This window comes from Streptomyces sp. NPDC001480 (genome assembly GCF_042894725.1).
Lineage (GTDB): Bacteria > Actinomycetota > Actinomycetes > Streptomycetales > Streptomycetaceae > Streptomyces.
In genome coordinates this window covers 56276-112398 of sequence record NZ_JBIAVX010000017.1, presented here as the reverse complement: position 1 = coordinate 112398, position 56123 = coordinate 56276, and the positions used below count along the sequence as shown (strand labels likewise).

54 protein-coding genes, 1 tRNA gene, 1 pseudogene and 1 riboswitch (2 of these 57 running past the window's edge) are annotated in these 56123 nt (G+C 71.2%); of the genes and pseudogenes, 35 read left to right on the top strand and 21 right to left on the bottom strand.

The window, feature by feature from the left end; genetic code table 11:
* The 9 genes and pseudogenes from ACFY01_RS35370 to ACFY01_RS35330 form a co-directional block, all read left to right on the top strand.
* Window positions 1-1190: the 3' portion of a cytochrome P450 gene (locus ACFY01_RS35370; RefSeq protein ID WP_390739843.1), read on the top strand. It extends 106 nt beyond the left edge of the window; 1190 of the gene's 1296 nt are visible here — the last part of the coding sequence; the start codon falls outside the window, past its left edge; its stop codon occupies window positions 1188-1190.
* Window positions 1191-1380: 190 nt separating this feature from the next.
* Window positions 1381-2412 (top strand): transglycosylase family protein, encoded by a 1032-nt coding sequence (locus ACFY01_RS35365; RefSeq protein WP_390739842.1) that lies wholly within the window; start codon window positions 1381-1383, stop codon window positions 2410-2412.
* 182 nt (window positions 2413-2594) lie between these two features.
* Window positions 2595-2779: riboswitch (cyclic di-AMP (ydaO/yuaA leader) on the top strand.
* A 4-nt stretch (window positions 2780-2783) separates the two neighbouring features.
* Window positions 2784-3488 (top strand): transglycosylase family protein, encoded by a 705-nt coding sequence (locus ACFY01_RS35360; RefSeq protein ID WP_390739841.1) that lies wholly within the window; start codon window positions 2784-2786, stop codon window positions 3486-3488.
* 347 nt (window positions 3489-3835) lie between these two features.
* Window positions 3836-5137, top strand: coding sequence for a phosphopyruvate hydratase (eno, locus tag ACFY01_RS35355; protein WP_390739840.1), 1302 nt, complete (start codon window positions 3836-3838; stop codon window positions 5135-5137).
* Between the two features lie 122 nt (window positions 5138-5259).
* Window positions 5260-5736, top strand: coding sequence for a septum formation initiator family protein (locus tag ACFY01_RS35350; protein ID WP_390739839.1), 477 nt, complete (start codon window positions 5260-5262; stop codon window positions 5734-5736).
* Window positions 5737-5762: 26 nt separating this feature from the next.
* Window positions 5763-6224, top strand: a pseudogene (locus ACFY01_RS35345) (DUF501 domain-containing protein); the annotation flags it as partial.
* Window positions 6225-6479: 255 nt separating this feature from the next.
* Window positions 6480-7382, top strand: coding sequence for an exopolyphosphatase (locus ACFY01_RS35340; protein WP_390739957.1), 903 nt, complete (start codon window positions 6480-6482; stop codon window positions 7380-7382).
* Between the two features lie 444 nt (window positions 7383-7826).
* Window positions 7827-9209: an NAD(P)/FAD-dependent oxidoreductase gene (locus ACFY01_RS35335; RefSeq protein ID WP_390739838.1), complete on the top strand. Its 1383-nt coding sequence runs from the start codon at window positions 7827-7829 to the stop codon at window positions 9207-9209.
* Window positions 9210-9410: 201 nt separating this feature from the next.
* Window positions 9411-10697: a class I SAM-dependent methyltransferase gene (locus tag ACFY01_RS35330; protein WP_390739837.1), complete on the top strand. Its 1287-nt coding sequence runs from the start codon at window positions 9411-9413 to the stop codon at window positions 10695-10697.
* 64 nt (window positions 10698-10761) lie between these two features.
* Here the strand turns inward: ACFY01_RS35330 and ACFY01_RS35325 are convergent, their stop codons facing one another.
* Both ACFY01_RS35325 and ACFY01_RS35320 read right to left on the bottom strand, forming a co-directional pair.
* On the bottom strand, window positions 10762-13290 hold the full coding sequence (locus ACFY01_RS35325) for an ABC transporter permease (RefSeq protein ID WP_390739836.1): 2529 nt from the start codon (window positions 13288-13290) through the stop codon (window positions 10762-10764).
* Window positions 13290-14060 carry an ABC transporter ATP-binding protein gene (locus ACFY01_RS35320; RefSeq protein WP_390739835.1) on the bottom strand — a complete coding sequence of 257 codons (771 nt, stop codon included), beginning with the start codon at window positions 14058-14060 and terminating at the stop codon, window positions 13290-13292. Before ACFY01_RS35320 ends, ACFY01_RS35325 begins: the two co-directional genes overlap by 1 nt.
* A gap of 398 nt (window positions 14061-14458) precedes the next feature.
* On the opposite strand from ACFY01_RS35320, the gene ACFY01_RS35315 reads away from it, so the two are divergent.
* Window positions 14459-14541: transfer RNA gene (locus ACFY01_RS35315), tRNA-Leu, on the top strand.
* A gap of 30 nt (window positions 14542-14571) precedes the next feature.
* On the opposite strand, the gene ACFY01_RS35310 is transcribed toward ACFY01_RS35315, so the two are convergent.
* The 3 genes from ACFY01_RS35310 to ACFY01_RS35300 form a co-directional block, all read right to left on the bottom strand.
* A complete protein-coding gene (locus ACFY01_RS35310) occupies window positions 14572-15546 on the bottom strand; it encodes an alpha/beta hydrolase (RefSeq protein WP_390739834.1) in 975 nt (324 codons plus the stop codon).
* A gap of 102 nt (window positions 15547-15648) precedes the next feature.
* Window positions 15649-15900 (bottom strand): hypothetical protein, encoded by a 252-nt coding sequence (locus ACFY01_RS35305; protein ID WP_390739833.1) that lies wholly within the window; start codon window positions 15898-15900, stop codon window positions 15649-15651.
* Between the two features lie 175 nt (window positions 15901-16075).
* Window positions 16076-16474 (bottom strand): helix-turn-helix domain-containing protein, encoded by a 399-nt coding sequence (locus ACFY01_RS35300; protein ID WP_390739832.1) that lies wholly within the window; start codon window positions 16472-16474, stop codon window positions 16076-16078.
* Window positions 16475-16712: 238 nt separating this feature from the next.
* Between ACFY01_RS35300 and ACFY01_RS35295 the strand changes: the two genes are divergently transcribed.
* The 6 genes from ACFY01_RS35295 to ACFY01_RS35270 all read left to right on the top strand — a co-directional run bounded on the left by ACFY01_RS35295 (window position 16713) and on the right by ACFY01_RS35270 (window position 22771).
* Window positions 16713-16928, top strand: a complete 216-nt coding sequence (locus ACFY01_RS35295) for a hypothetical protein (protein ID WP_390739831.1) — start codon at window positions 16713-16715, stop codon at window positions 16926-16928.
* 115 nt (window positions 16929-17043) lie between these two features.
* A complete protein-coding gene (locus ACFY01_RS35290) occupies window positions 17044-17262 on the top strand; it encodes a hypothetical protein (protein WP_132852923.1) in 219 nt (72 codons plus the stop codon).
* A 104-nt stretch (window positions 17263-17366) separates the two neighbouring features.
* Entirely contained in the window at window positions 17367-19280 is a 1914-nt protein-coding gene (locus ACFY01_RS35285) for a hypothetical protein (RefSeq protein ID WP_390739830.1), read from the top strand.
* 354 nt (window positions 19281-19634) lie between these two features.
* Window positions 19635-20312 (top strand): hypothetical protein, encoded by a 678-nt coding sequence (locus ACFY01_RS35280; RefSeq protein ID WP_390739829.1) that lies wholly within the window; start codon window positions 19635-19637, stop codon window positions 20310-20312.
* A gap of 187 nt (window positions 20313-20499) precedes the next feature.
* Window positions 20500-21675 carry a 4-hydroxybenzoate 3-monooxygenase gene (locus ACFY01_RS35275; protein ID WP_390739828.1) on the top strand — a complete coding sequence of 392 codons (1176 nt, stop codon included), beginning with the start codon at window positions 20500-20502 and terminating at the stop codon, window positions 21673-21675.
* A gap of 214 nt (window positions 21676-21889) precedes the next feature.
* Complete coding sequence (locus ACFY01_RS35270; protein ID WP_390739827.1) at window positions 21890-22771, top strand: Bax inhibitor-1/YccA family protein; 882 nt, start codon at window positions 21890-21892, stop codon at window positions 22769-22771.
* A gap of 118 nt (window positions 22772-22889) precedes the next feature.
* On the opposite strand, the gene ACFY01_RS35265 is transcribed toward ACFY01_RS35270, so the two are convergent.
* Window positions 22890-23120, bottom strand: a complete 231-nt coding sequence (locus ACFY01_RS35265) for a DUF4287 domain-containing protein (RefSeq protein WP_361813281.1) — start codon at window positions 23118-23120, stop codon at window positions 22890-22892.
* A 105-nt stretch (window positions 23121-23225) separates the two neighbouring features.
* Between ACFY01_RS35265 and ACFY01_RS35260 the strand changes: the two genes are divergently transcribed.
* Complete coding sequence (locus ACFY01_RS35260; RefSeq protein ID WP_390739826.1) at window positions 23226-23537, top strand: hypothetical protein; 312 nt, start codon at window positions 23226-23228, stop codon at window positions 23535-23537.
* 34 nt (window positions 23538-23571) lie between these two features.
* Here ACFY01_RS35260 and ACFY01_RS35255 read toward each other — a convergent pair whose 3' ends face one another.
* From ACFY01_RS35255 to ACFY01_RS35245, 3 genes are all read right to left on the bottom strand, one after another.
* Complete coding sequence (locus ACFY01_RS35255; protein ID WP_390739825.1) at window positions 23572-24360, bottom strand: hypothetical protein; 789 nt, start codon at window positions 24358-24360, stop codon at window positions 23572-23574.
* A 273-nt stretch (window positions 24361-24633) separates the two neighbouring features.
* Window positions 24634-25854, bottom strand: coding sequence for an acetyl-CoA C-acetyltransferase (locus tag ACFY01_RS35250; RefSeq protein WP_390739824.1), 1221 nt, complete (start codon window positions 25852-25854; stop codon window positions 24634-24636).
* A gap of 175 nt (window positions 25855-26029) precedes the next feature.
* Complete coding sequence (locus ACFY01_RS35245) at window positions 26030-27073, bottom strand: SGNH/GDSL hydrolase family protein (RefSeq protein ID WP_390739823.1); 1044 nt, start codon at window positions 27071-27073, stop codon at window positions 26030-26032.
* A gap of 159 nt (window positions 27074-27232) precedes the next feature.
* Between ACFY01_RS35245 and ACFY01_RS35240 the strand changes: the two genes are divergently transcribed.
* Window positions 27233-28624, top strand: coding sequence for a cystathionine beta-synthase (locus ACFY01_RS35240; RefSeq protein ID WP_390739822.1), 1392 nt, complete (start codon window positions 27233-27235; stop codon window positions 28622-28624).
* Between the two features lie 345 nt (window positions 28625-28969).
* On the opposite strand, the gene ACFY01_RS35235 is transcribed toward ACFY01_RS35240, so the two are convergent.
* On the bottom strand, window positions 28970-29827 hold the full coding sequence (locus ACFY01_RS35235; RefSeq protein ID WP_390739821.1) for a helix-turn-helix transcriptional regulator: 858 nt from the start codon (window positions 29825-29827) through the stop codon (window positions 28970-28972).
* A 147-nt stretch (window positions 29828-29974) separates the two neighbouring features.
* Here ACFY01_RS35235 and ACFY01_RS35230 point away from each other — a divergent pair, with 147 nt between their 5' ends.
* Window positions 29975-30736, top strand: a complete 762-nt coding sequence (locus tag ACFY01_RS35230; protein ID WP_390739820.1) for an SDR family oxidoreductase — start codon at window positions 29975-29977, stop codon at window positions 30734-30736.
* Window positions 30737-30749: 13 nt separating this feature from the next.
* On the opposite strand, the gene ACFY01_RS35225 is transcribed toward ACFY01_RS35230, so the two are convergent.
* Complete coding sequence (locus tag ACFY01_RS35225; protein WP_390739956.1) at window positions 30750-31181, bottom strand: hypothetical protein; 432 nt, start codon at window positions 31179-31181, stop codon at window positions 30750-30752.
* A gap of 165 nt (window positions 31182-31346) precedes the next feature.
* Here ACFY01_RS35225 and ACFY01_RS35220 point away from each other — a divergent pair, with 165 nt between their 5' ends.
* The 3 genes from ACFY01_RS35220 (at window position 31347) to ACFY01_RS35210 (ending at window position 34430) form a co-directional block, all read left to right on the top strand.
* Window positions 31347-32891, top strand: coding sequence for an aromatic amino acid ammonia-lyase (locus tag ACFY01_RS35220; RefSeq protein WP_390739819.1), 1545 nt, complete (start codon window positions 31347-31349; stop codon window positions 32889-32891).
* Window positions 32888-33730: a MurR/RpiR family transcriptional regulator gene (locus ACFY01_RS35215; RefSeq protein WP_390739818.1), complete on the top strand. Its 843-nt coding sequence runs from the start codon at window positions 32888-32890 to the stop codon at window positions 33728-33730. Before ACFY01_RS35220 ends, ACFY01_RS35215 begins: the two co-directional genes overlap by 4 nt.
* Before the next feature lie 115 nt (window positions 33731-33845).
* The gene (locus ACFY01_RS35210; RefSeq protein WP_390739817.1) at window positions 33846-34430 is read left to right on the top strand and encodes a hypothetical protein; all 585 of its coding nucleotides are present in this window, start codon (window positions 33846-33848) and stop codon (window positions 34428-34430) included.
* Between the two features lie 29 nt (window positions 34431-34459).
* Here ACFY01_RS35210 and ACFY01_RS35205 read toward each other — a convergent pair whose 3' ends face one another.
* The 5 genes from ACFY01_RS35205 to ACFY01_RS35185 all read right to left on the bottom strand — a co-directional run bounded on the left by ACFY01_RS35205 (window position 34460) and on the right by ACFY01_RS35185 (window position 38151).
* Window positions 34460-34834 (bottom strand): hypothetical protein, encoded by a 375-nt coding sequence (locus tag ACFY01_RS35205; protein ID WP_390739816.1) that lies wholly within the window; start codon window positions 34832-34834, stop codon window positions 34460-34462.
* Between the two features lie 16 nt (window positions 34835-34850).
* The gene (locus ACFY01_RS35200) at window positions 34851-35363 is read right to left on the bottom strand and encodes a roadblock/LC7 domain-containing protein (RefSeq protein WP_390739815.1); all 513 of its coding nucleotides are present in this window, start codon (window positions 35361-35363) and stop codon (window positions 34851-34853) included.
* A gap of 31 nt (window positions 35364-35394) precedes the next feature.
* Complete coding sequence (locus tag ACFY01_RS35195) at window positions 35395-36216, bottom strand: transcriptional regulator (protein ID WP_390739814.1); 822 nt, start codon at window positions 36214-36216, stop codon at window positions 35395-35397.
* On the bottom strand, window positions 36213-36605 hold the full coding sequence (locus ACFY01_RS35190) for a hypothetical protein (RefSeq protein WP_390739813.1): 393 nt from the start codon (window positions 36603-36605) through the stop codon (window positions 36213-36215). The genes ACFY01_RS35195 and ACFY01_RS35190 overlap by 4 nt, the downstream gene beginning before the upstream one ends.
* 172 nt (window positions 36606-36777) lie before the next feature.
* Window positions 36778-38151: a diaminopimelate decarboxylase gene (locus ACFY01_RS35185; protein WP_390739812.1), complete on the bottom strand. Its 1374-nt coding sequence runs from the start codon at window positions 38149-38151 to the stop codon at window positions 36778-36780.
* Between the two features lie 152 nt (window positions 38152-38303).
* Here ACFY01_RS35185 and hutU point away from each other — a divergent pair, with 152 nt between their 5' ends.
* The 6 genes from hutU (at window position 38304) to ACFY01_RS35155 (ending at window position 45228) form a co-directional block, all read left to right on the top strand.
* Entirely contained in the window at window positions 38304-39968 is a 1665-nt protein-coding gene (hutU, locus tag ACFY01_RS35180; protein ID WP_390739811.1) for a urocanate hydratase, read from the top strand.
* 131 nt (window positions 39969-40099) lie between these two features.
* The gene (locus tag ACFY01_RS35175; RefSeq protein WP_390739955.1) at window positions 40100-41302 is read left to right on the top strand and encodes an allantoate amidohydrolase; all 1203 of its coding nucleotides are present in this window, start codon (window positions 40100-40102) and stop codon (window positions 41300-41302) included.
* On the top strand, window positions 41299-42663 hold the full coding sequence (locus ACFY01_RS35170) for a formimidoylglutamate deiminase (RefSeq protein ID WP_390739810.1): 1365 nt from the start codon (window positions 41299-41301) through the stop codon (window positions 42661-42663). The genes ACFY01_RS35175 and ACFY01_RS35170 overlap by 4 nt, the downstream gene beginning before the upstream one ends.
* A gap of 59 nt (window positions 42664-42722) precedes the next feature.
* Window positions 42723-43898: an imidazolonepropionase gene (gene hutI / locus ACFY01_RS35165; RefSeq protein ID WP_390739809.1), complete on the top strand. Its 1176-nt coding sequence runs from the start codon at window positions 42723-42725 to the stop codon at window positions 43896-43898.
* Window positions 43899-43952: 54 nt separating this feature from the next.
* Complete coding sequence (locus ACFY01_RS35160; RefSeq protein WP_390739808.1) at window positions 43953-44912, top strand: sigma-70 family RNA polymerase sigma factor; 960 nt, start codon at window positions 43953-43955, stop codon at window positions 44910-44912.
* A 103-nt stretch (window positions 44913-45015) separates the two neighbouring features.
* Window positions 45016-45228 carry a DUF4287 domain-containing protein gene (locus tag ACFY01_RS35155; RefSeq protein WP_390739807.1) on the top strand — a complete coding sequence of 71 codons (213 nt, stop codon included), beginning with the start codon at window positions 45016-45018 and terminating at the stop codon, window positions 45226-45228.
* A gap of 14 nt (window positions 45229-45242) precedes the next feature.
* Here ACFY01_RS35155 and ACFY01_RS35150 read toward each other — a convergent pair whose 3' ends face one another.
* Together ACFY01_RS35150 and ACFY01_RS35145 are read right to left on the bottom strand one after the other, a co-directional pair.
* A complete protein-coding gene (locus tag ACFY01_RS35150; protein WP_390739806.1) occupies window positions 45243-45440 on the bottom strand; it encodes a DUF397 domain-containing protein in 198 nt (65 codons plus the stop codon).
* Between the two features lie 8 nt (window positions 45441-45448).
* A complete protein-coding gene (locus ACFY01_RS35145) occupies window positions 45449-46333 on the bottom strand; it encodes a helix-turn-helix domain-containing protein (RefSeq protein ID WP_390739805.1) in 885 nt (294 codons plus the stop codon).
* A 114-nt stretch (window positions 46334-46447) separates the two neighbouring features.
* Here ACFY01_RS35145 and ACFY01_RS35140 point away from each other — a divergent pair, with 114 nt between their 5' ends.
* Entirely contained in the window at window positions 46448-47290 is an 843-nt protein-coding gene (locus tag ACFY01_RS35140; RefSeq protein WP_390739804.1) for a hypothetical protein, read from the top strand.
* A gap of 5 nt (window positions 47291-47295) precedes the next feature.
* On the opposite strand, the gene ACFY01_RS35135 is transcribed toward ACFY01_RS35140, so the two are convergent.
* On the bottom strand, window positions 47296-48840 hold the full coding sequence (locus ACFY01_RS35135; RefSeq protein ID WP_390739803.1) for a ricin-type beta-trefoil lectin domain protein: 1545 nt from the start codon (window positions 48838-48840) through the stop codon (window positions 47296-47298).
* Window positions 48841-49038: 198 nt separating this feature from the next.
* On the bottom strand, window positions 49039-49941 hold the full coding sequence (locus tag ACFY01_RS35130) for an RNA polymerase sigma factor SigF (RefSeq protein ID WP_390739802.1): 903 nt from the start codon (window positions 49939-49941) through the stop codon (window positions 49039-49041).
* 282 nt (window positions 49942-50223) lie between these two features.
* Here ACFY01_RS35130 and ACFY01_RS35125 point away from each other — a divergent pair, with 282 nt between their 5' ends.
* The 6 genes from ACFY01_RS35125 (at window position 50224) to ACFY01_RS35100 (ending at window position 55759) form a co-directional block, all read left to right on the top strand.
* The gene (locus tag ACFY01_RS35125; protein WP_361443676.1) at window positions 50224-50601 is read left to right on the top strand and encodes an STAS domain-containing protein; all 378 of its coding nucleotides are present in this window, start codon (window positions 50224-50226) and stop codon (window positions 50599-50601) included.
* 376 nt (window positions 50602-50977) lie between these two features.
* Window positions 50978-51535, top strand: coding sequence for an ATP-binding protein (locus tag ACFY01_RS35120; RefSeq protein ID WP_390739801.1), 558 nt, complete (start codon window positions 50978-50980; stop codon window positions 51533-51535).
* Between the two features lie 256 nt (window positions 51536-51791).
* Window positions 51792-52475 (top strand): LPXTG cell wall anchor domain-containing protein, encoded by a 684-nt coding sequence (locus tag ACFY01_RS35115; RefSeq protein WP_390739800.1) that lies wholly within the window; start codon window positions 51792-51794, stop codon window positions 52473-52475.
* A 28-nt stretch (window positions 52476-52503) separates the two neighbouring features.
* Window positions 52504-53364, top strand: a complete 861-nt coding sequence (locus ACFY01_RS35110; RefSeq protein ID WP_390739799.1) for a hypothetical protein — start codon at window positions 52504-52506, stop codon at window positions 53362-53364.
* Complete coding sequence (locus ACFY01_RS35105; protein WP_390739798.1) at window positions 53361-54467, top strand: hypothetical protein; 1107 nt, start codon at window positions 53361-53363, stop codon at window positions 54465-54467. The genes ACFY01_RS35110 and ACFY01_RS35105 overlap by 4 nt, the downstream gene beginning before the upstream one ends.
* A 38-nt stretch (window positions 54468-54505) precedes the next feature.
* Window positions 54506-55759: a hypothetical protein gene (locus ACFY01_RS35100; protein ID WP_390739954.1), complete on the top strand. Its 1254-nt coding sequence runs from the start codon at window positions 54506-54508 to the stop codon at window positions 55757-55759.
* A 70-nt stretch (window positions 55760-55829) separates the two neighbouring features.
* On the opposite strand, the gene ACFY01_RS35095 is transcribed toward ACFY01_RS35100, so the two are convergent.
* Window positions 55830-56123 carry the 3' portion of an oligopeptide:H+ symporter gene (locus tag ACFY01_RS35095; protein ID WP_390739797.1) on the bottom strand. It continues 1203 nt past the right edge of the window, so the window shows 294 of its 1497 coding nt (coding positions 1204-1497); its start codon lies beyond the right edge, outside the window; it ends in the stop codon at window positions 55830-55832.

Sequence of the window (56123 nt, the reverse complement as noted above, 5' to 3'; positions counted from 1 at the left end):
CCTGGCTGCGGGAGCACGCGCCCGTGCGGCGGACGAAGTTGCCCAGCGGGGTGGAGGCCTGGCTGGTCACCCGGTACGCCGACGCCAAGCAGGCGCTGGCCGATCCGCGGCTGTCGAAGAACCCGGCGCACCACGACGAGCCCGCGCACGCCAAGGGCAAGACGGGGATCCCGGGGGAGCGCAAGGCCGAGCTGATGACGCATCTGCTCAACATCGACCCGCCGGACCACACCCGGCTGCGCCGGCTGGTCAGCAAGGCGTTCACGCCGCGCCGCGTCGCCGAGTTCGCCTCGCGCGTGCAGGAGCTGACGGACCAGCTCATCGACGGGTTCGCCGCGAAGGGCTCCGCCGACCTCATCCACGAGTTCGCCTTCCCGCTCCCCATCTACGCCATCTGCGACATGCTCGGCGTCCCGCGCGAGGACCAGGACGACTTCCGGGACTGGGCGGGGATGATGATCCGCCACGGCGGAGGACCGCGCGGCGGGGTCGCGCGGTCGGTGAAGAAGATGCGGGGCTACCTCGCCGAGCTGATCCACAAGAAGCGCGAGGCGCTCCCGGCCGAACCGGCGCCCGGCGAGGACCTCATCTCCGGTCTCATCCGCGCCTCCGACCACGGTGAGCACCTCACCGAGAACGAGGCCGCCGCCATGGCGTTCATCCTCTTGTTCGCCGGGTTCGAGACGACGGTCAATCTCATCGGCAACGGCACGTACGCCCTCCTCACGCACCCAGGGCAGCGGCAGCGGCTCCAGGAGTCCCTCGCGCGCGGGGAACAGGACCTGTTGGAGACCGGCGTCGAGGAACTCCTGCGCTACGACGGCCCGGTGGAGCTCGCCACCTGGCGGTTCGCCACCCGGCCGCTCACCGTCGGCGGGCAGGAGATCGCACCCGGCGACCCCGTCCTGGTCGTACTCGCCGCCGCGGACCGGGATCCCGAGCGGTTCGCCGACCCGGACGTCCTCGACCTCGGGCGGCGTGACAATCAGCACCTCGGCTACGGCCACGGCATCCACTACTGCCTCGGCGCCCCGCTCGCCCGGCTGGAGGGCCAGACCGCGCTCGCCACCCTCCTCAGCCGTCTTCCCGACCTCCGACTCGCGGTGGAACCAGCCGATTTGCGGTGGCGCGGTGGGCTCATCATGCGTGGACTGCGCACCTTGCCCGTGGAGTTCACGCCCGTCCGGTAATCGACCGGTAAGGGGGACGGCGGGCGGCGCCTTCACGAAAAAGTGACCAGCGTTCAACTCTGTGATCTTCACGTGATCTGCGCGGCATTAACTTGTGACAAGTGATCGTCTGCCGATACGTTCACTCGTCAGCGCGGCGCCTCACCGCAGCCGCCGCGCCGGTTACTGCTGTCTTGCGAAAGGTCACCGCATGCTCTCCGGGAACGGTCGCCACCGACGCCCCCGTCAGGCTCCGGCCCTCCTCGTCGCGGCCGGAGTGACCGGCTCCGCCATCGCCATCCCGCTGCTCGGCGCATCCGCCGCCAACGCGGCCGACGGGACCACGTGGGACAAGGTGGCCGAGTGCGAGAGCGGCGGCTCGTGGAGCGCCGACACGGGGAACGGCTACTACGGCGGCCTCCAGATGTCCCAGGACGACTGGGACAAGTACGGCGGCCTCGACTACGCCTCCACCCCGGACCAGGCCAGCCGCTCGCAGCAGATCGCGGTCGCCGAGAAGATCCTCGCCGACCAGGGCACCAAGCCCTGGACCACCTGTGCCCTCCTGTCCGGCCTCACGTCGAACTCCGGTTCGGTGGACGTCGATACGGGCGTCGGAGGGTCCGGATCGTCCGGTTCCGATGATTCCTCCCATTCGTCGAGCTCATCCGATTCGGCCGGTTCGTCCGATTCGAAGGGGGCCAAGGAGTCCAAGGGATCCTCGGATTCCTCGGGTTCGTCGTCCGATTCGTCGGGGTCGTCCGATTCCGGCTCCTCGTCGGACGCCTCGCCCTCGCCGAGCCTGGACGCCGGTGCGGGATCCAAGGGTGTGGACGGTTCCGCCGGGTCGGGCGAGTCGGCGTCTTCCGGCTCCGGGAAGGCCAAGGGGAGCAGCGGTTCGGCCACGGCGTCCCCCGAGATCGACGACTCGGACAATTCATGGCAGACGGGCGGTTCCTGGAGCCTTGTGGACACCGGGGCGAGCAGTGGTGGCCGTCACCGGGGCGACAGTGCGGATGAAAACGTGACGAAAAGTCAGTCCGCCACCACCTCCGGCCGGCATGCCGCGCGCGACTACACCGTCCGCGACGGTGACACCCTCGCCTCCATCGCCGACTCCCTTGACCTCGAGGGCGGGTGGCGGGCGCTCTATGCCGCGAACAAGGACGCCCTCGGCTCCGACCCGAACAACATCACCCCCGGTCAGACCCTGGAACTCACTGCCGAAACGGGTGCAAAGTAGCGGGAGTTGACGCCCCGTTTTGGGCATGTTGTCCGCTTTGGTGAAAGTGTGGGATGAGTCTCAGAAGCCCTGATCGTCTTTGAAATTCCGCGGATCGCGTGTCTACGGTCATGACCGCTCGCCAATGCGGGCCCCGGCCGCCGCAACGCCGAATCCTGCCAGCGGCTGCCCGGGAACAGTCGTCGCGTCAAGCGCCGTAGGCAGGAGCGGGGGACCCAAGGTAAGCGCCGGGCCCGGAGGTCGAAAGACCGCCGGGGACGGCTAGGGGTGAAGCCGCGCCTCGCACGAGAACCACGCGAGGTGCGGCCGGGCAACTCAACCGGCCCGAACCCGACAGCTCACCTCGCAGGCGTCGGTGAGGGGATCGATCCATGCTGTTTTCCGGCAAGGGCAAGCACCGTCGTCCGTCCAAGGCCGTCCGCGCCATCGCTGTCGCCGGTGTCACCGGCGCCGCCGTCGCCGCCCCGCTGATAGCGGCCGGCAACGCCTCCGCCGCCACCGCCTCCGAGTGGGACGCGGTCGCCCAGTGCGAGTCCGGCGGCAACTGGTCCATCAACACCGGCAACGGCTACTACGGCGGTCTGCAGTTCTCCGCCTCCACCTGGGCCGCGTACGGCGGCACGCAGTACGCCGCCCAGGCCAACCAGGCCTCCAAGTCCCAGCAGATAGCCGTCGCCGAGAAGGTCCTCGCCGCGCAGGGCAAGGGCGCCTGGCCGGTCTGCGGCAAGGGCCTGTCCGGCGCCGCCTACAGCGGTTCGAGCAGCGGCTCGTCGAACTCCGCCGGCTCCTCGTCGAACAGCACCAGCACCCGCTCGACCGACGGGCAGGCCGCCAACCGCTCCGCGGAGCGCCAGGCCCCCGAGAAGACCGTCACCAAGAAGACCGTCACGACCCCGACCGGCAAGAAGGTCAAGAAGGGCGACGGCGAGTACAAGGTCGTCAAGGGTGACACCCTCAGCTCGATCGCCGAGAAGCACCACGTCGCCGGCGGCTGGCAGAAGCTGTTCCAGCTGAACAAGGACATCATCGACGACGCCAACGTCATCTACCCGGGCCAGCAGCTTCACCTGAAGTGACACCTGGCTGGTAGCAGAACCACAGCACCCTCATACCGGTGGTCTCCATGACGGAGGCCCCGTGAGGGTCACGCCCCCCGTCCCCCACGGGGCTCCCCGCTCCGGCGCGTGTTCCCCCGTACGCGCCGGGGCGGGGTCTTTTGGTTTCCCCCAGCCGTTTCCCCGGAGCCGTTTCCCAAGCCTTTTCCCTCCGGCCCTTTGTTCCGCCGGGGAACAATGTGTACCGTCACCGTGTCCACGGGACGGTCGGTCGGCTGCCGACGACCCGGGGACGGTTAGGCTCTAGTCGCAAGGCCCAGCCGCAAGGCACACAGCCCCGCACTTTCAGCGTCACATCCAAGAAGGAGATGCTCGTGCCGTCCATCGACGTCGTCGTAGCCCGGGAAATCCTGGACTCCCGAGGCAATCCCACGGTCGAGGTCGAGGTCGGCCTCGACGACGGCAGCACGGGTCGTGCCGCCGTCCCGTCCGGCGCCTCCACCGGCGCCTTCGAGGCCATCGAGCTCCGCGACCAAGACCCCAACCGCTACCTGGGCAAGGGCGTCGAGAAGGCCGTCCTCGCCGTCATCGAGCAGATCGGTCCGGAGCTGGTCGGCTACGACGCCACCGAGCAGCGCCTGATCGACCAGGCGATGTTCGACCTCGACGCCACCGACAACAAGGGCTCCCTCGGCGCCAACGCCATCCTCGGCGTCTCGCTCGCCGTGGCCCACGCCGCCTCCGAGGCCAGCGACCTCCCCCTCTTCCGTTACCTGGGCGGCCCGAACGCGCACCTGCTGCCGGTGCCGATGATGAACATCCTGAACGGCGGCTCGCACGCCGACTCCAACGTGGACATCCAGGAGTTCATGATCGCCCCGATCGGCGCGGAGTCCTTCTCCGAGGCGCTGCGCTGGGGTGCCGAGGTCTACCACACCCTGAAGAAGGTCCTGAAGTCGAAGGGCCTGTCCACCGGCCTCGGCGACGAGGGCGGCTTCGCCCCGAACCTCGAGTCCAACCGCGCCGCCCTCGACCTCATCCTCGAGGCGATCAAGCAGGCCGGCTACATCCCGGGCGAGCAGATCGCGCTCGCGCTCGACGTCGCCGCGTCCGAGTTCTACAAGGACGGCAAGTACGAGTTCGAGGGCAAGTCCCGCTCCGCCGCCGAGATGACGGAGTACTACGAGGAGCTCGTCGCGGCCTACCCGCTCGTCTCCATCGAGGACCCGCTGTTCGAGGACGACTGGGCCGGCTGGAAGGTCATCACCGACAAGCTCGGCGACAAGGTCCAGCTGGTCGGCGACGACCTGTTCGTCACCAACCCCGAGCGCCTGGCCCGCGGCATCGAGGAGGGCACCGCCAACGCCCTGCTCGTGAAGGTGAACCAGATCGGCTCGCTGACCGAGACCCTGGACGCCGTCGAGCTCGCCCAGCGCAACGGCTTCAAGTGCATGATGTCCCACCGCTCCGGCGAGACCGAGGACGTCACCATCGCCGACCTGGCCGTCGCCACCAACTGCGGCCAGATCAAGACCGGTGCCCCGGCCCGCTCCGAGCGCGTCGCCAAGTACAACCAGCTGCTGCGCATCGAGGAGATCCTCGACGACGCCGCGGTGTACGCCGGCCGCTCCGCCTTCCCGCGCTTCCGCGGCGCGATCTCCAAGGGCTGACCCCGCCAGGGTCAAGCGACAGCCAGTCGTACGTACGTCCCCGTACTCGGTCCCGTACCGTGTGCGGGGACGTACGCACGTAGGAAGCACCCAGGACGCACGCAGGGGAGACGGAGAGCCAGATGGCCGCGAAGGAACGGGACCGTTTCTCCACCGCGACCAGGATCCGGCTGCTCGGCGAGCAGACGGCGGCCCGGGTCTACCGCTCCCAGACCAAACGGCAGGCCCGCCGCTCGCGGCTCACCAGCCGGGCCGCGCTGCTCGCCCTCGTGGTGTGCACGCTGGTGGTGGCCCTGGCCTACCCGATGCGGCAGTACGTCTCCCAGCGCGCCCAGATCGCCGACCTCCAGCGGGAGAAGCAACAGGCCAAGGAGCGGGTCGAGGAGCTGCGCGACCTCAAGGCGCGGTGGCAGGACGACACCTACGCCGAGCAGCAGATCCGGCGGCGGCTGCACTACGTGATGCCGGGGGAGACCGGCTACGTCGTGATCGACCCGGGCGCGGCCAAGCAGGCGCGCGCCGACCTGGTGGCGGCCGACCGCCCCTGGTACGCGAACGTCTGGGACGGGGTCGACAAGTCCGACGCCGCCGACCAGTGAACCCACAGAGAGACTTTCGTACAGGCATGGAAACTCCCGCCCGTCGCCCGACCACCACCCCTCAAGGGCAGCGCTCCGCGCTGACGCTGTTCGATCTGCCCCAAACCCCGCGCACCGAGCCCACCGAGGCGGACGTCGAGGCCTTCAAGCAGCAGCTCGGGCGGCCCCCGCGCGGACTGCGCGCCATCGCGCACCGCTGTCCCTGCGGACAGCCGGACGTCGTGGAGACCGCGCCCCGGCTGCCGGACGGCACGCCCTTCCCGACGACGTACTACCTGACGTGCCCGCGCGCCGCCTCGGCGATCGGCACGCTGGAGGCGAACGGCGTCATGAAGGAGATGACCGAGCGGCTGGGGAGCGACCCCGAACTGGCCGCCGCCTACCGGGCCGCGCACGAGGACTACATCCGGCGCCGGGACGAGATCGAGGTCCTGGCGGGCTTCCCGAGCGCGGGCGGCATGCCGGACCGCGTGAAGTGCCTGCACGTCCTCGTGGCCCACTCGCTGGCCGCGGGGCCGGGCGTGAACCCCCTCGGCGACGAGGCGCTCGCCATGCTGCCCGAGTGGTGGCGCAAGGGGCCGTGCGTGCAGCCGCTCCAGGCGCCCGATCCGGCGGACGAGCACCCGGGCGAGCAGGGTGCGGTCTTCGACCCCGCCGAGGCCCGCAGCGGCTTCTTCGCCGACAGGCCGCTCGTCCCGGAGGGCTTCTCCCGGGTCGCCGCCGTCGACTGCGGTACGAACTCGATCCGCCTGCTCGTCGCCGACGTCAACCCGTCCACCGGCGAGCTGCTGGAGCTGGACCGGCGCATGACGATCGTGCGGCTCGGCCAGGACGTGGACCGCACCGGCCGGCTGGCGCCCGAGGCGCTGGAGCGGACCTTCGCCGCGTGCCGCGAGTACGCGGACGTCATCCGTGAACTGGGCGCCCCGAAGGTGCGGTTCGTCGCCACCTCCGCCTCCCGGGACGCCGAGAACCGGGACGAGTTCGTGCGCGGGGTCGTGGACATCCTCGGGGTCGAGCCCGAGGTCATCACCGGCGGCCGGGAGGCGGAGCTCTCGTTCACGGGGGCGACGAAGGAGCTCAAGGGCCGCGCGGACCTCGCCAGGCCGTACCTGGTCGTGGACATCGGCGGCGGCTCCACCGAGTTCGTCGTCGGCGACGAGCACGTGCAGGCCGCGCGCTCCGTGGACATCGGCTGCGTGCGGATGACCGAGCGGCACCTGCTGCGCGACGGCAAGGTGAGCGATCCGCCCACCGAGGAGCAGGTCGCCGCGATGCGGGCGGACATCGAGGCGGCCCTCGACCTCGCCGAGGAGACGGTTCCGCTGCGCGAGGCGCGCACGCTGGTCGGTCTCGCCGGGTCCGTCACCACCGTGTCGGCGATCGCTCAGGACCTGCCCGAGTACGACTCCGAGGCCATCCACCACTCCCGTATCCCGCTGGACCGGGTCCGCGAGATCACAAGTGGGCTGCTCCGCTCGACCCATGCCGAGCGCGCGGCGATCCCCTCCATGCACCCGGGCCGGGTCGACGTGATCGGCGCCGGTGCCCTGATCCTGCTCGCGATCATGGAGCGGATCGGTGCCGAGGAGGTCGTCGTGAGCGAGCACGACATCCTCGACGGCATCGCGTGGTCGGTGTCCTAGGTCTCTTTTGTTACCGACCAGTAGCCGTCGGGTGAGCAGGTCGGATAACGTTTGAGCGCGGTCGGGGGGCCCTCCGGGGCCCCTCGTTGACGCTCCGCCGGAAAAGTTCGTGAAGTTCTTCACAAGGAATTCGGCCCGTCAGGGGGATCCCGGAGGTTCTGTTGAGCCGTTCGGGGGTCCAACAGGCCTGGGAGCCCGCTCTGGAGCGCTTTGCGGGGCGGTGTCCGGCGAAGGTCCGCAAGAGGTGTTTCCGGGGGCTCACAGGGGCCAGCGGGAGACGGAGAGGCAGCTCACGCGCCATTGACAACGGGTCACGGCGGCGACCGGTTCCCCTCCGCAATCATGACCTGCGTCACGCGGGCGGCGGAGGATAGCACAGGGCCTCGACAACCTTGTGAAGGGGCGCACGAGCGACCCCCCAGGGGCGGGTGGATACTCGATGGCATGAGCACCACGGAGCGTCCCAGGATCCTCGTAGTAGGCGGTGGGTACGTAGGCCTGTACGCAGCTCGGCGCATCCAGAAGAAGATGCGCTACGGCGAGGCGACCGTCACGGTCGTCGACCCCCGGTCGTACATGACCTACCAGCCCTTCCTGCCCGAAGCCGCCGCCGGCAGCATCTCCCCTCGCCACGTCGTCGTCCCGCTGCGGCGCGTGCTGCCGAAGGCGGAGGTCCTCACCGGCCGGGTCACCACCATCGACCAGGACCGCAAGGTCGCCACGATCGCCCCGCTGGTCGGCGAGGCGTACGAGCTGCCCTTCGACTACCTCGTCATCGCGCTCGGCGCGGTCTCCCGCACCTTCCCGATCCCCGGCCTCGCCGAGCAGGGCATCGGCATGAAGGGCATCGAGGAGTCCATCGGCCTGCGCAACCACGTCCTCGAGCAGCTCGACAAGGCCGACTCCACGACCGACGAGGAGATCCGCCGCAAGGCGCTTACGTTCGTCTTCATCGGCGGTGGCTTCGCGGGCGCGGAGACCATCGGCGAGGTCGAGGACATGGCCCGGGACGCGGCCAAGTACTACAAGAACGTCTCCCGCGAGGACATGCGCTTCATCCTCGTCGACGCCGCTGACAAGATCCTCCCCGAGGTCGGCCCGAAGCTCGGCCAGTACGGCAAGGAGCACCTCGAGGGCCGCGGTGTCGAGGTCTACCTGTCCACCTCCATGGACTCCTGCGTCGACGGCCACGTCGTGCTGAAGAACGGCCTCGAGGTCGACTCCAACACCATCGTGTGGACCGCGGGCGTCAAGCCCAACCCGGCGCTCTCCCGCTACGGTCTGCCGCTCGGTCCGCGCGGCCACGTCGACTGCGAGCCCACGCTCCAGGTCAAGGGCACGGACTACATCTGGGCCGCCGGCGACAACGCCCAGGTGCCCGACCTCGTCGGCCGCAAGGCGGGCAACGAGAACGCCTGGTGCCCGCCGAACGCCCAGCACGCGCTGCGCCAGGCCAAGGTCCTCGGCGACAACGTGATCTCCGGTATGCGGGGCTTCCCGCAGAAGGACTACTCGCACGCCAACAAGGGCGCGGTGGCCGGTCTCGGCCTCCACAAGGGCGTGGCGATGATCGTCATGGGCAAGATGAAGATCAAGCTCAAGGGCCGTCTCGCCTGGTACATGCACCGTGGCTACCACGGTCTGGCGATGCCGACCTGGAACCGCAAGATCCGCATCTTCGCGGACTGGACGCTCGGCATGTTCCTCAAGCGCGAGGTCGTCTCCCTGGGCGCCATGGAGAACCCGCGCGAGGAGTTCTACGAGGCCGCCAAGCCGGCGCCGGTCGCCGCCGCGCCGAAGACCGAGCAGAAGGCCAAGGCCTCCTGACCTCCCGCGGTCGCTGAACAACCGATCGAAGGACCTCCCGCCATCCGTGGTGCGGGAGGTCCTTCGGCGTTCCCGGGCGTCCGGTGTTGGGCGGAAAGGGTGTTTGCCCAGACGTAACACCATTGCGGGACTGTGTCGGGGGCAGGTGGATGTTTACGTGGGGGAGGACATTCCGGGGTTCGTCGTACGGAGGTGTGCGCCATGGCCGACGCCGCGTCGCGGCTCAAGAGCCTGCTCGAACAGATGCTGGGAGTCCCGCTCCCGGTGCGGATCCGCGCCTGGGACGGTTCGCAGGCGGGACCGCCCGGTGCACCGACGCTCGTCGTCCGTAATCGCCGCGCCGTGCGCCGGCTGCTGTTCAAGCCGGGCGAACTGGGCCTGGCCCGCGCCTGGGTGTCCGGCGACCTGGAGATCGAGGGGGATCTGTACTCCGCCCTGAAAGCGCTGTCGGGCCTGGTCTGGGAGCGCGGGGAGGACGCCCGCACCCTCGCGCAGGCGCTGCGCGACCCCGAGGTCAGGGCCGCCGCCCGCGGGCTGCTCCGGCTCGCCGGACCCCCGATCCCGCCCGCGCCGCCCCGCGAGGAGGTCCGCGGGCGCGGCCATCTGCACACCAGGCGCAGCGACAGACGCGCCGTCAGCCACCACTACGACGTCGGCAACGACTTCTACGAGATCGTCCTCGGCCCCTCCATGGTGTACTCCTGCGCCTACTGGGAGGAGACCGGCACCCTCGAGTCGGCCCAGCGCGACAAGCTGGAACTGGTCTGCCGCAAGCTTGCCCTGACACCCGGTCAGCGCCTGCTCGACGTCGGCTGCGGCTGGGGCTCGATGGCGATCCACGCGGCCCGTGAGCACGGCGTGAGCGTCGTCGGCATCACCCTGTCCCAGGAGCAGGCCGCCTACGCCCGCAAGCGCATCGCCGACGAGGGACTCACCGACCGGGTGGAGATCCGGGTGCAGGACTACCGGGACGTCACCGACGGCCCGTACGACGCGATCTCCTCCATCGGCATGGCCGAACACGTCGGCGCCGAACGCTACCTGGAGTACGCCACGGCTCTGCACGCCCTGCTCAGGCCCGGGGGACGGCTCCTGAACCACCAGATCGCCCGCCGTCCGCAGCGCGACGAGACGGCGTACCACGTCGACGAGTTCATCGACGCCTACGTCTTCCCCGACGGCGAGCTCGCCCCCCTCGGCACCACGGTCACCCAGCTGGAGCGGGCCGGTTTCGAGGTCCGGGACGTGGAGTCGATCCGCGAGCACTACGCCCGCACCCTGCGCCGGTGGGTCACCAACCTGGAGGCCGACTGGCCGCACGCGGTCCGCCTCACCGGCCCCGGCCGCGCCCGCGTCTGGCAGCTGTACATGGCGGCCTGCGCCCTCGCCTTCGAAGGCAACCGCATCGGCGTCAACCAGGTCCTCGCGGTACGCACCCCCGAGTCGGGCGAGTCGGGCCTGCCGCTCAGGTCCCGTACCTGGAACTGAACGCGCGGGGCCCCGTTCCCTGTCCGTGTCCGGAAGGGAACGGGGCCTCGGCCGCCGTGCGGGGCTACTCCGACTTGATGGCGGTCAGCATGTTCAGCCGGGCCGCGCGCCTGGCCGGCCAGAGGGCCGCGAGGACGCCGACCGTGGCGGCCAGCAGCAGGAAGAAGGCGATCCGGCCCCACGGGACGACCAGTTCGTAGGTCGCCATCTTCGTGCCGAGGAGCTCACCGGCCGCCCAGCCGAAGAACACGCCCAGGCCGATGCCCAGCACCGCGCCGAAGAGCGAGATCACCAGGGACTCCAGGCGCACCATCCGCTTGACGGCCTTGCGGTCCAGGCCGATCGCGCGGAGCATGCCGATCTCCTGGGAGCGTTCGAAGACCGACATGGCCAGGGTGTTGATGACGCCGAGGACCGCGACGATCACGGCCATCGCCAGCAGGCCGTAGAGCATGTTCAGCATCAGCGTGAACATCTGCGCGATCGAGTCGGACAGGTCCTTCTTGTCCTGGATCTTGATCGCCGGGTTGTTCCCCAGCGCCTTCTCCAGCTTGTCCTTGGTCGCGTCGGACGCGCCGCCCGCCGTCTTGATCATGACCTGCATGTCGGCCGGGTCCGTCTGGTGCGGGGCCAGGGCCGTGTTGTCGAGCATGATGCCGTGGATCATCTCGTTGCCCTCGTACACCCCGGCGACCGTCAGCCTCTGCTGCTTGCCGTCCTCGTAGTGCACGGTGAAGCCCGAACCGGCCTTCCAGTGGTGGGACTTGGCGGTGTCCTTGTCGACGACGACCTGTGTGCCGCCCACCTGGAAGGAGCCGTCGTCGACCTTCAGGTCGGTCAGCTTGCCGATCGCCGGGCCGTTGACGCCGGTCAGGTACTCGCTCTGGCCCTCGATGCGGGAGGCCGCGTTGCGCAGCGGGCTGCCCGCGGTGACGCCGTCGGTGGCGGCGAGCTTCTCGGCCACGTTCGGGGAGAGCTCGTTGCCGTTGGCCATCGACACCACGTAGTCCGCGCGGATCGCCGAGCTCGCCATCTTGTCGATCGACTTCTGGAGGCTGCCCGCCATCACCGTCATACCGGTGATCAGGGTCAGGCCGATCATCAGCGCGGAGGCCGTGGCGGCCGTACGGCGCGGGTTGCGCACCGAGTTCTGCCGGGCCAGCTTGCCGGAGACCCCGAACGCGCGCAGCACCGGCGCGGCGGCCGCGATCAGCGGGCGGGACAGCAGCGGGGTCAGCACGAACACACCGATGATCAGCAGTACGGCACCCAGCCCCATCGGTGCCTGGCCGTCGGAGCCGTTCATCGTCGTGGCCGCCAGGACCACCGCGATGCCGGCCGCCGAGAACAGGGCGCCGATCGTGTTGCGCAGCACCAGCGACTTGGTGGTCGCCTTCGCGTGCACGGCGCTCATCGCGGCCACCGGCGGGATCTTCGCGGCGCGTCGGCCGGGCAGCCAGGCGGCCAGCATGGTGATGACGATGCCCACCGCGAGGGCTGCGGCGACCGTGCCGGGCGTGATGACCAGCGGGCCGTCCGGGACGGTCGCGCCGAGCGAGCCCATCAGCGACCGCAGCCCGGCGCCGATGCCGATGCCGGCGGCCAGACCGGTCAGGCCGGCGACCGTGCCCACCACGAACGCCTCGATGAGCACCGACCGGGTGACCTGGCGGCGGGAGGCGCCGACCGCGCGCAGCAGGGCCAGCTCCTTGGTGCGCTGGGCGACCAGCATGGTGAAGGTGTTGGCGATGATGAACGTGCCGACGAAGAGCGCGATGCCGGCGAAGACCAGCAGGCCCTGCTTCAGCCCGCTCATCGACGAGGCGATCGCGTCCGCCTGGTCGGCGGCGAGCGTGGCGCCGGTGGTGGTCTCCGTCCTGTCCTTCGGCAGGGCCTCGTCCAGTGCGTGTTTGAGCGCCGTCTGGCTGGTGCCGGGCTTCGCCTTGACGTCGATCTCGTCGTACGTGCCCGGCTTGCCGAACAGCTTCTGCGCGGTCGCCGTGTCGAACAGGGCGAGGCTGCCGCCGGCGGCGACATTGCCGTCGTCGGTGGTGAAGACGCCGCTGATGACCGGGGTGAGTACGGGACCGTCGACGGATATCCGCACCTTGTCGCCGACCTTGTAGCCGGCCCGCTCCGCGGTCCTGGAGTCGATCAGCACCTCGCCCTTGCCGCTCGGGGCGTGGCCGCTGACGAGCGGGTACCGGGCGTCCTTGGTGCCCCAGTAGTTCCCGCCCTCGGACTGCCAGCCGCCGCCGATCAGCTTGCCGTTCTTGTCGGCGATGGCGGTGAAGCCGGTGACGACGCCGGTCGCGGACGCGGCCCCGGTGACCTTCGTGCTCCGGTTCAGCAGCTCCTGGGTCAGTTCGGGGGTCTTTCCGACGGTGTTGCCCTTGTCCGCCTGGCCCTCGGCCGTGACGGCGACGTCGACCTGGTCGAAGCCCTTGGCGGAGCTCTTCTGGTAGGCGTCGGAGATGGTGTTGGTGAAGACCAGCGTCCCGGACACGAACGCCACGCCGAGCATGACGGCGAGCACGGTCATCAGGAGCCGGGCCTTGTGCGCGAACACGTTGCGCAGGGCGGTGCGGAACATCAGCTCGTGCGGCCCTTCGCGTCGAACTGCTTCATGGTGTCGAGGACGGACTCGGCCGTGGGCCCGTACACCTCGTCGACGATCCGGCCGTCGGCCAGGAACACCACGCGGTCCGCGTACGCCGCGGCCACCGGGTCGTGAGTGACCATCACCACCGTCTGCCCCAGCTCCCGCACCGAGTTGCGCAGGAAGCCCAGCACCTCGGCGCCGGAGCGCGAGTCGAGGTTTCCGGTGGGCTCGTCGCCGAAGATGATGTCGGGCTTGGAGGCCAGGGCGCGGGCGACGGCGACGCGCTGCTGCTGGCCGCCGGAGAGCTGGGCCGGCCGGTGGCTCAGCCGCCCGGACAGGCCGACCATCTGGATCACGCCGTCCAGCCACTGCTTGTCCGGCCTGCGGCCCGCGATGTCCATCGGGAGGGTGATGTTCTCCAGCGCCGTCAGGGTGGGCAGCAGGTTGAACGCCTGGAAGATGAACCCGATCTTGTCCCGGCGCAGCTTGGTCAGCTGCTTGTCCTTCAGGGAGCCCAGCTCGGTGTCGCCGATGCGCACGGACCCGGAGGAGAAGGTGTCCAGCCCGGCCACGCAGTGCATCAGCGTGGACTTGCCCGACCCGGACGGCCCCATGATCGCGGTGAACTCGGCCTGCCGGAAGTCGACGGAGACCTGGTCGAGGGCGACCACCCGGGTCTCACCCTGCCCGTAGATCTTCGACAGCTCCGTGGCGCGCGCGGCCACGGTGGTGGTCCGGTCGGCGGTGGGTGTGGTGGTCACGGAAAGGTGCTCCTGTCAGGACGACGGCGTTCGTGGGGACGTTCTCCATCGTCCCGGCCGGCCGCCGTCCTGAAGTCAGCCGCTGTTCCGGTTCCGGGGGGCGACTGCGGTCGGACCGGGGGGCGTCATGTCATACCTGGGGATGACGGCCGACCCTGAGTGGGACCGCACAGGTTGTCGAGAACGGGTGGGGCCCCCTTGTTCGTACGGTGAAATTCCGTCATTCCGTGTACGCGCGCACCCACCACACGTAACGCTATTGGCAAGTGCGGATGGCGTGTGCAGGGGCCTGATGCTCCCTCAGACCTCAATAAAATAAGACAACATCGCGCTGCCCTGCCGCTGTTCGGGGGATGCATCCCGATAGGCTCGGAACCTCGAAGCGGGGCCCATGGCCTGCCCGGATGGTGGAATGCAGACACGGCGAGCTTAAACCTCGCTGCCCCTCGCGGGCGTACCGGTTCAAGTCCGGTTCCGGGCACCTTCCATGTCTGCGTGCGCCGACGCAGGCCTATGCCTCCCCACTCGTACCCAGTGCGGCGCCGAGTACCGAGATGGCCTGGGCGACGGCCGCACGCGTCGCGTGGGTGTCGCTGAGCGGGTTGAGCATCATGAAGTCGTGCGTGATGCCGTCGTAGCGGACGGTGGTGACGTCGACGCCCGCGGCACGGAGTTTGGCGGCATAGGCCTCGCCCTCGTCTCGCAGGACGTCGGCCTCGTCCACGAGGACGAGGGCCGGCGGCAGGTCGGCGAGCTGGTCGAGGTCCGCCTTCAAGGGGGAGGCGGTGATCTCGCCGCGCCGCGCGCGGTCCGGCGCGTAGGCGTCCCAGAACCACCGCATGGACTCGGCGGTGAGGAAGTAACCCGTGGCGAAGTCGGAGTAGGACTGGGTGTCCATGTCGGCGTCGGTCACCGGGTAGTACATGGACTTGTGGACGAAGCGGACGTCGCCGCGCTCCTTGGCCAGCAGGGTCAGTGCGGCGGTCATGTTGCCGCCGACCGAATCGCCGGCCACCGCGATGCGTTCCGGGTCGAGACCGTGAGCGGCTCCTTCGCGCACGATCCACTGGGCGGTGGCGTAGCCCTGCTCGATCGCCACGGGGTAGTGCGCCTCGGGTGAGCGGGCGTACTCGACGAACACCACGGCGGCCCGTGTCCCGTTGGCCAGTTCGCGCACCAGCCGGTCGTGGGTGTCCGCGTTGCCGAGGATCCAGCCCCCGCCGTGCATGTACAGGATCACCGGAAGGGGGGATGCGGCGTTCTGCGGCCGGACGATCCGGACCCGGACGTCACCCACCGCGGCGGGAACCGTGATCCACTCCGCGTCGGCGGGAAGCTTGTCGATCGGCGCCGCCTGGATGTCGTCGAGCACCTTGCGGGCCTTCGTGGGGCCCATTTCGTACAGGAACGGCGGCTTCGAGGTGGCATCGGCGAGTTGCTGGGAGGCAGGCTCCAGGACCAGGGAACCGGCGGGCAGGACGGCCATGACGATCTCCTCGGGGCAGTGGCGCGCTCGGTATGACAACAGCGTCACTCGCCCTGATGGTGATCGCATCCGTCGGGTCCCCCGGCCCTGGCCGACGGTGTGTCACCCTTCGTAGACGGTCAGTACGGCCCCTCCGACCTCGATCCGTCGTCCCGCCCGCATGCCGTTGCGGCGGAGCGTTTCCAGACAGGTGTGGAACAGGCGGAGTTCATCCGCGTCCAGGATGGCGGCGGCCAGGTCCAGCAGATCGGCGACCGCCTCCGCGGTGAGGACCTCGGGCAGGTCCCCGGACAGCAGGACCATCGATTCACCGGCGGGTCCCCGGACCACGGCCGTGGTCGTCCCACCATGCACGAACAACACATTCCCCCCAGAGAGCCCGTGGTCGTGCGGCTCCAGAGTGCCTCGGGCGTGACGAGAGACTAGCGGGGGATCTCGGTCGATTCGGGCGGTGTCGGATTCTTTCACCGACTTGGTGAGGGAGCGACCGTCCGATGTCGTCGGACGGCCGGGCCGGCCGGCAGCTCGGTCACTTCTCGTGCGGCGCCCGGTCCAGCAGGGACTCCACCAGAGCGGCGACGTGCCGGCGGTCGTCGGCCGACAGCTTCTGGACACTGGCGATGAGCACGTCCACCTCGGGGTCGACGGCGGGGGCGGCCCCGCCGTCGCCGGCCGCGTTGGACGGGCTGCCGTAGACGTGGATGCCGCAGGCCTCGGCGGCGGCGCGGCGCACGGTGTCCAGGGGCAGCTCCAGGCCCTTGGCCAGGCCTTCGAGGGTGGCCGCCTGGGGCATCCGGACGACGCGGTCGGTGGTGGCCAGGTGGTGGACGGTGGAGCGGGGGACGCCGCCGCGGCGCGCCACGTCACCGTAGGACCAGCTCTTGCGGTCGAGGCGTTCCCGGATCAACTGCTGCAGTGCGTTGGCCACTGACGGTCACTTCCTGCTCGCCGCTCGGCTTGGGGCCTGGCTGTCCATGTCGGGGCCGATTCTACGGTCGGGGGCACGTACCGCCGAAAGGGTGATTACCCGAATGGGTTGCGCGGAGGGTTCTCGACCCCGTAGTGTCCAATCTCGTTGGACAGCACGTCCGACCAAGTTGGACAGAGTCGGGGGGGAACCTGACTCGTTCCGACCGGAAATGCCTATCCCTGAGGGGGAATCGATCATGATGGACGCCCACGAGCTCGAGGCCGAGTCCGCGGAACTGCTGCCGGGTCGTGAGGCCCTCGGTCGCCTGAAGTTCAGCTTCGGCAAGACCGTGAACGTCACCAAGCACGTCGCGAACATCAACGCGCACAACGAGTCGGCCGCCCTGAACAACCACTCCGCGTGGTCCGTGGCCGACTCCGGCGCCGCCCAGGCCATCAACGTCGCTCAGTGACACGCACGGCCGGCTGAACTCCTGGGCGCTCAGGTGCCTGACCACCTGAGCGCCCGCGACACCCAGAACATCTGCAACACCCGAAACGCCTGAACGCCTGAAAGGGGCACCCATCATGAGCATGGACATGAACGAGCTGGAGACCGAGTCCGCCGAGCTGCTGCCGGGTCGTGAGGCCCTCGGTCGCCTGAAGTTCAGCTTCGGCAAGACCGTGAACGTCACCAAGCACGTCGCGAACATCAACGCGCACAACGAGTCGGCCGCGCTCAACGACCACTCCTCGTGGTCGGCCGCCGAGTCCTCGGCCGCCCAGACGATCAACGTCACGCAGTAAGCGGCGGAACCGCTACGACCGGTACCGGGGGCGGACCGTGAGGTGGCGCGGTCCGCCCCCGGAACGGACGGGGGGAGCGGTGAGTACGTGGGGGGAGATCACGGATGACGGTGCTCGGAGACGGGGCCCCGGCGCTGTACGACACGGGCCCGGTGCCGGGCCCCGGCGGCTGGCCGGTGACCTACGAGCAGGTGACGACGGGGAGCCTGCCGGTCGTCGAGCCGCCGCCGCTGGTGCCGAGACTGAGCGCGGGACTACGGCTGCACGGCGAGTACCAGGGATCGGGCTTCACCGACCCCAAGTACATCGCCCGTCGGGGGGACGGGCAGGTCGTGCAGCTGTCGCGGCTGCTGTATCTCGTGGCGTCGTCCGTCGACGGCGAGCGGGACGTCGAGGCCATCGCCCACCGGGTCAGCGCCCGGTACGGCAAGGAGGTCAGCGGTGACAACATCCGCTACCTGGTCGAGAAGAAACTCGAACCGCTCGGGCTGACGGTCCCCGAGGGCCAGGAGGACGACGAGGTCGAGGCCCCGCGCTCCGACCTGCTGCTCGCCCTCAAGGGTCACCGGGTCATCTTCAACGAGCGGCGCACCGCGAAGATAGCCCGGGCGTTCGCCTGGCTGCACCGGCCGGTCGCGGTCGTGTTCGTGCTGCTGGCTGCCGTGGCCATGGACGTCTGGCTGTTCGGCTTCTTCGGCGCGATCGAGCCGGTCCTGGAGGTCATGGACCAGCCGGTGCTGATCCTCGTCGTCTTCGTGCTCACTGTGGCCTCCCTCGTGTTCCACGAGTTCGGCCACGCCTCCGCCTGTAGATACGGCGGCGCCAGACCGGGCTGCATCGGCTGCGGGCTGTTCCTCATCTGGCCGTCGATGTACACCGACGTCACCGACGTCTACCGGATCGGCCGCGGCGGGCGGCTGCGCACCGATCTGGGCGGGGTGTACTTCAACGTCGTCTTCATGCTGGTCATGACCGGGCTGTACTTCGCCACCGGGGCGCAGTTCCTGCTGGCCACGGTGTATCTCGGGCACTTCGAGATCCTGGAGCAGCTGATGCCGGCCGTCCGGCTGGACGGCTACTACATCCTGGGCGACCTCGCCGGCGTGCCGGACCTGTACGGCAAGATCAAGCCGATCGTGCTGAGCCTGGTACCGGGGGCGAAGGGGCGGGCCGCCCGCCAGGAGGTCGCGGGGCTGAAGAAGTCCGCCCGTACGATCGTGGCCACCTGGGTGCTGACCATGGTGCCGCTGATCATCGGCGAACTCGGGTACGCCCTGTGGAACCTGCCCCGGATCATCGCCACGATGACGCGGTCGCTGACCGAGCAACTCCTCGGCACCGGCTCGGCCTTCGTGCACGGGAAGATCCTCGAGGGCCTGGTCGGGGTCATCGGCTCCATCATGCTGCTGTGCCCGATGGCCGGGGTCATCTATCTGTCGGTGAAGATGGGCGGCCGGATCCTGCGGGCCGCGAAGCGCTCCACCGACGGTCGGCCCCGGCTGCGAGTGGCGTTCTGCGCGCTGGCACTGGCCGGGCTGGCGGGGCTGAGCTACGCCTGGGTGTCCGGGATGACGCCGCAGCCACTGCCGAAGAAGCCGCCGATCGCGCCGATCCTGCAACCCGGGGTGTCCACGAAGGAGCCGGAGCCGCGGGAGGCGTCCACGCCGGACGACGGCGACTCGTCCGATCCCTCGGGCGGTGGCTCCACGTCACCCTCGGGTGCGGCGGCCACCGGGTCGGCGCAGCCGGGGCACGGTCCGTCGGCCTCGGCCTCGGGCAGCGCGTCGGTGTCGGCCTCGGCCACCGCGTCCGGCAAGCCGAGCCGGAGCCCGTCCACTCCGAAGGCGGCACCGAGCGTCCCGGCCACCGAGGAACCACCGCCCACCACCGCCTCCGGCGGGGCAGGCGGGCCGACGCCCACGCCCACACCCACCCCGTCGGAGAGTGTCACGCCCACCCCGACGCCCACCCCGACCCCGACCCCGACCAGCGACCCCTCCGCCCCGACGTCGACCTGAACCCACCGCCTGGCGACGCCGGCCGGCCAGGGAGGCGGTCGGCGGACCGCGGGTCTGCGGGAGTCGGCGCGGTAACCACCACGCCTGGGGCGGCGGTATCCAACCGCCTGTCAAGGGACGGGAGCCCCGGGGGCCGGTGCGGTAGCCAACCGCATCTGGGCCGCGAGCCCACCGGCGCCGACCGCGCGCCGTGCCTGCGGCAACCACCACCCGCAGGCAGGCGGCGGTAACCGGGCGTCGGCGGGCGGGAGCCCACCGCCTCCGGGGTGGGAGTCAACCGCCCGCCCGTGGCAGCCAGTCGTCCGCCTGCGGCGGCTGCCAACCGTACGTGTCCGATCCATCGCTGGAGATCCCATGAACAGCCACCGAAAGCCACGCTCCACCAGCAGTCCCCTCACCCAACGGGCGGTCCGCATAGGCCTGTTCGCCGCCGGTATCGCCGGTGTGGCGACCGCGGTGCCGGCCCAGGCTCAGGCCGTGACGCAGTCGCACGTGGCGGTCGCGTCGGACGCTGTGTTCAGTCACGCCGACCGGGCGCACCACACGCAGACCAAGGACTCGTTCACCATCCGCCAGTTCGGCGACGTGAACGCCACCGCCGTGCGCAACCAGGCCAACGCGGTCTCGGCGGGCTGCTCGGCCGACGCCCACTGCCGGTCGGTGGCGCTGTCCTTCCAGATCGTCACGGTCACGGGGGACGAGACCCGGCTGAACGCCGTGAACCTCAGTGACGCGGCGAACAAGAAGTGCACCGGCTGTCAGACGCTGGCCGGCGCCTACCAGTTCGTCGTCTCCACGCCGACCCGGCTCACCCTCGACGACAACGCCCGGGGGCGGCTCGCCGACATCCACCGCCGGCTGGACGAGCTGACCCGGTCCACGATTCCGGCAGCCGAGCTGAAGTCGAAGGTCGACGGTCTCGCCGCGGAGGTCACCGGTGTCCTCCACGACGCGGTGGCGCAGGCTCCCAAGGGTGACACGCAGCCCGACGTGACCCTGCACCGCCACCTCGACGGCTGGCCGGGCCACTGACCGAGCCCCGCCGTCACCCCCCACCCTCCGCCGGGCCCGCGACTCCGACCGCGGGCCCGGCGGACGGCTGTGCGTACGGCCATTGACATCACCGGTGGCCGAGCGGAGACTCGGCCGCAGGAAAGTGAAGGAAATTTCACCAGACGAACAACGGGCAGACGGACAGGCGAACCGAAGGGAACGACCGATGCGCACCACCGTCGGCATCATCGGAGCCGGCCCCGCCGGACTCCTCCTCGCGCGGCTGCTGCACACCGCGGGCATCGACTCGGTCGTCCTGGAGAGCCGTGACCGTGACTACGTCGAGCACCGGCAGCGCGCCGGGATCCTGGAGCAGGGCACGGCGGACGTGCTCCGGGCGGTGGGCGCCGGGGAGCGCATGGACCGCGAGGGCCTGCGCCACGACGGGATCGAGCTGAGGTTCGCCAGGCAGCGCCACCGCGTGGACTTCCCCGCCCTCACCGGCGGCCGGTTCGTGACGGTCTACGCCCAGACCGAGGTCTGCAAGGACCTCATCGCCCTTCAGCTGAAGGAGGGCGGCCCGCTGCTGTTCGAGGCGGAGGCCCTGGCCGTCGAGGACGCCGACACCGACCGCCCCCGCGTCCCCTTCCGGCACGCGGGGCGCGAGGACGTCCTGGAGTGCGAGTACGTCGTCGGCTGCGACGGCTTCTGGGGGGTGTCCAGGAGCGCCGTCCCCGCCGCTCTCTCCCAGGTCTTCGAACGCATGTACCCCTTCGGCTGGCTCGGCATCCTCGCCGACGTGGCCCCCTCGCACGACGAGCTGGTCTACGCCCGCCACGACCGCGGCTTCGCCCTGCTGTCCATGCGCTCCCCGTCCGTCTCCCGCCTCTACCTACAGGTACCGGCCGGCACGGAGGCGGCGAGCTGGGCCGACGGTGAGATCTGGGACGAGCTGGAGCGCCGGTTCGAGACCGCCGACGGCTGGCGGCTGGCACGCGGGCCCGTCACCCAGAAGTCGGTGACCCCGATGCGTTCCTTCGTCCACGAGCCGATGCGGCACGGCCGCCTCTTCCTCGCCGGCGACGCCGCCCACATCGTGCCGCCGACCGGCGCCAAGGGGCTGAACCTCGCCGTCGGGGACGTCGTCACCTTCGCGCGGGCGCTGACCCACCGGCGGGACACCGGTTCGGCGGAACTGCTCGACGCCTACTCCGCGACCTGTCTGCGCCGGGTCTGGCAGGCCGAACGGTTCTCCTACGACATGACGACCCTGCTCCACCGCGCCCCGGACGCCACCCCGTTCGAGGACCGCCTCCAGCTCGCCCGGCTGGCGCGGATCGCCTCCTCGCGGGCGGCCGAGACCGACCTGGCCGAGGCGTACACGGGCTTCCCGTTCGACTGAGCGCGCGGCGCTCGCGCGGGAGTCGTCCCTGTCCGGTTCCGGCTGTGTACCAGTTCGGTGAGGAATGGATCCCTCCGTGGCTGGGAATCACGCATCCGCGTAGCGTGTTGGCCAGCACGGACAGGGAAAGATCCTCCTCAAGTATTAGGATCATTCCTTTGCCAATCTATTACTCTTGAGCCAAGGCCACGAAGGGTGGCCATGGAGGAGTGAAATGAGGAGCAGCAACCCGGTCTTCTCGCGACGGGGGTTCAGCCGCGACAACGGCTACGCGGGCTTCAACACCGCGCCGCAGGCCGGGTACGCGCAGGGCAACCCGTATGCGCAGCAGGGCAACCCGTACGCGCAGAACCCCTACGCGACCAACCCGTACGCCCAGACGGACCAGCAGTACGGCGCTGCGCCGCAGGCCCCGGTCTCCACCGGCCGGATGACGATGGACGACGTCGTCATGCGCTCGGCCATGACGCTCGGCACCGTCGCCGTCGGCGCGGTCCTCGCCTGGGCCCTGCTTCCCGTCTCGGCCGGCAGCTACGGCCTGGCGGTCGGATCCGCGCTGGTCGCGATGGTCCTGGCGCTCGTCCAGAGCTTCAAGCGCACCCCCTCGCCCGCGCTGATCCTGGGATACGCCGCCTTCGAGGGTGTCTTCCTCGGCGTGATCAGCGAGATGTTCAACAGCCGCTGGAGCGGCGCCCCGTTCCAGGCGGTGCTCGGCACGATGGCGGTCTCGGCGGCCACCCTCCTGATCTACAAGGCGGGCTGGATCCGCGTCACCGCCCGGTACGCCCGTATCGGTCTGGCCATCGCCATGGCGTTCATCCTGGTCATGGCGGTCAACCTGCTGCTGGTCGTGTTCGGCGTCGCCGAGGACGGCGGTCTGCGCAGCTTCGGCCCGCTGGGCGCGGCCGTGGGCATCCTGGCGGTGCTCATCGGCGCGTTCTTCCTTACCCTCGACTTCAAGCAGATCGAGGACGGCATCGCCTACGGCGCCCCGCGCCAGGAGGCTTGGCTGGCCGCGTTCGGCCTCACCCTGACCCTGGTGTGGATCTACGTGGAGATGCTGCGGCTCGCGGCCATCTTCAGCAGCAGCGACTAGTCACAGCGACCAGTCACCACTCAGCGGTGGTGAGAAGGGCCCCGGGGTCTGCCCGGGGCCCTTCGTCGTGTGCGGGTACCTCGTGTGGGTGGGCGGTCAGGGCCTGGCCCCTGTCGCCCTAGCGCAGCATGCGCGCGGCCCTCCTCAGGTCGTACTCGTGGACGATCGCCTTGGCGTGGCCGTACGCGAGGTTGTGCTCGTGCCGGAGCCAGCTGACTTTTTCCTCGAAGCGGAAGAGAGAGGGTCCGTCTTCGACGGTGCGCAACCAGTCGGAGACTTCACGACCGGTGCACTGGGGGATGCGGGCGAGCAGGTTGCGGTGGGTCTCCTCGGAGAAGAGTTGGGACATCGGCGCCTCCGAACGCAAAGGGGATGTAAGCCGGTCCTTCAGGTCACCGTGCCCTAGCGTTGGCGTGTTGGCAACAGTCCCGCTGGGACGCGTTACGCTCACGGCGTGGTTGATACGACGCCCCTGACCCGTGCCGTGGATCACTTCGCCGACCGATTGCGGGCGGCGCCGCAGTCCCGACTCCAACGGGGTGCCGCCGCCGAGGCTCTGCGACTGGGCCGGGAGTTGGCCGTGTGGGCCCAGCGGCTCGAGGACCCTTCGGGGGAGCCCCGGGAGATGCCGGACGCGGGAATGTTCGCCGCGGCCGACCAAATCACGGTGGCCGGGCACGACTTGGCGGTCGTGCTGTCGAGTGACACCGAGGTCGAGGAAGCGGTGCGGCTGGTCGCGGAGGCGCAGAAGAGGGCCGGGGTCTGAGGACCCGGACCCGCTGCCTCGGGGCTTTTCGGCCCTACAGCGAGGCGATGACCCGGTCCGCGAGGATGTAGACGCTCTCCTCGCCGCACGCGAACGTCAGCGTGTACGCGCCCGAGATGCCGGAGCCGCCCAGCAGGTGCGGCTTCTCGCCGGTGCGCAGGGCCGCGGCCAGGCGTTCGGCGGTCTCGCGGTGGCCGGGGGTCATGCACAGGGTCGTGCCGTCGGCGAAGACGTAGACGTCGAGGGTGCCGAGGGGCCCGGGGCGCACGTCGGTCAGTTCCGTGCGGGACTCGGCGAGCCCTTCGAGGATGGTGACCGTGCGCTCGTGGTCGCCCACGACCGGCGACTGGACCGGAACGAAGTCGGGGTGGGAGGGGTGGCGGCGGCGGGCCGCGGCCAGCTCCGGGGACTCCCCGGCGAACTCGTCGTTGTCCGGGCCGGGCTCCGTCACCGGCTCCAGGCCCGCGAAGTCGGCCGTGCGGGGCAGGAACAGCTCGCTGTCGGGGAGACCGAGCAGGGTGGGCGCGTCGGAGGCCTCGCGGGCCTCCTGGGCGGCCCAGAACGCCCGCGCCTCGGCCAGCTCGCGCTCCCGCTCCTCGGCGAGCGCCTCAGCCACGGCCGCGCGTATCTCCTCGGCCTCGGCGGTCCGGGCGGCGGGCAGCAGGGCGCGCGTCGCGACGGCGTTGTTCTCGGCGGTCTCGGCGAGCTGCGCGCGCAGGGCCGCGAGCTGCCGGCGCAGGCCCAGAAGGGTGCGCAGGACGGCGGCGCCCACGGCGCCGGTGGCGGCCGTGGTGACCAGCAGGGCGATCGGCATGGCGCTCACTGACGTACTCCCGGTTAAAAGTCGACCCCCGACTTCCTACATCAGCTTGAAGGGCGGACTAACCAGCTGTCAGTGCGTAACGTCACGAAACGGACAGATCCCTGTCTTGGGCTTCCTGTGTACAGCCGCTCTGACCTGCCTTGACGCCTCCCGGGCGGGAGATAGGTCACATCCTGGGGGAGATTGGATCACAAACCGGCCCGGCGTTCGAGGTTTTCTCGAAGGCCGGGCCGGAGGGTCACTTTGGGTCCAGCGACCGCTACTTTACGGCGCTCAGCTGAGGCGCTCGATGACCATGGCCATGCCCTGGCCACCGCCGACGCACATCGTCTCCAGGCCGAACTGCTTGTCGTGGAACTGGAGCGAGTTGATGAGCGTGCCGGTGATGCGGGCGCCGGTCATGCCGAACGGGTGGCCGACGGCGATGGCGCCGCCGTTGACGTTCAGCTTGTCGAGGTCGATGCCGAGGTCGCGGTACGAGGGGATCACCTGGGCGGCGAAGGCCTCGTTGATCTCGACCAGGTCGATGTCGTCGATGGTCAGGCCGGCGCGCCGCAGGGCCTGCTTGCTGGCCTCGACCGGGCCGAGGCCCATGATCTCGGGGGACAGGCCGGAGACGCCGGTCGACACGATGCGGGCGAGCGGGGTCAGGCCCAGCTCGCGGGCCTTGGTGTCGGACATGATGACGAGCGCGGCGGCGCCGTCGTTCAGCGGGCAGCAGTTGCCGGCGGTGACCATGCCGTCCGGGCGGAAGGCCGGCTTGAGGCCCTGGACGCCCTCCAGGGTGACGCCGGCGCGCGGGCCGTCGTCCTTGCTGACGACCGTGCCGTCGGGGAGGGTGACCGGGGTGATCTCGCGCTCCCAGAAGCCGTTCTTGATGGCTTCCTCGGCGAGGTTCTGCGAGCGGACGCCGAACTCGTCCATGTCCTGGCGGGTGACGCCCTTCAGGCGGGCCAGGTTCTCGGCCGTCTGCCCCATCGAGATGTAGGCGTCCGGGACGAGGCCGTCCTCGCGCGGGTCGTGCCAGGTGGTGCCCTCCTGCTCCGCCACGGCGGCGGTACGGGCCTCGGCCTCGGCGAAGAACGGGTTGTGGGTGTCCGGCAGGCTGTCGGAGTTGCCCTTCACGAACCGCGAGACCGTCTCGACGCCGGCCGAGATGAAGACGTCGCCCTCGCCGGCCTTGATGGCGTGCAGGGCCATGCGGCTGGTCTGGAGCGAGGAGGAACAGTAACGGGTGATCGTGCAGCCCGGCAGGTGGTCCATGCCCATCTGCACGGCGACGATCCGGCCGAGGTTGTTGCCCTGCTCGCCGCCCGGGAGACCGCAGCCGAGCATCAGGTCGTCGATGTCCCTGGGGTCCAGCTCGGGGACCTTCGCCAGGGCGGCCTGGATGATCGTGGCGGCCAGATCGTCCGGGCGCAGGTCCTTGAGGGAGCCCTTGAAGGCGCGGCCGATGGGCGAGCGGGCGGTCGAGACGATGACGGCTTCGGGCATCACGGCTCCAATGAAAAGGGCAGCGCGTAGCGCTTCGTTGAGGGGTGGCGGTCGGGCGACGGGTGGGAGTACGGGGAGTTGGCTGGGGCTTCCTGCGAAGTTACCCGTACGTATGGCCGAGGTCACGTGTGTCACAGTGTGACCCTGGCCGCAGTTTCTAAGCGCTTGCTTTTCTTCAGGGTTCCGCGCGCGGCGCGGACGGCGCGGGCTCGGAAGCCGGCTCCGGCTCAAGCACCCGGCGCCTCCGGCGCCGCTTGAGAAGGGCCCAGGGGCCACGGGGGCCGGTCGGCATGGCTGCCGTGACCTCTGTGCCGGCCTCGCCCGCGGCCTCGGCCGCCGCACGGGCCACCGGGAGGAAGCCCTCGCGGCGGGAGACGTCCGGGCGGTCCTCCTCGGCCGGCCAGAGGCCGAGGGCGGCGCAGACGGTCGGGAGGACCGCCATCGCCGCCGTGGCGTAGCCCTCGGCCGAGGGGTGGTAGTTGTCGGGGCCGAACAGTTCACGCGGGTTCGCCGCGAACTCGGGGCCGAGCAGGTCGCCCAGCGACACCGTGCGGCCGCCCTGCTCGACCACCCCGATCGTCTGGGCCGCCGCCAGCTGCCGGGAGGCGCGGCGGGCCAGCCAGCGCAACGGCTGCTGCACCGGCTCGATGGTGCCCAGGTCGGGGCACGTGCCGACCACCACCTCGGCACCGGCCGTGCGCAGCCGCCGTACCCCCGCCGCCAGATGACGGACCGAGCGGGTCGGGGGCATCCGGTGCGTGACGTCGTTCGCGCCGATCATGATCACGCAGATGTCGGGGACGGGCGAGGGATCGGAGAGGACCAGCCCCACCTGACGGTCCAGGTCGTCCGACTGTGCGCCGGGCTGGGCGACGTTGCGCAGCTCCACCGACCGTTCCGCCACCGCCGACAGTCCCGAGGCCAGCAGCGCGCCCGGCGTCTGGCCGGCCCGGTGCACCCCCTGGCCGGCGGCTGTGGAGTCGCCCAGCATGGCCAGGCGCAGCGGCGGCTCGCCGGGGATGTCGTACTCGGTGCCGTACACGCCGTCCGCCACCGGTACCCGGCCGCGCGCGCCGTTGCCCACGTGCCGCTTGGCCAGCCGCAGCTCCGCCAGCACCAGACCGACGGTGGCCGCGCCGACCAGCCCGACCCCGCCACCGCCGTACGCCGCACCGGCCGCGATCCGCCGGGCCACTCTCGCCCTCGACATGCTCGTCATGCCTCGCCGCCACCTCCTTCAAGCCGTACACCCACTCCTTGCCCCGTACAGCCCGTGCGCCAATCTCAACGCGGAGTGAAGGCCCTCGTGGCGCCGTCGGTGGCCGTAGGCTGGCGGGACCAATCACGACCACCCTTTTTGCGGCAACCGGAGACAACGGTGCGATTCCACGACTCGATGATCAGCCTCGTCGGCAACACCCCGCTGGTGAGGCTCAACAGTGTGACCAAGGGGATCCAGGCGACCGTCCTGGCCAAGGTGGAGTACTTCAACCCGGGCGGTTCCGTGAAGGACCGCATCGCCCTGCGCATGATCGAGGCCGCCGAGCAGAGCGGGGAGCTCAAGCCGGGCGGCACCATCGTCGAGCCGACCAGCGGCAACACCGGCGTGGGCCTGGCCATCGTGGCCCAGCAGAAGGGGTACAAGTGCATCTTCGTGTGCCCCGACAAGGTGAGCACCGACAAGATCAACGTACTGCGGGCGTACGGCGCCGAGGTGGTCGTGTGCCCGACCGCCGTGGACCCGGAGCACCCGGACTCGTACTACAACGTCTCCGACCGGCTGGTGCGCGAGACGCCCGGCGCCTGGAAGCCCGACCAGTACTCCAACCCCAACAACCCGCTCTCGCACTATCACTCGACCGGCCCCGAGCTGTGGGAGCAGACCGAGGGGAAGATCACCCACTTCGTGGCGGGCGTCGGCACCGGCGGCACCATCTCCGGCACGGGCCGCTACCTGAAGGACGCCAGCGACGGCAAGGTCCAGGTGGTCGGCGCCGACCCCGAGGGCTCGGTCTACTCCGGCGGCTCCGGGCGGCCGTACCTCGTCGAGGGCGTCGGTGAGGACTTCTGGCCGACCGCCTACGACCGGACGGTGGCGGACGAGATCGTCGCCGTGTCCGACAAGGACTCCTTCCAGATGACGCGGCGGCTGGCGAAGGAGGAGGGGCTGCTGGTCGGCGGGTCCTGCGGCATGGCCGTCGTGGCCGCGCTGCGCGTCGCCGAGCGGCTCGGCCCGGACGACGTCGTCGTGGTCCTGCTCCCGGACAGCGGGCGCGGCTACCTCAGCAAGATCTTCAACGACGAGTGGATGGCCGACTACGGCTTCCTCGAGGACGAGGGCCCCAGCGCCCGGGTCGCGGACGTGCTCCAGGACAAGGTGGCCGGCGCCATCCCGTCCCTGGTCCACATGCACCCGGAGGAGACCGTCGGCCAGGCCATCGAGGTGCTGCGCGAGTACGGCGTCTCGCAGATGCCGGTGGTCAAGCCGGGCGCCGGTCACCCGGACGTGATGGCCGCCGAGGTCGTCGGGTCGGTCGTGGAGCGGGAGTTGCTCGACGCGCTGTTCAACAAGCGGGCCTCGCTGGAAGATCCGCTGGAGAAGCACATGGGCGCCCCGCTGCCCCAGGTCGGCTCCGGCGAACCCGTCGGGGACCTGATGTCGGTGCTCGGTTCGGCGGACGCCGCGATCGTCCTCGTCGAGGGCAAGCCGACCGGTGTGGTCAGCCGGCAGGACCTGCTGTCCTTCCTCGCCAAGGGCGGGAAGCAGTAGCGAACGTCCGGTGAACCGCCCGTGACGCGAAGAAACTTGCGGTGTCCTGCCCAAGTGGTGGACTTCGCGGAAGTGGTACGAGCGCGTCACGTGCGCGCAGCACCCGCTTAACACGGATCCGGCACATTAGTGGGTGTCGGCAGGGCGGGAGCGGCTCCCCGCCCCGGCCGGCGCCCAGCGGCGCCAAGGACCTCCGGAGCGGCTCCCGGACCTCCAAGGACGCCACGGACGCGCAAGCCCGGCCCTGACCCGGACCGCGTCCCTCGCGGGGACCGCCGTCGTCCCGCCCCCCGGCAACGGGGGTGCGGCGGTCCCCGCGTAAGCCTTTTTCCGCGGGCGTCCTCCTCAGCGGGCGTGCGCGGATTCCCAACTGGCCAGCAGCGCCAGCCGTTCCGCTGTCTCCGAGCCCGGCTCCGGGGTATAGACCACGATCGTCTGCTCCGGGTCCGCCGGGGTGCTCAGGGACTCGTACGGGAGGGTCAGCAGGCCCGCCACCGGATGCCGGATCCTCTTCACGCCGTACGCGCACTCGGCGACCTGGTGGTCGGCCCACAGCCGGCGGAACTCCTCGCTCTTGACGGACAGTTCGCCGACCAGGGCGCACAGCCCGGGGTCGTCGGCGTACGTGCCCGCGGCCAGGCGCAGGTAGGCCACCGTCTGGACGGCCACCGCGGACCACTCCGGGTAGAAGTCCCGGCTCGCGGGGTCGAGGAAGAACTGGCGGGGGATGTTCCGCTCCTCCGGGGCCATGCGGCTGAAGCCGTTCACCGCGTCCCCGAGGGCGTTCCAGGCCAGGACGTCCATGCGCCGGCCGAGCACGAAGGCCGGGCTGCGCTCCATGCCGTCCAGCAGCAGCTGCACGCCGGGGCGCACGCGGGGCGCGGGCGGGCGGTTGCTCTGCTTCTGCCGGGGGCGTGCCACCGTACGCAGGTACTCGTGCTCGGTCTCGTCCAGCCGCAGCACCCGGGCGATCGCGTCCAGCACGGCATCCGAGACTCCCCCAGACCTCGTCCGGGAGGTGCCCCCAGGCCCCCGCCCTTGCTCCAGCCGGATGTAGTAGTCGACGCTCACCCCGGCCAGCTGCGCCACCTCCTCGCGGCGCAGTCCGGGCACGCGGCGCCGCCCGTACGAGGCCAGCCCCACCTCCTCGGGCTGGATGCGGGCGCGGCGTGAGCGCAGGAAGTCTCCGAGGTCCCCGTCCATGGGTTCGATCGTAGGGCAGGGGCCGGCCCGTGAACCTGGTACTGGCAGACCCAGGAAAAGCGCATCCCTGGGTACGGACGGGACGGCGGCGCAGGGTGGTGAATGCCGCCGGGGAGACGCCCCGGCAGCGAACCGAGGGAGTCACCCATGTCGTACGAGAACCTGTCCGGCCGCACCGCCGTCGTCACCGGGGCCGCCAGCGGGATCGGCGAGGCGGTCGCCGTGCTGCTGGCCGCGAACGGAGCGCGGGTCGCGCTGCTCGCCCGGCGCGGGGAGCGGCTGGAGGAGATCGCCGCGAAGATCCGGTCCGACGGCGGGCAGGCGCTGGCGGTCGTCGCCGACGTCACCGACGACACCTCCGTGCAGGCCGCCAAGCAGCGGATCCAGGAGGAGTACGGGCCCGTCGACCTCGTCGTCAACAACGCCGGCGTCATGCTGCCCCACCCGATCGACGACGGCCGCATCGACGAGTGGCAGCGGATGATCGACACCAACGTGACCGGGGTGCTGCGGATGATCCGCGCCTTCACCGCCGACCTGGTGGGGGCAGCCGCCGAGGGCCGTACCGCGGACCTGGTGAACATCTCCTCGATCGGCGCCCACATCACGTTCCCCAACTACGCGGTGTACGGGGCGACCAAGGCCGCCGTCACCTATCTCTCCCAGTCGCTGCGCACCGAGTTCGGGCCGCGCGACGTGCGGGTCACCAACATCGAGCCGGGGCTGACGCAGTCCGAGCTCGGGACGCACGTGGGCAGCGCGGAGCTGGCCGGGGAGCTCGACCGCATGTTCGAGGGGCTCGGCGGGCTGGCCTCCGAGGAGGTCGCGGACGTCGTCGCCTACGCGACGAGCCGCCCCCGGCACGTGAACCTGCGCCAGATCATGGTGCTGCCGACCCGGCAGGCGTGAGAGGCACTCCGGCTCACTCCTCCCAGTCGGAGTCCTGGGAGGAGGCGCGGCGGCGCCGGTCGAACAGGCCCGGGTTGGCACGGACCGCCTGGACCGCGTTGACGCCCACGATGCCCGCCCAGGCGGTGAGCAGGCCGGGCAGGTGCGCGATGCCGCCGCCGATCGCCGACAGCGGGATCGCCAGGACCAGCGAGACGATGCCGAAGCCGAAGCGCTCACCCCAGGAGTCGCCGCCGTTCCTCGACTCCCGGCTGCCCCGGGCGACCTGTAACTGCTGCTCGGCCAACTGCCGGCGCACCCGGCGCTCCACCGCGCCGTCGATGCGCTGCTCGACCTTCTCCAGGAACGAGTCCACCAGCGCGGTCTCGTACTCCTCACCCAGCTCCCTGCGTGCGTGCAGGGTGGCGTCGAGTTCCTTCTTCAGATCGGCGTCCCGCGCCTCCATAGCGGTCATGAGGACACGGTAGGGAGCGGGAACGCCCGCCGCACTGGGGGTAACCCCCCTACTCGGTGCCGCACCGGATCATGAGATGCCACTTGCTTGGCTGTATGGGGTCATGCAGAGTTCTTGGTGCCTGAATAGGTTCGGATGGAGGGGGCTTTGGACTTCATGCCGTCTCGGGTGGTGGACAGACCGGGAACCGCGACCGCCGAGCACCGCGGACTCGTCGTCCTCGACGGGGTCGCTCTGGGCGTGGCGGACGTCGTACGGCTCGCCGACGGTGCGGCGCGGCCGGTGCCGGGCACCGACGCCATGAAGCGGGCGGCGGAGTCCTGGGACGCGGCCCGGCGGATCGCCGCGACCGGGCGGGTCTACGGCCGCTCCACCGGCGTGGGCGCCAACCGCAACGAGGACGTGCCCACCGAGGCCGCCGCCGGACACGGCCTGCGTCTGCTGCGCAGCCACGCCGGCGCCATCGGCGCGGAACTGCCGGCCCGTGAGGTACGGGCGATGCTCGCCGTCCGCGCCAACCAGATCCTGGCCGGGGGCGCCGGCCTGCGCCCCAGCGTCGTCACCGCCCTGTGCGAGGCCCTGGAGACGGGCGCGCACCCGGTCGTCAACGAGTTCGGCTCCGTTGGTACCGGGGACATCGCGGCCCTGGCGCAGGTCGGGCTGGCGCTGGCGGGCGAGCATCCGTGGCGGGGGCCGGACGGGCCCGTCCCACCGCCCGCCGTCCGCGCGCCCGAGCCGCAGCCCCTCGACAACAACGACGCCCTCGCCCTGATCAGCAGCAACGCGCTCACCCTCGGCCAGTCCGCCCTGGCCCTGCACGAACTGCGCGGGCTCATCGCCGCCACCCAGGTCGTCGCGGCCCTCTCCCTGCTGGCCGTGGACGGATCGCACGAGGCCTACGCCGCTCCCGTGCACGCGGCCCGCCCGCGCCGGGGCAGCGCGGAAGTGGCGCGCCGGATGCGGGAGCTGATCGGCGCCGCCGACCGGCCCACGCCGCCGCTCGGCCGTATCCAGGACCCCTACGGCTTCCGCTGCCTGCCCCAGATCCACGGCCCCGCGCACGACGCGGCGGACCTGCTGGAGGAGGTGCTCACCACAGAGATCAACGCGGCCACCGAGAACCCCCTCATCTGCCCCGAGGACATGGCCGCCTACCACCACGGCGGCTTCTACCAGGCCCAACTCGCCCTGGCGCTGGACCACTTCAGGCTGGCGGTCACCCAGGTGGCCCGGCTGTCCACATCCCGGCTGTCCACCCTCAACGAGCCCGCCTACACCCGCCTGCGTCCCTTCCTCGCCGACCACGAGGCCGCCTCCTCCGGGGTGATGATCCTGGAGTACGCCGCCGCGGCCGCCCTCGGCGACCTGCGGGCCTTCTCGGCCCCCGCGTCGCTGGGGCACGCTGTACTCTCCCGGGGCGTCGAGGAACAGGCCAGCTTCGCCTCGCTCGCCGCCCGGCAGACGCTGCGCGCCTGTGGTGCGTACCGTCTGGTGGTCGGCTGCGAACTAGTCGCCGCCGTGCGCGCGCTGCGCCAGCGCGACCTCAGGCCGGATGCGCAACTCCCGGCGGGCCGCGCGCTGGCACTGGCAGAGTCGGTGCTGGACGACGACCAGGCCGACCGGCCGCTCACGGACGACGTGTCGGCGGCGGCCGCACTGCTCGACCGGTTCACGGACATCTGGAGGGGGAGCACGTCATGAGCGTGACCGACAGTCCTGCCGCCCGCTTGCAGGCGCTCTTCGAGGGGCACCGGCTCACGCCGACCCAGCGGCGCATCGCGCACAGCATGGTGCGGCGGGCCGGCGACGTGCCCTTCCTGTCCAGCGTGGAGCTGGCCGAGCTGGCCGGGGTCAGCCAGCCCTCCGTGACCCGTTTCGCGGTCGCCCTCGGCTTCGACGGCTACCCCGCCCTGCGCAAGCACCTGCGCGAGGTCGTGCCCGCCGAACCGGCGGTGGGCTCGGCGTCGTACAACGAGTACCAGCAGGCCGTGGAGTCCGAGATCGAGAACCTGCGGCACCTCGCGGAGGTGCTGGCCGACCCGCGCCCGGTGCAGCGGGCCGGCCGGCTCCTGGCCGCCTCCCGCCCGCTGCCGGTGCTCGGCCTGCGGGCCGCCGCCTCCCAGGCGTACGGCTTCGCGTACTTCGCCGCCAAGGTCCACCCGGACGTCCGGCTGCTGGGCGAGGGCGGCACGATGATCCACGACCGCGTCGACGCGGCCGTCCGGGCCGGTGCCACCACCCTGCTGTGCTTCGCGCTGCCCCGGCATCCCCGCGAGGTCGTCGACACCCTCGCCTACGCCAAGGAGGCGGGCCTGACCGTGGTCACCGTCGCCGACTCGGCGTTCGCGCCGGTCGCCAAGGTGTCCGACCTGCTGCTGCCGGCCGCCGTCGGCACCGGGCTCGCCTTCGACACCGCGTGCGCGCCGATGCTGCTCGGGCGGGTGCTGCTGGAGGCCATGTGCGACGACCTGCCGGACGCCCAGGCGCGGCTGGAGGAGTTCGACGCGCGGGCGGCGGCGCGGGGGCTGTTCGTGGAATGACCCGAATGACCCGAATGACCCGGCGTTCCGGGCTCTGTTCTCAGACTCGTCTCACCTTCGCTCGTTAGCGTCCCGGCATACGGACTGGGCCGGGAGCGGCGAGGAGGCTGCGGACATGGCGCGTGGAGGACAGGGACTGGCCCGGGTGGCCGTCGTCGTACGGGCGGGGGCCGCTCCACTGTGGTGGCTCGGGGTGTTCGCGGCGGGCATCGGGATGCTGCCGCCCGGCGTGACCGGACGCCGGATCGGGCTTCTCACGGGGGCCGCGCTGTTCCTCGTGGCCACCGCCGTGGTGGCCCTGGTGGGCCGTGGGCGGTACGCCGGCCTCGCCCGCGGGGCGGCCCGCGCGGGCAAGCACGACGTGCTCCAGGACCGCGCGGTGACCGTGCGCAACTGGCGCCGGGGTCACCGCTGGTGGCTGCTGCTGGCCTTCCTCGTCGCGCTGGCCGGCGCCTTCGTGGTGCCCTCGGCGGGCGGGCTGCTGCTGGCCGGGGCCGGCACCGGGCTCAGGCTCAAGGCGGCCTGGCTCGGGCGGCGCGAGCGGGCCCTGGACGAGCTGTTGTGGGTGCGTGTCGACTGGCTCGGCAAGCGCGGCGGCCGCCCCGCGGGCAAGGCCGTCAAGGCCTTCCGCGGTACGGGCATCGCGGCGGGCGACGCGGCCCCGGGCGGGACCCGCCGCCGCACCGCGGCGCTCGTCTGACCGCCGCTCGGGCCGCGCTCAGGACTTCCTCAGACCTCCAGTTCCTCCTCGATCTTCTTCAGCTGGTGCCGGGCCATCGCCAGGTTGGCCCGGTTGGAGTCGAGGACCAGGTAGAGGAACAGGCCGTTGCCGCCGCGGCCCTTGAGCAGCCGGATCAGGTGGTAGGCGTTGGTCAGGGTGATCAGGATGTCCTCGATCTCGCCCTTCAGCCCGAGGTGCTCCATCGTGCGCATCTTGGCCCGGATGACGTCGGTGTTCCCGGCGGCGGCCACGTTGAGGTCGAAGCCCTTGCTGCCGCCCATCGTGCCCAGCGCCATCCCGCTGGTGTAGTCGACGAGCGCGACGCCGGTGGCGCCCTCGATGGAGGCGAGGCATTCCTTCAGTGCGGTCTCGGTGTTGGCCATGGTGTTTCGTGTCCTTTCAACTGTCGGTTGCGGTGCGCGCGTCGGTGGCCGCGGCACGTGGCGTACGAGTGGGTCTGAGGGTTCGTGAGGTGGTGGTCCGGCCGGGTGGCCGGGCGGGCTGGGAGGCCTCGGCGGCCTTGGCGGCCGCCTCCGCCGCGTCGACCAGCTCCCCGATCCGGGCGGCCGCGCGGCGGCCCTCCAGGTGCAGCCGGCCGACGTTGACGCGGTCCTGGGCGAGCAGGGTCAGGACGGCGGTGCGGCCGGCCGCGTAGGTGGCGACGTAGCCGTGCTCGCCGCGGACCAGCAGTTCCCGGAAGTCGCCCTGACCGGTGGCGTCGGCGACCCGTACCGCGACGCCGAGCGCCGCCGCGGTGAGCGCCGCCAGGCCCTCCGGGTCGACGCCGGGGGTGTCCTGGGCGACGACGAGGCCGTCGACGCCGGCCGCCAGGGCGCCGGTGAGCTGGGGGACCCGGCTGCGTAGTCGCCGTAGTTCGTCCAGGATCGCGTGGATCTCTGGCTCGGCCGCCATCAGATGTCTCCTCTCGGCGGGTCGGTGCCGTTCAAAGGGCCTCCAGCGCATCCCTGAGCCTCTTCAGCAGCGCGATGTCGGGGTCGGTGACCGGGGGCGGGGGTGGTGGGTGAGGCGGTGGGGCCGACACCGCCGGGTCCGGCGCGATCAGGCCCGCCGCCGCCAGCCGCCGTACGTCCATCAGGGTGTGGAAGGCGGGCCGGCCCAGCTCCAGCGCGATGCCCGCCGCCGTACGGTGCCCGTTCACCCGGGTCAGCACCGCCTGCTGGCGGGGTGTGACCTGTGGGGCCGAGAGCGGGTCGGCGCGGATCAGCGGGGCGCTGTCGGTCGCCGGGTCCGGCCAGACGCGGTGCAGCAGCAGGCGGCGGCGCAGGGTCTCCCGCTCCAGCACGGTGACCGGGATGGGATGCAGGGTGACCGGGGCGGTCACCGGCCCGTACCGGAAGTGGCCCGGAGTGCTGCTCGGCGCCAGGGCGAAGTACCCGGCGTCGAACACCGCGCCCAGGTGGCACAGTTCCAGCGCGCCCGCCGCCAGCCGTCCGGCGACGAGCAGCAGACGGGCGGCGCCGGGCGCGTCGCCGGCCTGTTCCGCGGCCTGCCGCCAGGTGGCCGGCTCCAGGGTGCCGTGGGCCGTGAGGAGCAGGCCGAGACCCGGGGCGAGCGGGCTCTCGGCGTGCACCACCCGGCCCTCGGCGAGGTGCAGCGAGCCGTGCTCGCGGACGAGGACACCGGTGGCCCGTTCCTCGGCGAGCCGGGTCAGCATCGGCGAGAGGGCGGCGCGGGCCCCGTCCCCTTCGGCTCTTCTGTCCCGCACGGGCAGGGGCGGCGGCGGAGGCGTTCTGACCATGGTCATCCCAGCACCAGCCCGGCGGCCATCTCGCCGAGCCGGATCCGCGCGAGGGCCAGATTGCCGTCCTCGCGGGCCAGCCACAGGTGCAGCAGCACGGTGCTGTCGAACGACGTGTCCACGAACCGCAGCAGGTGGTAGCTGTCCCGGTTGCTGATGATCAGGTCCTCGACCGGCGGGTGTTCGTCCTCGGCCTCCCCTGCGGCGGAGAACGCCCCGTGCTCGGCGGCCAGCCGGGCCAGTTCGGCCGCCTCGGCCGCGGTCGTCTCGTGGTCACCGCCGGGGGAGTCCCCGACGGTGCCCAGGGCGAGCCCGCTCGTCCAGTCCACCAGCGCCGCGCCCCGGGCACCGGGCAGACGCATCGCTTCCAGTAGGCACTCGTCGATTCCGGGCACCGTTGGGCTCCCCTCCCGCCTGGGACTCCGGCTGAGTGACGCAGACACTACGCAACGTGTGCGTGGCAGGTGAGGCTTCTGGCATTTTCCAGTGGAACATGCGTCCGGAGGGCTAATGTGGGTCAACTTGCCCTGATGTCAGCCCACTTGATCGAGTGAACAGGGGGGTGCGTCAACGGCGCCCGGATGCGCCGAGGGTGGTGAGGGCTGTGACGTGCGCCCCTCCGGACTCGGCCACGATCTCGTCGGGCGTCTGCGGTTCGCGCACCGTCGCGAACGCAACGCCTCCCGCGCCGTCCGGGACGAAGCCGTAAATGCCGGGCCGCAAAAGGGAGTTGTAGGCGTAGTGGTGCGCGAAGTAGTAGGCGCCGGTGTCCAGCGCCGCCGCGTGGTCGCCCTGCTCCAGCAGCGGCAGGGCGCGCCCCTGGGCGAGCAGGTCGCCGGAGAAGCAGGCCGGCCCGGCCACGTCCTGCACCACCTCGGGCCCCGTCTTCGGCCGCCCTTTCGCGTCGTACGCGGCGATCCTGAGGGGCCAAGCCTCCGGTACGTACACCGTCCGCGCCGCCACCTGCACACCCGCGTGCGTCACCGCCACCCGCCGCCCGCCCGCGCTCTTGGCGTACTCCACCCGGGCCACCACCGTCCCGTGCTTGGCCAGCAGCGACCGCCCGAACTCCGTCACCAGCCCGTACCGCCCGTCGACCAGCCCCGGCACCGTCTCGCTCAGCATCCGGGCGTACTGCGCGTACGTCGGCGTCGTCGTGTCGGAGCCGAAGTTCACCGGCAGTCCGCCGCCGATGTCGAGCGTGTCCACCTGCCGCCGCCCCGCGCGCGCGTTGATCTCCTCGGCGAGCCCGTACGCCTCCGCCGCCCCCCGCGCCAGCAATGACAGCGGGATGCCCTGCGAGCCGGTGTGCGCGTGCAGCCGGGTCAGCCACGGCCGGTCCAGATACGCCCGTACGACCCACTCCCGGGCCCCCTCGTCGCGCAGCGCCACCCCGAACTTCGAGGTCTGAGTCGCCGTCGAGGTCGCCTCGATCGAGCCCCCGCCGATCTGCGGATTGACCCGGAGCCCGAGCGGGGAACGGCTGGGCCCGGCCCCCATCAGGGCATCGATGCGCGCCAGCTCCTGCGGGTTGTCCGCGTTGACCGCGATACCGAGCGCCAGCGCCTCCCGCAGCTCCTCGGGCGTCTTGGCGGGCGAGTCCAGCACGATCCGCTCCGGCGGCACCCCGGCCGCCCGCACCAGGGCCAGCTCGCCCGGGCTCGCCACCTCCGCGCCGACCCCCGCCTCGTCCAGCAGCCGCAGCACGGGCACCAGCGGGGTCGCCTTCACCGCGAAGGCGTGCAGCACCGGCGTACCCGGCGCCAGCACCTCCTCGAACGCCGCGCGCAGCTCGGCCGCCGACTCCCGGATGCCGGTGACGTCCAGCAGCCCCACCACGGGCGCCCCGGGGCCGAGCAGCCCCTGCTCCACGACGGCCCGCACCGCCTCGTCACGCCGGGCCGCGCGTGCTGCCGCCGTGCTGTCGGTGTCCTGCCGCATGCTTTCTCCCGCTTTCGTGGGTGTGCGTACCCGTTCCTCCGGTACTTCCAGCCATACACCGTCGCGACACCGACTTGGCGCACCGATGTATTGACTAGCTCTATTCAGGCGGCCATGATTTGAATATACGTAGTAACAGGAGGAGGCAGACGATGTCGGGACCCCGCCCCGTACGAGCCCCGCGCGGTACGGAACTGAGCGCCCTGGGCTGGCAGCAGGAAGCCGCCCTGCGGATGCTCCAGAACAACCTCGACCCCGAGGTCGCCGAGCACCCCGACAAGCTCGTCGTCTACGGCGGCACCGGCAAGGCGGCCCGCGACTGGCGCTCCTTCGACGCGATGGTGCGGACGCTGAAGGGGCTGAAGCAGGACGAGACCATGCTCGTCCAGTCCGGCCGCCCGGTCGGCGTGATGCAGACCCACGAGTGGGCCCCGCGCGTCCTCATCGCCAACTCCAACCTCGTCGGCGACTGGGCCAACTGGGAGGAGTTCCGCCGCCTGGAGGCCCTCGGCCTGACCATGTACGGCCAGATGACCGCCGGCTCCTGGATCTACATCGGCACCCAGGGCATCCTCCAGGGCACCTACGAGACCTTCGCCGCCGTCGCCGCGAAGAAGTTCGGCGGCACCCTCGCCGGGACGATCACGTTGACGGCCGGCCTCGGCGGCATGGGCGGCGCCCAGCCCCTCGCCGTCACCATGAACGACGGCGTGGCGATCTGCATCGACTGCGACCCGCGCGCCATCGACCGCCGCATCGAGCACCGCTACCTCGACGTCAAGGCCGACTCCCTCGACCACGCCCTCCAGCTGGCCACCGAGGCCCGCGACGCCCGCCGACCACTGTCCATCGGCGTGCTCGGCAACGCGGCGGAGCTGGTCCCGCAGCTGCTGGCGATGAACGCCCCGATCGACATCGTCACCGACCAGACCTCGGCCCACGACCCGCTGTCCTACCTGCCGCTCGGCGTCGCCTTCGAGGACATGGCCGACGCCGCCGCCAAGGACCCGGCCGGCTTCACCACCCGCGCGCGCGAGTCGATGGCCAAGCACGTCGAGGCCATGGTCGGCTTCCAGGACGCCGGCGCCGAGGTCTTCGACTACGGCAACTCCATCCGCGGCGAGGCCCAACTCGCCGGATACGACCGCGCCTTCGCCTTCCCCGGCTTCGTCCCTGCCTACATCCGCCCCCTCTTCTGCGAGGGCAAGGGCCCCTTCCGCTGGGCCGCCCTGTCCGGCGAGGCCTCGGACATCGCCAAGACCGACAAGGCGATCCTGGAGCTCTTCCCGGAGAACGAGTCCCTGCACCGCTGGATCAAGATGGCCGGCGAACGCGTCCACTTCCAGGGCCTGCCCGCCCGCATCTGCTGGCTCGGATACGGCGAGCGCGACAAGGCCGGCGAGCGCTTCAACGACATGGTGGCCTCCGGTGAACTGGCGGCCCCGCTGGCCATCGGCCGCGACCACCTCGACTGCGGCTCCGTGGCCTCCCCGTACCGCGAGACCGAGGCCATGCTCGACGGCTCCGACGCGATCGCCGACTGGCCGCTGCTGAACGCCATGGTCAACGTGGCCTCCGGGGCGTCCTGGGTCTCCATCCACCATGGCGGCGGCGTCGGCATGGGGCGGTCCATCCACGCCGGGCAGGTGACCGTCGCCGACGGCACGAAGCTCGGCGGGGAGAAGATCCGCCGGGTGCTGACGAACGACCCGGGCATGGGGGTCATCCGGCACGTGGACGCGGGGTACGACATCGCGGAGTCGGTTGCGCAGGAGCGCGGGGTCCGGGTGCCTATGCGCGAGGGTGACCAGGCGTGACGCGGAGCGAAGGGCAGCACGGCAACCCTCCGGCGGGGGCTGAGGTCTCGTCGCCGTCCGCGGGTTTGGACGGGGACGGCGGCGGCCCACGGCCCGTGCGGCCTGTCGGTGCCGGCAGCTCCTTCCACGAGATGTGGCGCGAGCTGTTGCCCATCGGCCGGCACGCCGACTCCGGTGGCTACCGGCGCTACGCATGGACCGGAGCCGACGGCGAGTGCCGGGCCTGGTTCAAGGAGCAGGCCGAGGCGCGCGGGCTGGCGTACGAGGTCGACCGGAACGGCAACCAGTGGGCCTGGCTGGGCGACCCGGAGGCCGGGGACGCCGTGGTCACCGGGTCGCATCTGGACTCCGTGCCCGACGGAGGGGCCTTCGACGGGCCCCTCGGGGTGGTGTCCTCCTTCGCCGCCCTCGACGAGCTGCGCGGGAGGGGAGCGCGGCTCGAAAAGCCCCTGGCCATCGTCAACTTCGGCGACGAGGAGGGCGCCCGGTTCGGGCTCGCCTGTGTCGGTTCGCGGCTCACCGCCGGGCAGCTCACCGTCGAGCAGGCGCACCGGCTGACCGACGGCGACGGCATCACGCTGCCGCGGGCCATGGAGAGCGCCGGGTACGACCCCGACACCATCGGACCGGACCCGGAGCGGCTCGCCCGGATCGGCGCCTTCGTCGAACTCCACGTCGAACAGGGCCGCGCGCTGGACCTGTCCGGCGACCGGGTCGGCATCGCCAGCGCCATCTGGCCGCACGGCCGCTGGCGCTTCGACTTCCGGGGCGAGGCCAACCACGCCGGCACCACCCGGCTGGTGGACCGCCGCGACCCCATGCTGTCGTACGCCGAGACCGTGCTCGCCGCCCGCCGGGAGGCCGAACTCGCCGGTGCCGTCGCCACCTTCGGCAAGATCGCGGTGGAGCCGAACGGGGTCAACGCCATCCCCTCCCTGGTGCGCGGCTGGCTCGACTCCCGCGCCGCCGACCAGGAGACCCTCGACACGGTGGTCACGGGCGTGGAGAAGGCCGCGCGCGAGTACGCCGCCGCACACGGCGTCGACCTCGACGTCGTCCGTGAGTCCTTCACGCCGGTCGTAGAGTTCGACCACGCCCTGCGCGACGAACTCGCCCGCATCCTGGGCCGGGACACCGACCTGAGGGTGCCCGTGCTGGGCACCGGCGCGGGACACGACGCCGGAATCCTCTCCGGGAGCATTCCGACGGCCATGCTGTTCGTACGCAACCCCACCGGCGTCTCGCACTCCCCGGCCGAGTTCGCCGCCGAGGACGACTGTGTGGCCGGGGTGACCGCGCTCGCCGACGTACTGGAAGGGCTGGCACGCAGGTGACGACGACTGAGCCGACGCGGACGTACTGGCTGGAGCACGCCTGGCTCGGCACCCATGTCGAGCCGGGGGTGCTGCTGGAGGTGGCGGACGGCCGGATCACGGCCGTCCGTACGGACACCCCCGCCCCGCCACCGGGCGCCGAGACCCTCCGGGGGCTGACCCTGCCGGGCCTGGCCAACGCCCACAGCCACGCCTTCCACCGCGCCCTGCGCGGCACCGTCCAGGTCGGCTCGGGCACCTTCTGGACCTGGCGCGAGGTGATGTACTCCTTCGCGGACCGGCTGACACCGGAGACCTACCACGCCCTGGCCCGCGCCGTGTACGCCGAGATGGCGCTGGCGGGTGTCACGGCGGTCGGCGAGTTCCACTACGTGCACCACGCACCCGGCGGCACCCGTTACGCCGAGCCCAACGCCATGGGCGAGGCCCTGATCGCGGCCGCCGCCGAAGCCGGTATCCGCATCACCCTCCTCGACACCGCGTACCTCTCCTCCGCCATCTCGGACAAGCGCGGTGGGGAGCCCCCCAACACTCACCAGCTCCGCTTCTCCGACGGGACCGCGGAGGCCTGGGCCGAACGCTGTTCAGTTCTCAAGGAACGGGATCACGCGCGGATCGGGGCGGCGATCCACTCCGTACGGGCCGTGCCCGCACACCAGTTGGCGACGGTGGCGCGGTGGGCGGAGGAGCGGCGGGCCCCGCTCCACGTGCACCTGTCGGAGCAGACCGCCGAGAACGACGCCTGCCTGGCCGTGCACGGGTGCACGCCCACCCGGCTGCTCGCCGACCACGGCGTCCTCGGCCCGCGCACCACCGGCGTGCACAACACCCATCTCACCGACGAGGACATCGCCCTGCTCGGCGGCTCGCGCACCGGAACCTGCATGTGCCCGACGACGGAACGCGACCTCGCGGACGGCATCGGCCCCGCCACCGCCCTCCAGCGCGCGGGCTCCCCGCTCTCCCTCGGCTCCGACAGCCACGCCGTCATCGACCTGCTCGAAGAGGCGCGCGCGATGGAGCTGAACGAGCGGCTGCGCACCCGCGTGCGGGGCCACTGGACGGCCGCGGCACTGCTGCGCGCGGCTTCGGCGGACGGTCACGCGGCGCTGGGCTGGCACGACGCGGGCACCATCGAGGCCGGGGCGCTCGCCGACCTCACCACCATCGCCCTCGACTCGGTCAGGACGGCGGGGCCGCTGCCCAGGCTGGGCGCCGAGACGGCCGTATTCGCCGCGACGGCAGCGGACGTACGGCACACGATCGTCGCGGGGCGGCAGGTCGTACGGGACGGCGTCCACGCCCTCGTACCGGACGTGCCGTCGGCGCTGGCGGACGCGATCGAAGCCCTGCGCGGCTGAGGCCGAGTCCGCGACCGAGGCCGAGCAGACGCCGCACCCCCACCACCCACGAGGACGTCATGAGCAGCAGCACCGTCATCACCAACATCGCCACGCTGGTCACCAACGACCCCTCCCTAGGTGACGGATCCCCCCTCGGTCTGATCCAGGACGCGGCCGTCGTCATCGACGGCGACCGCGTCGCGTGGACCGGTGAATCCAGGAAAGCACCCACCACTGACAATCGGGTCGACGCCGGCGGCCGGGCGGCCCTCCCGGGCTTCGTCGACTCCCACTCCCACCTGGTCTTCGCGGGCGACCGCACGGCGGAGTTCAACGCCCGCATGTCCGGCCGTGCCTACAGCGCGGGCGGCATCCGCACGACCGTCGCGGCGACGCGGGCGGCGACGGACGAGGAGCTGGAGGCCAACCTCACCCGCTACCTCGCCGAGGCCCTGCGCCAGGGCACGACCACGTTCGAGACGAAGTCGGGCTACGGCCTGACGGTCGAGGACGAGTCCCGCGCCCTGCGCATCGCGTCCGCGCACACCGACGAGGTCACCTACCTCGGCGCGCACATCGTCTCCCCCGACTACGCCGACGACCCGGCCGCCTACGTCGCCCTCGTCACCGGCGAGATGCTCGACGCCTGCGCCCCGCACTCCCGCTGGATCGACGTCTTCTGCGAGAAGGGCGCGTTCGACGGCGACCAGGCCCGCGCGATCCTCACGGCCGGCAAGGCGAAGGGGTTGCACCCCCGCATCCACGCCAACCAGTTGTCGTACGGCCCCGGCGTCCAACTGGCCGTCGAACTCGACGCGGCCAGCGCCGACCACTGCACGCACCTCACCGACGCGGACGTCGATGCCCTGGCAAGCGGCCGTACGGTCGCCACCCTGCTCCCCGGCGCCGAGTTCTCCACCCGGGCGGAGTGGCCGAACGCCCGCCGCCTCCTGGACGCGGGCGTCACGGTGGCCCTGTCGACCGACTGCAACCCCGGGTCCTCCTTCACCTCCTCCGTCCCCTTCTGCATCGCCCTCGCCGTACGGGACATGGGCATGACCCCCGACGAGGCGGTGTGGTCGGCGACGGCGGGCGGCGCGGCGGCGTTGCGGCGCTCCGACATCGGCCGCATCAGCCCCGGCGCATACGCCGACCTGACCCTGCTGGACGCACCGAGCCATGTACACCTGGCGTACCGGCCGGGGGTGCCGCTGGTCAGCGGGGTGTGGCGGAGGGGCGTGCGGGTGGCTTGAGGGCAGCGGCGATCACCCCGGCTATCCTGCCGAGCAGGGGGTGCTGGGGTGGAGATGAAGGTCGTGGACCGACTGGAGGGGCACCGGGCCGAGCTGACCGGCTACTGCTACCGGATGCTGGGATCGGTTTTCGAAGCGGAAGACGCCGTGCAGGAGACCATGGTCCGGGCATGGCGCGGCCTCGACCGGTTCGAGGAACGGTCGTCGCTGCGGTCATGGGTCTATCGGATCGCCACCAACGTCTGTCTCGACGCACTCGCCGCAGGCAAGCGCCGAGCCCGCCCGATGGACCTCTCCGGCCCGACCGGTGGAGCCACCTCACCAGGCACTCCACTGGATGCCGGCCTCTGGATCGAACCGTGCCCGGCCGTTCCCGTCCGCACGGGGGACAACCCCGCGGAGGCGGTCGAGACCGGCGAATCGGTGCACCTCGCGTTCATCGCCGCGCTCCAGCACCTGCCGCCCAAGCAGCGCGCGACTCTCCTGCTCCGTGACGTCATGGTCTTCTCGGCGCGGGAAGTCGCGGACCTCCAGGGTTGCACGGTCGCGTCGGTCAACAGCGCGCTCCAGCGCGCCCGTGCCACGCTCGCCGCCCGGCGCGAAGCGGCCGACGAACCGGCGGTACGGCCGTCCAGCACCGTCCAGCAGGTGCTGGCGAAGCGGTACGCGGCGGCCTTCTCCAGCTTCGACATGGAGGAGCTGAGCATGCTGCTCCATGTGGACGCCACCATGTCCCTGCCGCCGTACGCCCTGTGGATGCGAGGCGTCTCCGACATCCGGGCATGGCTGACCGGGCCGGCCGTCGGCTGCCGGGGGTCACGGCTGATCCCCACCTTCGCGAACGGCTCGCCGGCGTTCGGCCAGTACCGGCCCAGTGCCGAGGGAACGGGGTTCGATCCCTGGGCACTTCAGGTCATCGACTTCTCCGGGGACCGGATCACGGACATCAGTGTCTTCCGCGACACCGAGCGCCTGTTTCCGCTGTTCGACCTGCCCGCCCACATCCACGCATAGGCGAGTGTGACGCAGTGCACTTCCAGTGACCGATGAGACGAGCCCCGCCCGCCGGTCATACGAGCGACAACACACTTCTTCGGACAGACGGGACACCGCCGACATGACTGACGCCGTCAAGGGCCCTGCCAGCTACTTCCCTTCCATCGAGAAGAAGTACGGTCGCCCCATCGCGGAGTGGAAGGACCTCATCCGCACCTCGCCGCTGACCAAGCACATGGAGCTGGTGAACTGGCTCAAGGCCGAACACGGGCTGGGCCACGGCCACGCCAACGCCCTCGTCGCCCACACCCTCGCGGAGGCGGGCGGCAAGTAGCGGCGGGGCTCAGCTCAGTTCGTCGCGAACCGGCCCGACTTCAGCCCGCGTATGAGGTGGGCCAGTGGTGTGGGGCCGGTGGTGAGCTGGGTGGCGGGGTCGTCGCTTTCGCGGAGGTGGAGGGTGGTGGGGGTGGCGGCCAGTTCTACGCAGGTGTTGCCGTCCCCGCCGTCGGAGAAGGTGGACTTCTGCCAGCGCAGGGTGCGGTCCATCGGGTGCCTCACAGCTCCTTCGTCAGGCGGTGAATGAAGTCCCGCGATGCAACGGGGTCCAACGTCGCCTTCTCCACCTTACGGAAGAGTGTTCGGAGCTGGGCAAGTTGGGGTTCCGCATCGATGAATGCGGTCCCGGTGGGTGCGTCCCGCAGGCCGGTGTCCAATCGCGGTACCGCACCACCCACGTACATCATCGAAGCCCCGGCCCCAGCGAAACCGTCCTGGTCGGTGGGGATGACGCGGACGGCGGCGTGTTCCTGCTCGATCTGGTCCAGGATTCTCAGAAGTTGAGCCTGTGACGCCTGGCGGTCGGCCACGCGGATGCGCAGGGCGAACTCGTGGACGATCGTCTCGTAGGGGGTGGGATCATCACCTTCGATGACGGCGCGCCGTCGCATCCGGTGTTCGACGCGAGGAGTCAACTCGGCCTCGGGCAAGCCCGGCATCATGAATGCGTACACGGCTCGGGCATAGTCGGCGGTCTGCAGGAGTCCGGGAACATGCGTGATCACGACCTCCCGAAGGAACGTCGCGTGGTGTTCGACCTCGGCGGTGTCCAGGAACACTGGTGGGAGGACGCCCCGGTACTCCTCCCACCAACCTCGTGTGCGGTCGGTGGCCATAGCCACCAGCGCCTCCACCAACGCCTCATCCGTGCAGGCGTAGTGGGCTGCCAGGCGGCGTACGCGTTCCGCGCTCACGCCTGCCACGCCGGACTCGATCTGGCTTATCTGGACAGCGTCAGCACCGAGTAGTGCTGCGGCTTCCCGGGCTTTCATGCCTGTCGCCTCGCGCAGTTTGCGCAGTTCAGCGCCCAGCCGCACCCTGCGAGCCGTGAGATGCCTCTTTGGCGGCAAGCGGCGCCTCCTCGTCTCCACAACTGCCCTCATGGCGTAGCTCGTTCGAGGGTCAGGATAAGGCAACGGCTTGCACCTTCCTAATGTTAGGAAATACCGTCGGTGACGTAACGCGCACTCAGCGGAAGCGCACCGCTCCGTCCTGCCATGACGGCCGCGGCAATGCCACCGCACTCACCTCACTCGGAGCCGACACATGAGTTCGCCGGGATGAACGTGGACCTCACCGAGATCGAGCCGATCGAGCGGCGCGTGGACACGCTGATGCGGGCGGACACCGATGAGGGCACGTATCTCATCGTCGTGGAGTCGCAGGGGAAGAAGGACGAGGACAAGCGGGGCAGCTGGCCGTACTACCTCAGCTACCTGTACGCCAAGTACCGCTGGGAGCCGGTGCTCATCGTCATCACCCAGAGCGTCGCGACCGCCCGCTGGGCGGCGGAGCCCATTCACCTCGGTGTGCGGGGGTTCGCCTCGCTGACCGTGCGTCCGCTCGTGCTCAGCCCGGACAACGTGCCGTTGATCGCCGACGCGCGGGAGGCCGAACGGGACGTACCCCTTGCGGTGCTATCGGCGATGACACACGGGCGGGGGCCGCATGCCGGAGCCATACTGGAGTCCCTGGCAGCCGCTCTGCGGACCATTGACGCGGACAGCGCCGCGGCCTTCGTGCAGTTCGTCGACTCATGCCTGGCCGACACCCAGGCGCAGCAGATGTGGAGGGACCTGATGACGGCGATGCAGTACTTCTGGCGGCACCCGCTGGCTGAGCAGGTACGCCAAGAGGGCCGAGAAGAGGGTATCGAACTGGGCGTCGAGCAGGAGCGCGCGGCGATGGTTCTCCGGATCCTTCAGTGGCGCGGCATCGACGTGCCGGAGTCAGCCCGGGCGAGGGTCACCTCCTGCACCGATCTGGACCGTCTCGAGGTGTGGGCCCAGCGGGCCGTCCACGCCTCAGCCGTGGCGGACCTGTTCGTCGACGGATCCTGACGCGGTCACCTCGCCCCCGCCCGCCACCGCTGAGCCGAACCCCCCGTCAGCGGCTCCAGCGACAACTCCCCGCCGCTGCCCTCGGTGAGCGCCGTCTCGATCGCTATCGCCGGGCGGATCGTCCCGTCGGCGTCCACCGTGAAGCGCAGGTTGGCGCCGTGGTCGCCGTCGACCGAGTCGCAGTCCCAGACGCCGACGCCCCGGTCGACGGAGCCGCGGCTGTCGAGGCAGAAGTCTGGGTCGGCGGAGGACTGTACGACGCCGCGCGCGGTGTCGACCCGCCAACGCTGGCTGGGCGACGAGGTGCAGGGGACGGTGACGACGTCCGTGCCGTCGTCGAAGTCGCCGGCGACCTCCAGACAGCGGCCCGAGGCGGTGTTCACGATCTGGGCGTAGGTGCCGTTCGGGGCGTGGGCCGTGGGGGTGGGGGTCGGGCTCGGGGAGTGCTTGGTCGGGCTCGGGGTGTGGCTTCTCGTGGGGGAGGGGGGTCTCGACGTCGCGGACGGAGAGGTGGACGGGGGCGGGGGCGGGGACGCCGAGACCGTCGCCGTCACCGTGACCTGCGGTGCGGGCGTGGGGGTGGCCGCCGCGCCTGCCGGTTCGTCGTCCGGGGAGCTGTCCGAGGGCAGCAGGAGGAGCGCGAGCGGGACCAGGGCGACGCCCAGGGCCGCGGAGGCGAGCAGGTAGCGGCGGGGGGACGGGCGCCGGGTGGCGGGGGCGGGAGCCGTGCGGTCCCGCTCAGGGGACCGGCGCGCCGTGTACGCCGTACCCGCCCACGGCAGCAGCCCCTCCGCCAGCGCCGTGCGCGGCGCGTCCCGCAGGGTGGTCAGGTCCTCGTGGGCGGCCGTGCAGTGCGGGCACTGGGCCATGTGGGTGTGCAGGTCGGCGCTGCGGCGGGGGGTGTCCGGCCGGGTGGACTCCTCGATCAGGCGGCGGAAGTCGGCGCAGCGCGGGTCGTCGGAGGCGGCCAGGCGGGAGCGGAGGCAGGCCTGGGCCATGGACTGGAGCGCCCGCGGGGTGTCGTACGTCACGTCCTGCGGTGTGAGGCCGAGGAGCGCGGCCGTGCGGTCGGGGGGTTCGCGGTCCACGACGGCGTACCAGAGCAGGCCCTGGGTGCGGGCGGGCAGGGTGTGGAAGGCCGGGAGGAGGGGCGGCAGGGGTCCCTCGGGGGCGCCCGTGGTGGTCAGGACGTTCAGGACCAGGAGCAGCGCCGGATCCAGGCCCGTGGACCGGTCGTCCCGGGACCAGGCGGCGGCCAGGCGGGCGGTCAGCAGGAGGAGGTGGTGGCGGAGGGGGACGAGGGGTTCGATCCCGCGTGCCGTCTCCCGGGCCACCGTCGTGAAGGTCTGCGCGGCCAGCTGCCCGGCGGCCGATTCGCTCGCGGCGCAGAGCCGGGCGTAGCCGAGGACCGACGGGCGGTGACGGCGGCGCAGCTCGTGCAGCGCCGCGTAGGCGGTGGCGGTGTCGGCACGCAGCAGTTCGGTGAGGCGTGCGTCCGGCACTCCGGAGTAGGGGTCCGCCGCCTCGGCCGGGTCCGATCCCTGAGCCATCCTCGCGCCTCCTCGCGCCCCTGCGGCCGTCCGCGGCCGTCCACGCTGACGTACCGGCCAGTCTGGCGTGACCAGAGTGACGGAGGAGGGCGCTCGGGAGAAGTGGGGCGGCCAGGAAGAGATCAGGAAGAGACACGGAGGAGACAAGGAAGAGAGCCGCGAGGTTTCTCCGGGGGCGTCGGAGAAACCTCGCGGACCTCACTCGTCCACGGTCAGGCCCTTGCGCAGCTTCACCAGCGTGCGCGACAGCAGTCGCGACACGTGCATCTGCGAGATGCCGAGTTCGTCGCCGATCTCCGACTGGGTCATGTTGGCCACGAACCGGAGGGAGAGGATCTTCCGGTCCCGGGCCGGGAGTTCGGCGATGAGCGGCTTCAACGACTCGACGTACTCGATGCCTTCGAGTCCGTGGTCCTCGTAGCCGATGCGGTCCGCGAGGGCGCCCTCGGAATCGTCCTCCTCGGGCTGCGCGTCCAGCGAGGAGGCGGTGTACGCGTTCGAGGCGGCCATGCCCTCGACGACCTCGTCGGTGGTGATGCCCAGCCGTTCGGCGAGTTCGACCGGCGTCGGTGCGCGGTCGAGCTTCTGGGCCAGCTCGTCACCGGCCTTGGCCAGGTCGAGCCGGAGCTCCTGGAGCCGGCGCGGAACGCGCACGGACCACGAGGTGTCACGGAAGAAGCGCTTGATCTCGCCGATGATGGTTGGCATCGCGAACGTGGGGAACTCCACGCCGCGGGAGAGTTCGAAGCGGTCGATCGCCTTGATCAGGCCGATGGTGCCGACCTGGATGATGTCCTCCATCGGCTCGCTGCGGGAGCGGAAGCGCGAGGCGGCGAACTTGACCAGGGCGAGGTTGAGTTCGACGAGGGTGTTGCGGACGTACGAGTACTCGTACGTCCCTTCCTCCAGCGACTCCAGCCGCTCGAAGAGGGTCTTGGAGAGGGCGCGTGCGTCGAGAGGGGCGATCTCGTCGTACGGGGGGATCTCCGGGAGTCCCTCGATGGGATCGATGGGATCCACGGGATCGATGGGATCCAGTTTTTCCGGTGGGGGTGTCGACGTCGCCGTCCGGGTATGCGATGCGTCGAGCCGGGGTGACATGGGTGTCCTCCATCGTTCTCGGCATAAGGCTGCCGAAGCCGTGCGTGCACTGCGGTGTGCGGCGCCTCCAAAGCCGGCCGTGTCGGTTACGTGTCTTACTAGCCCTACCCGTTTCAGCAGGGCTGTCGCAAGTGCATTCTGGTGTGATATGTCCGTTTGTGTGGGGTTGTTCGGGTGTCGGAGTGCGTGTAGAAGGCGTAGTGTTCGAGGGCATCAACCTGGCTTCGGCCGGGCGTCAGCAGGGCAACAGGCAGCAGCCACGACCTCGGGAGTAGAGACGGCATGGACCGCGGGACGGTCGGCAGCGCACAGTCGGGCCGGCTTCTGGTGGAGGTGCGGGAAGAGGGTTCCAGCGCAGTGGTGACCCCGGCGGGTGAGCTCGATCACCACACCGCCGACCTATTGCGCGAACCCCTCGACGACCTCCTCGACAAGGGATTCTCGCGACTCGTCGTGGACTGCTCGCGGCTGGAGTTCTGCGATTCGACGGGCCTGAACGTGCTGCTCGGCGCGCGTTTGCGGGCGGAGGCGGCCGGCGGTGGCGTGCACCTGGCGGGCATGCTGCCGGTTGTTGCACGTGTGTTCGAAATTACGGGGGCGGAGGCGGTCTTCACCGTCCATGACTCCGTCGAGGGGGCCCTGGCGGACGAGTCCGGCTGAGTCACCGCCGTCCGCACCGTCGAACAGGGGGGTGTCGCCCCCGTTCGCCCGGGCAGGAGTCATCCTGAACCTGTCGGCCCCGGGGTGCGGGAACACCGTGGAACCGGCGAACGGCCCGCGTGCGACGTACGTACCCAAGGGCACCGGCGGACCCGGTGGGCCGCCGGACGGGCCGATGGGAGCGGACGGGAGCCGAACGGAACCGGCCGGAACCTGTCGGTGTCTTCCGGTACTGACCGGTTCGCCGGTATCGGACGGCCTCGATGGGTGACCCATGTGGTGAGGGTGACCGATTGGCAGGGACCGGGTTCGGCAGCAAGATCGAGAAGGAACGACTTCTGAATCGTGAATGGTGAATCGGTGAGGTGAAGCGCTGATGAGCACCACCCGGCCTTACTCGCCGGGCGACCGCGGCCCGGAGCCCAGCGGTGCTTCCGGGGCGTCCGAGGGGGGTGCGCCGGAGGCCGGCGCGTCCGCGGGGGCAGCGGCCGTGCCGTGCGGGCCGTCGGAGGGGGGCCGCGGGCCCCGCCAGGAACGGCGGCTGCGCCTGGACGGCGAGAGCGGTGTCGTCCCGCTCGCCCGCGACTTCACCCGCCAGGCGCTGTACGCGTGGGGCTGGCTGCCCGCCGCGTCCGCGGACCAGCGGGCCGCCGCCGAGGATGTGCTGCTGGTCGTCTCCGAGCTGGTCACGAACGCCTGCCTGCACGCGGAGGGCCCCGACGAGCTGGTCCTCTTCTGCGACAACAAGGTGATCCGTGTGGAGGTCACCGACCGCGGCAGCGGCCAGCCCGCACCCCGCACCCCGCACCGCGCCGGGCGGCCCGGCGGCCACGGCATGTTCATCGTCCAGCGCCTCTGCCTGGACTGGGGCGTCGTCCGCACCCCGGGCGCGTCGGGCAAGACGGTCTGGGCGGAACTGGGCGCTCCGGCGTAGCCCTCGACGCGGGCCGCCGTTCGCCGTCGGCTCGCCCCGCTCCGCCCCGCCTCGTTTCGCCTCACTCCGCCTGTTTCCCCTCGCTCCGTCCGGCCCGTCGACTATCGGTTACCCACGGTCACCCCCTCCACTCGACCCCCGCCACGCGCACGCGGGATCACCACAACTCCGGTGTGCGACGTGTCTTCCTTCCTCACGACCCCGGGCGTACCTTGACGGCCCGAGCTGATGTGCCGTCAGGAAACGAGGTGGGGCCGTGTACTCGAAACGAACCGCCGCGCTCGCGTCGGCCGCGGCCCTGGCCGGCTCCGTGGTGCTGCTGGCCGCCCCCGTGGCCCACGCCGAGGTCGTGGACGTCAACTACCAGTGCAAGACGCCGATCGGTGCCAAGAGCGCCGTCTCGCCCATCGACATCAAGGGCGTCAAGAGCGGCAGCGGCTACAAGCTCACCATGAGCTGGCAGAAGGGCGTCTCCTCCAGCCCGGTCGAGCTCGGCAAAGGCGCGATGAGCCCGAGCGCCACCGTCAAGCTGGGCGGCGCCGACAGCGGCACCGTCACCGTGACGGGCCCGGCCAACCAGGCGGCGATCCCCGCCAACACGCCGATCAAAATCAATGACTTGAGCGGCACCTACACCCCGGAGAAGACCGGCAAGGTCACCTTCACGGCGGCCGTGCTCACCATCAAGGCGCTCGGCACGACGACCACCTGCACGCCGACCAACAACCCCAAGCCGTCCCTGACCCTGGATGTCACGGCCGCGAGCGGCGGCTCATCACCGACGCAGAGCGGCAGCGGCACCGACTCCGGCGGCCAACTCCCCCGGACCGGGCCCGAGGACTCCCTGACAGCGCTGGGCACGCTCGGCGGCACCGTCCTCCTCACGGGCGCGGCGGGCTCGTTGTGGCTCACCCGCCGGAACCAGGCCCTACGCCGCTGAACACCGGCTACGAGCGCTGGAGCCGCCCATGCCGTCCGCCACCCGCGTCCGCCGCCGCCCACTGCCGGCGGTGTCCCTCCTGCCCCTGTCCCTCCTGCCCGTCTCCCTCCTGAGCCTGCTCGCCGTCGCCGCGCCCGCCTCGGCCGCCGACGGCTGGACCCTCGCACCCCTGGGCGGCGACCGGCCGTCCGTCTACGCCGAGGGCGCCCCCGGCGCGGTCCTGCGGGACACGGTGTCCGTGACCAACCGCGGCCGGAAGCCGGTCGCGGTACGGCTGACCGGCACCGGCGTCCAGGTCGCCTTCGCCCGGACCCGTCTCCGCGTACCCGCCCGCACCCGCGCCGACGTGCCCATCACGGTGACCGTCCCGGCCGGCACCGCACCCGGGGAGCGCGCCGGCACGATCGTCGCGCGGGACGGCGACGGCCGTACGGCGGCCGTGGACGTGCGTCTGCGGGCCGCCGGACCGGCGCTGTCCGCGCTGACCGTCGAGCACGTCGCCGTCCGCGGTGACCGCATCTCGTACGAACTGGTCAACCGCGGTACCACGGCCCTCGTGCCGACGCTCGCGGTGCGCGCCGACGGCCTCTTCGGCCGCCGGGTCCTTGACCGTGCCCCGCGCTCGCTGCCCGTCCGGCTGCCCCCGGGCGAGCGGCTGCGGCTGGACGAGCCGTGGCGCGGGCGGCCCGCGCTGGACGCGGTCGACGTACGGCTGACGGTGACGGCGCCGGGCGGGGCGCACGCCATGGCGGGCACCTCGGTGAGGTTCGTGCCGTGGAGTGCGGCGACGGGGACGGCGGGGGCGGTGGCCGCCGGGGCGGTCGGCGTCGTCGTACGGCGGCGCGGGCGTCGTACACCAGGGAGTCGGTCGACGGGAGCGGTGCGGTGAGCGGCAAGGAGCGGATCCCGGCACTGGTGGCGGTGCTCGCGCTGCTCCTGCTGCCCCTGGCGGGCAACGCGTCGGCGGCGTCCGGGCCGAGCGTCGTGCTGTCCAGGTCCCAGGCGGGCACCGGCGGTTCACTCACCGTCAGCGGCAGCGGCTGGCGCCCGCACGCGCTGCTGATGGTGCTGATCTGCGGGCAGGCCAGCCCGTCCCGGGGTGTCATCGGCGGCACCAACTCCTGCGCGAACGCGGACGGCCGGGCCGTCACCACCGACGCGAAGGGCGGCTTCAGCAAGAAGCTGCCGGTCGCCGAGCCACCGGTGCCCTGCCCGTGCGTGGTGCACGTGGCCACCGTCACCGGGGCGAAGGCGGACGCCGACGCGACGCTCAAGGTCGCCGGGCACCCGGTCAAGCCGCTGCCCGCCGCGTCCTTGGGGGCCGGCACGCTGTCCGTCCTCAGCGACACCCGGCTGGCGGGGTCCAGCGGGCTGCTCACCTGGTTCGGGGCGCCACCGTCCCGCACGCTCGTCCTCACCGTCGGCAACGTCGGCACCTCCGACATCAAGGACCCCGTCTTCCAGGTCGGCACCGCGCACGGGGTGTTCGCCCCCGAGTGGGACGAACAGCAGTGGCGCGGCACCCTCGCACCCGGGAAGAAGGCGCAGATCAAGCTGCCCGTCGAGCTCGCCGCCGGGGCGCACGGCGACTACACCGTCTCCCTGAGGTACGGCGGCAAGGTGCTCGCCGAGCAGCCCTGGGGCGTGGGCCGCCCCTGGGGCGTGACGCTGTTCTGGCTGCTGCTCTGCGTGGTCGTGCCGGCCGCGCTGTTCCGCGCCGGAATGGCGGTCGTGGACCGGATCCGGCCGCGCCGGGCGGGTGGCGGACGCCGGCGCGGTCCCCGCCGGGTCCCGCCGGGCCTGCGGCTGCCGAGGTCCCGGCCCGCCGAGGAGCCGTCCGCTCCCACCTCGACGCTGCCCTGGTTCACCCCGGACGCCCATCCGGGTGAGGCCGGCCGGCTCTCCGCACCGCACGACGACAGCCCGACGAGTCCGACGACTCCTACGAGTCCTTCGACTCCTACGACTCCCACATGGAAGGGACCCAAGTGAGCAAGCGAAGGAGAGTGACGGCGACCGGCGGACCCGGCGTGCGGCGAGCGGGCGCGGCGGCCGCCGCGCTGGTACTGTGTTCGGCGGGTGTGCTGCTCGGCGTGAGCGCCGGGTCCGCCGAGGCCGCCGAGGTCTCGTACGCCACCCACTGCGTACCGCCCGCGGGCATCGACCCCGTCGACGGCACCACGAAGGTCGAGATCACCGCGTCGGCCACGGCGAAGGTGGGCGACACGGTGGACGTGGTGTGGAAGTTCACCCAGGCCGCGTCGAAGAACCCGAACATCATCGACCTGCCCGCGAACTCGGTGCAGCCGTCCGGCACCCTCAAGGCGTCCGGTGCGCAGACCGCGGACATCGCGATGCAGGGGCCGCGCGAGAACCCGGCGATACCCAAGGGCGGCGACATGGTGCTGTCCGACATGAAGGGCACGCTGAAGCTGACCACGGCCGGTGAGGTGAAGCTGACGCCGGACGCGTACACGGTCAACGCCATGTCGACGGACACCAAGTGCACGCCGACCGAGACGGTGCAGCCCTCGGCGACCATCCAGGTGACGGCGGGCACCGGCACCGGCACCGGCACGCCGACGGGCACGCCCACCCCCACCAAGTCCTCGACCCCCACCACCACCGCCAGCCCCAGCGACGGCACCGGCCAGACCGACTTCACCGGCAAGGAGGTGCAGATCCCCTACGCGTGCAAGACGCCCATCGGCGACAAGAACGCGACCTCGCCGGTGCAGATCAACGCCAAGAAGGACGGCGGGAACTTCGCTCTCACCGTGCAGTTCAAGAAGTCGGTGATGGACAGCCCGGCCCCCATCCCCAAGGGCTCCGTGAAGCCCTCGATGGAGGTGGCACTGGGTGGCGTGGACAAGGGCACGGTGCATGTCGAGGGCCCGACGAACTCCGCCGACATCAAGGCCGGCGACCCGATCGCGATCCCGGACCTCACCGGCACCTACAAGCCGGGCGCGAGCGGGAAGTCGACCCTTTCCCCGGGTGTGCTGACGGTCAAGGCCCTCGGTACGACGACGACCTGCACGCCGACCAAGACCGCCGTCTCCCTCACCCTCGACACCACCGAGCAGGCCAACGGAGCGTCGGGTGGCGCCTCGACCTCCGGAGGCAACGGCTCCACCTCCGGCGACGGCAGTGGCAGCGGCGGCCTGGCCGAGACGGGCGCGAGCGACCACGGCGCGCTGAAGGCCCTCGGCCTGGTCGCGGGCACGGCGATCCTGCTGGGCGTGGCGGTGTTCACGTTCATGCCGGGACGGCGGACCCGCTGACCCGCCAAAACGGCAGGAGGGCCCCCGCACCTCTCGGCGCGGGGGCCCTCCTCACAACCTCGGGCGGGCGTCAGTGCACGTCGCCCATGAGCTCCTTGACCTTCTTGCGGTACATCCACACCGCCGCACCGGCGAGCACGGCGAGGGCGGCCTCCAGGGTCACGATGCCCGTCTTGTTGAGGTCGACGCCGGCGATGGAGAGCAGACCGGTCGTGGCGTCACCGGCGGTGACGGCCAGGAACCAGACGCCCATCATCTGGGAGGCGTACTTCGCGGGCGCCATCTTCGTGGTGACCGACAGGCCGACCGGGGAGAGCAGCAGCTCGCCGACGGTCTGCACGAAGTAGATGCCGACCAGCCACAT

Coding starts and splice junctions, on each gene's coding strand:
- ACFY01_RS35290 (WP_132852923.1), top strand. CDS start 17,044: ATGAGCATGGACATGAACGAGCTGGAGACCGAGTCCGCCGAGCTGCTG.
- ACFY01_RS35120 (WP_390739801.1), top strand. CDS start 50,978: ATGAGCACCACCCGGCCTTACTCGCCGGGCGACCGCGGCCCGGAGCCC.
- ACFY01_RS35250 (WP_390739824.1), bottom strand. CDS start 25,854: ATGCCCGAAGCCGTCATCGTCTCGACCGCCCGCTCGCCCATCGGCCGC.
- ACFY01_RS35200 (WP_390739815.1), bottom strand. CDS start 35,363: ATGGCGGCCGAGCCAGAGATCCACGCGATCCTGGACGAACTACGGCGA.
- ACFY01_RS35220 (WP_390739819.1), top strand. CDS start 31,347: ATGCCGTCTCGGGTGGTGGACAGACCGGGAACCGCGACCGCCGAGCAC.
- ACFY01_RS35215 (WP_390739818.1), top strand. CDS start 32,888: ATGAGCGTGACCGACAGTCCTGCCGCCCGCTTGCAGGCGCTCTTCGAG.
- ACFY01_RS35140 (WP_390739804.1), top strand. CDS start 46,448: ATGACGGCCGCGGCAATGCCACCGCACTCACCTCACTCGGAGCCGACA.
- ACFY01_RS35325 (WP_390739836.1), bottom strand. CDS start 13,290: ATGTTCCGCACCGCCCTGCGCAACGTGTTCGCGCACAAGGCCCGGCTC.
- ACFY01_RS35195 (WP_390739814.1), bottom strand. CDS start 36,216: ATGACCATGGTCAGAACGCCTCCGCCGCCGCCCCTGCCCGTGCGGGAC.
- ACFY01_RS35350 (WP_390739839.1), top strand. CDS start 5,260: ATGGCCGCGAAGGAACGGGACCGTTTCTCCACCGCGACCAGGATCCGG.
- hutU (WP_390739811.1), top strand. CDS start 38,304: ATGTCGGGACCCCGCCCCGTACGAGCCCCGCGCGGTACGGAACTGAGC.
- ACFY01_RS35130 (WP_390739802.1), bottom strand. CDS start 49,941: ATGTCACCCCGGCTCGACGCATCGCATACCCGGACGGCGACGTCGACA.
- ACFY01_RS35275 (WP_390739828.1), top strand. CDS start 20,500: ATGCGCACCACCGTCGGCATCATCGGAGCCGGCCCCGCCGGACTCCTC.
- ACFY01_RS35205 (WP_390739816.1), bottom strand. CDS start 34,834: ATGGCCAACACCGAGACCGCACTGAAGGAATGCCTCGCCTCCATCGAG.
- ACFY01_RS35285 (WP_390739830.1), top strand. CDS start 17,367: ATGACGGTGCTCGGAGACGGGGCCCCGGCGCTGTACGACACGGGCCCG.
- ACFY01_RS35280 (WP_390739829.1), top strand. CDS start 19,635: ATGAACAGCCACCGAAAGCCACGCTCCACCAGCAGTCCCCTCACCCAA.
- ACFY01_RS35185 (WP_390739812.1), bottom strand. CDS start 38,151: ATGCGGCAGGACACCGACAGCACGGCGGCAGCACGCGCGGCCCGGCGT.
- ACFY01_RS35155 (WP_390739807.1), top strand. CDS start 45,016: ATGACTGACGCCGTCAAGGGCCCTGCCAGCTACTTCCCTTCCATCGAG.
- ACFY01_RS35230 (WP_390739820.1), top strand. CDS start 29,975: ATGTCGTACGAGAACCTGTCCGGCCGCACCGCCGTCGTCACCGGGGCC.
- ACFY01_RS35360 (WP_390739841.1), top strand. CDS start 2,784: ATGCTGTTTTCCGGCAAGGGCAAGCACCGTCGTCCGTCCAAGGCCGTC.
- ACFY01_RS35125 (WP_361443676.1), top strand. CDS start 50,224: ATGGACCGCGGGACGGTCGGCAGCGCACAGTCGGGCCGGCTTCTGGTG.
- ACFY01_RS35365 (WP_390739842.1), top strand. CDS start 1,381: ATGCTCTCCGGGAACGGTCGCCACCGACGCCCCCGTCAGGCTCCGGCC.
- eno (WP_390739840.1), top strand. CDS start 3,836: ATGCTCGTGCCGTCCATCGACGTCGTCGTAGCCCGGGAAATCCTGGAC.
- ACFY01_RS35245 (WP_390739823.1), bottom strand. CDS start 27,073: ATGACGAGCATGTCGAGGGCGAGAGTGGCCCGGCGGATCGCGGCCGGT.
- ACFY01_RS35270 (WP_390739827.1), top strand. CDS start 21,890: ATGAGGAGCAGCAACCCGGTCTTCTCGCGACGGGGGTTCAGCCGCGAC.
- ACFY01_RS35175 (WP_390739955.1), top strand. CDS start 40,100: ATGTGGCGCGAGCTGTTGCCCATCGGCCGGCACGCCGACTCCGGTGGC.
- ACFY01_RS35210 (WP_390739817.1), top strand. CDS start 33,846: ATGGCGCGTGGAGGACAGGGACTGGCCCGGGTGGCCGTCGTCGTACGG.
- ACFY01_RS35310 (WP_390739834.1), bottom strand. CDS start 15,546: ATGGCCGTCCTGCCCGCCGGTTCCCTGGTCCTGGAGCCTGCCTCCCAG.
- ACFY01_RS35135 (WP_390739803.1), bottom strand. CDS start 48,840: ATGGCTCAGGGATCGGACCCGGCCGAGGCGGCGGACCCCTACTCCGGA.
- ACFY01_RS35160 (WP_390739808.1), top strand. CDS start 43,953: ATGAAGGTCGTGGACCGACTGGAGGGGCACCGGGCCGAGCTGACCGGC.
- ACFY01_RS35110 (WP_390739799.1), top strand. CDS start 52,504: ATGCCGTCCGCCACCCGCGTCCGCCGCCGCCCACTGCCGGCGGTGTCC.
- ACFY01_RS35295 (WP_390739831.1), top strand. CDS start 16,713: ATGATGGACGCCCACGAGCTCGAGGCCGAGTCCGCGGAACTGCTGCCG.
- ACFY01_RS35235 (WP_390739821.1), bottom strand. CDS start 29,827: ATGGACGGGGACCTCGGAGACTTCCTGCGCTCACGCCGCGCCCGCATC.
- ACFY01_RS35335 (WP_390739838.1), top strand. CDS start 7,827: ATGAGCACCACGGAGCGTCCCAGGATCCTCGTAGTAGGCGGTGGGTAC.
- hutI (WP_390739809.1), top strand. CDS start 42,723: ATGAGCAGCAGCACCGTCATCACCAACATCGCCACGCTGGTCACCAAC.
- ACFY01_RS35150 (WP_390739806.1), bottom strand. CDS start 45,440: ATGGACCGCACCCTGCGCTGGCAGAAGTCCACCTTCTCCGACGGCGGG.
- ACFY01_RS35225 (WP_390739956.1), bottom strand. CDS start 31,181: ATGGAGGCGCGGGACGCCGATCTGAAGAAGGAACTCGACGCCACCCTG.
- ACFY01_RS35265 (WP_361813281.1), bottom strand. CDS start 23,120: ATGTCCCAACTCTTCTCCGAGGAGACCCACCGCAACCTGCTCGCCCGC.
- ACFY01_RS35145 (WP_390739805.1), bottom strand. CDS start 46,333: ATGAGGGCAGTTGTGGAGACGAGGAGGCGCCGCTTGCCGCCAAAGAGG.
- ACFY01_RS35330 (WP_390739837.1), top strand. CDS start 9,411: ATGGCCGACGCCGCGTCGCGGCTCAAGAGCCTGCTCGAACAGATGCTG.